Annotated in this window: 36 protein-coding genes (1 of these 36 running past the window's edge); 12 read left to right on the top strand and 24 right to left on the bottom strand. The window is 56.7% G+C overall.

Going from position 1 to position 57671, the window contains the following annotated elements; translation table 11 throughout:
• Positions 1 to 458: 458 nt before the first annotated feature.
• The 3 genes from Pla52o_RS19690 to Pla52o_RS19700 all read right to left on the bottom strand — a co-directional run bounded on the left by Pla52o_RS19690 (position 459) and on the right by Pla52o_RS19700 (position 4103).
• Positions 459 to 734 (bottom strand): hypothetical protein, encoded by a 276-nt coding sequence (locus Pla52o_RS19690; protein WP_146596354.1) that lies wholly within the window; start codon positions 732 to 734, stop codon positions 459 to 461.
• 317 nt (positions 735 to 1051) lie between these two features.
• A complete protein-coding gene (locus Pla52o_RS19695; RefSeq protein WP_146596355.1) occupies positions 1052 to 2239 on the bottom strand; it encodes an IS91 family transposase in 1188 nt (395 codons plus the stop codon).
• Between the two features lie 1507 nt (positions 2240 to 3746).
• Positions 3747 to 4103: a hypothetical protein gene (locus Pla52o_RS19700; protein ID WP_146596356.1), complete on the bottom strand. Its 357-nt coding sequence runs from the start codon at positions 4101 to 4103 to the stop codon at positions 3747 to 3749.
• A 910-nt stretch (positions 4104 to 5013) separates the two neighbouring features.
• Between Pla52o_RS19700 and Pla52o_RS19705 the strand changes: the two genes are divergently transcribed.
• Positions 5014 to 7737 (top strand): hybrid sensor histidine kinase/response regulator, encoded by a 2724-nt coding sequence (locus tag Pla52o_RS19705; protein ID WP_146596357.1) that lies wholly within the window; start codon positions 5014 to 5016, stop codon positions 7735 to 7737.
• A gap of 35 nt (positions 7738 to 7772) precedes the next feature.
• Here Pla52o_RS19705 and Pla52o_RS19710 read toward each other — a convergent pair whose 3' ends face one another.
• The 7 genes from Pla52o_RS19710 to Pla52o_RS19740 all read right to left on the bottom strand — a co-directional run bounded on the left by Pla52o_RS19710 (position 7773) and on the right by Pla52o_RS19740 (position 18148).
• Entirely contained in the window at positions 7773 to 8696 is a 924-nt protein-coding gene (locus Pla52o_RS19710) for a DUF1571 domain-containing protein (RefSeq protein ID WP_146596358.1), read from the bottom strand.
• A 135-nt stretch (positions 8697 to 8831) separates the two neighbouring features.
• A complete protein-coding gene (locus Pla52o_RS19715; RefSeq protein WP_146596359.1) occupies positions 8832 to 10550 on the bottom strand; it encodes a hypothetical protein in 1719 nt (572 codons plus the stop codon).
• A gap of 520 nt (positions 10551 to 11070) precedes the next feature.
• On the bottom strand, positions 11071 to 11292 hold the full coding sequence (gene infA, locus Pla52o_RS19720) for a translation initiation factor IF-1 (RefSeq protein ID WP_146596360.1): 222 nt from the start codon (positions 11290 to 11292) through the stop codon (positions 11071 to 11073).
• Positions 11293 to 11543: 251 nt separating this feature from the next.
• Positions 11544 to 11957, bottom strand: coding sequence for a 30S ribosomal protein S9 (rpsI, locus tag Pla52o_RS19725; protein WP_146596361.1), 414 nt, complete (start codon positions 11955 to 11957; stop codon positions 11544 to 11546).
• Positions 11958 to 12066: 109 nt separating this feature from the next.
• Entirely contained in the window at positions 12067 to 12528 is a 462-nt protein-coding gene (gene rplM, locus Pla52o_RS19730; protein WP_231612492.1) for a 50S ribosomal protein L13, read from the bottom strand.
• A 365-nt stretch (positions 12529 to 12893) separates the two neighbouring features.
• On the bottom strand, positions 12894 to 14357 hold the full coding sequence (locus Pla52o_RS19735) for an FAD-binding domain-containing protein (protein WP_146596362.1): 1464 nt from the start codon (positions 14355 to 14357) through the stop codon (positions 12894 to 12896).
• 47 nt (positions 14358 to 14404) lie between these two features.
• Entirely contained in the window at positions 14405 to 18148 is a 3744-nt protein-coding gene (locus tag Pla52o_RS19740) for a mechanosensitive ion channel domain-containing protein (protein WP_146596363.1), read from the bottom strand.
• A 296-nt stretch (positions 18149 to 18444) separates the two neighbouring features.
• Here Pla52o_RS19740 and Pla52o_RS27075 point away from each other — a divergent pair, with 296 nt between their 5' ends.
• A complete protein-coding gene (locus tag Pla52o_RS27075) occupies positions 18445 to 19812 on the top strand; it encodes an A24 family peptidase (RefSeq protein ID WP_197169380.1) in 1368 nt (455 codons plus the stop codon).
• Positions 19813 to 20009: 197 nt separating this feature from the next.
• Positions 20010 to 20810, top strand: a complete 801-nt coding sequence (locus Pla52o_RS19750; protein ID WP_146596364.1) for a ThuA domain-containing protein — start codon at positions 20010 to 20012, stop codon at positions 20808 to 20810.
• Between the two features lie 236 nt (positions 20811 to 21046).
• On the opposite strand, the gene Pla52o_RS19755 is transcribed toward Pla52o_RS19750, so the two are convergent.
• Both Pla52o_RS19755 and Pla52o_RS19760 read right to left on the bottom strand, forming a co-directional pair.
• Positions 21047 to 23368 (bottom strand): AMP-binding protein, encoded by a 2322-nt coding sequence (locus tag Pla52o_RS19755; RefSeq protein WP_231612493.1) that lies wholly within the window; start codon positions 23366 to 23368, stop codon positions 21047 to 21049.
• A 244-nt stretch (positions 23369 to 23612) separates the two neighbouring features.
• Positions 23613 to 24716 (bottom strand): deoxyribonuclease I, encoded by a 1104-nt coding sequence (locus tag Pla52o_RS19760; protein ID WP_146596365.1) that lies wholly within the window; start codon positions 24714 to 24716, stop codon positions 23613 to 23615.
• A gap of 412 nt (positions 24717 to 25128) precedes the next feature.
• Between Pla52o_RS19760 and odhB the strand changes: the two genes are divergently transcribed.
• On the top strand, positions 25129 to 26430 hold the full coding sequence (gene odhB, locus Pla52o_RS19765; RefSeq protein WP_146596366.1) for a 2-oxoglutarate dehydrogenase complex dihydrolipoyllysine-residue succinyltransferase: 1302 nt from the start codon (positions 25129 to 25131) through the stop codon (positions 26428 to 26430).
• Positions 26431 to 27183: 753 nt separating this feature from the next.
• Positions 27184 to 28098 (top strand): universal stress protein, encoded by a 915-nt coding sequence (locus tag Pla52o_RS19770; RefSeq protein WP_146596367.1) that lies wholly within the window; start codon positions 27184 to 27186, stop codon positions 28096 to 28098.
• Here Pla52o_RS19770 and Pla52o_RS19775 read toward each other — a convergent pair.
• Positions 28095 to 29177: an SDR family oxidoreductase gene (locus tag Pla52o_RS19775; RefSeq protein ID WP_146596368.1), complete on the bottom strand. Its 1083-nt coding sequence runs from the start codon at positions 29175 to 29177 to the stop codon at positions 28095 to 28097. The genes Pla52o_RS19770 and Pla52o_RS19775 overlap by 4 nt on opposite strands.
• A gap of 84 nt (positions 29178 to 29261) precedes the next feature.
• On the opposite strand from Pla52o_RS19775, the gene Pla52o_RS19780 reads away from it, so the two are divergent.
• The gene (locus tag Pla52o_RS19780; RefSeq protein WP_146596369.1) at positions 29262 to 30152 is read left to right on the top strand and encodes a histidinol-phosphatase; all 891 of its coding nucleotides are present in this window, start codon (positions 29262 to 29264) and stop codon (positions 30150 to 30152) included.
• 397 nt (positions 30153 to 30549) lie between these two features.
• Here Pla52o_RS19780 and lipA read toward each other — a convergent pair whose 3' ends face one another.
• The gene (gene lipA, locus Pla52o_RS19785; RefSeq protein WP_146596370.1) at positions 30550 to 31467 is read right to left on the bottom strand and encodes a lipoyl synthase; all 918 of its coding nucleotides are present in this window, start codon (positions 31465 to 31467) and stop codon (positions 30550 to 30552) included.
• Between the two features lie 201 nt (positions 31468 to 31668).
• Here lipA and smpB point away from each other — a divergent pair, with 201 nt between their 5' ends.
• The 3 genes from smpB (at position 31669) to Pla52o_RS19800 (ending at position 34329) form a co-directional block, all read left to right on the top strand.
• Positions 31669 to 32172 (top strand): SsrA-binding protein SmpB, encoded by a 504-nt coding sequence (gene smpB / locus Pla52o_RS19790; protein WP_146596371.1) that lies wholly within the window; start codon positions 31669 to 31671, stop codon positions 32170 to 32172.
• Between the two features lie 72 nt (positions 32173 to 32244).
• A complete protein-coding gene (locus tag Pla52o_RS19795) occupies positions 32245 to 32940 on the top strand; it encodes an ABC transporter ATP-binding protein (RefSeq protein ID WP_146596372.1) in 696 nt (231 codons plus the stop codon).
• 24 nt (positions 32941 to 32964) lie between these two features.
• Complete coding sequence (locus tag Pla52o_RS19800) at positions 32965 to 34329, top strand: ABC transporter permease (protein ID WP_146596373.1); 1365 nt, start codon at positions 32965 to 32967, stop codon at positions 34327 to 34329.
• A 74-nt stretch (positions 34330 to 34403) separates the two neighbouring features.
• Here Pla52o_RS19800 and Pla52o_RS19805 read toward each other — a convergent pair whose 3' ends face one another.
• Positions 34404 to 40328, bottom strand: a complete 5925-nt coding sequence (locus tag Pla52o_RS19805) for an ATP-binding protein (protein WP_146596374.1) — start codon at positions 40326 to 40328, stop codon at positions 34404 to 34406.
• Positions 40329 to 40977: 649 nt separating this feature from the next.
• Here Pla52o_RS19805 and Pla52o_RS19810 point away from each other — a divergent pair.
• Complete coding sequence (locus Pla52o_RS19810) at positions 40978 to 42015, top strand: class I SAM-dependent methyltransferase (protein WP_146596375.1); 1038 nt, start codon at positions 40978 to 40980, stop codon at positions 42013 to 42015.
• Positions 42016 to 42043: 28 nt separating this feature from the next.
• Here the strand turns inward: Pla52o_RS19810 and Pla52o_RS19815 are convergent, their stop codons facing one another.
• The 3 genes from Pla52o_RS19815 to Pla52o_RS19825 form a co-directional block, all read right to left on the bottom strand.
• Positions 42044 to 43366 (bottom strand): OmpP1/FadL family transporter, encoded by a 1323-nt coding sequence (locus tag Pla52o_RS19815; RefSeq protein ID WP_146596376.1) that lies wholly within the window; start codon positions 43364 to 43366, stop codon positions 42044 to 42046.
• Positions 43367 to 43525: 159 nt separating this feature from the next.
• A complete protein-coding gene (locus Pla52o_RS19820; protein ID WP_146596377.1) occupies positions 43526 to 44629 on the bottom strand; it encodes an HD domain-containing phosphohydrolase in 1104 nt (367 codons plus the stop codon).
• On the bottom strand, positions 44626 to 45024 hold the full coding sequence (locus Pla52o_RS19825) for an Hpt domain-containing protein (RefSeq protein WP_146596378.1): 399 nt from the start codon (positions 45022 to 45024) through the stop codon (positions 44626 to 44628). Before Pla52o_RS19825 ends, Pla52o_RS19820 begins: the two co-directional genes overlap by 4 nt.
• A 576-nt stretch (positions 45025 to 45600) precedes the next feature.
• On the opposite strand from Pla52o_RS19825, the gene Pla52o_RS19830 reads away from it, so the two are divergent.
• Positions 45601 to 47673, top strand: coding sequence for a YgiQ family radical SAM protein (locus Pla52o_RS19830; RefSeq protein ID WP_231612495.1), 2073 nt, complete (start codon positions 45601 to 45603; stop codon positions 47671 to 47673).
• A gap of 569 nt (positions 47674 to 48242) precedes the next feature.
• Here the strand turns inward: Pla52o_RS19830 and tnpA are convergent.
• The 5 genes from tnpA to ribA form a co-directional block, all read right to left on the bottom strand.
• Complete coding sequence (gene tnpA, locus Pla52o_RS19835) at positions 48243 to 48707, bottom strand: IS200/IS605 family transposase (RefSeq protein WP_146596379.1); 465 nt, start codon at positions 48705 to 48707, stop codon at positions 48243 to 48245.
• Between the two features lie 480 nt (positions 48708 to 49187).
• The gene (locus Pla52o_RS19840) at positions 49188 to 50225 is read right to left on the bottom strand and encodes an ATP-binding protein (protein ID WP_146596380.1); all 1038 of its coding nucleotides are present in this window, start codon (positions 50223 to 50225) and stop codon (positions 49188 to 49190) included.
• A gap of 45 nt (positions 50226 to 50270) precedes the next feature.
• Positions 50271 to 53216 carry a phosphoribosylformylglycinamidine synthase subunit PurL gene (purL, locus tag Pla52o_RS19845; RefSeq protein ID WP_146596381.1) on the bottom strand — a complete coding sequence of 982 codons (2946 nt, stop codon included), beginning with the start codon at positions 53214 to 53216 and terminating at the stop codon, positions 50271 to 50273.
• Between the two features lie 69 nt (positions 53217 to 53285).
• Entirely contained in the window at positions 53286 to 54152 is an 867-nt protein-coding gene (locus Pla52o_RS19850; protein ID WP_146596382.1) for a prephenate dehydrogenase, read from the bottom strand.
• A 204-nt stretch (positions 54153 to 54356) separates the two neighbouring features.
• The gene (gene ribA, locus Pla52o_RS19855; RefSeq protein ID WP_146596383.1) at positions 54357 to 55580 is read right to left on the bottom strand and encodes a GTP cyclohydrolase II; all 1224 of its coding nucleotides are present in this window, start codon (positions 55578 to 55580) and stop codon (positions 54357 to 54359) included.
• 145 nt (positions 55581 to 55725) lie between these two features.
• On the opposite strand from ribA, the gene Pla52o_RS19860 reads away from it, so the two are divergent.
• Positions 55726 to 56844, top strand: a complete 1119-nt coding sequence (locus Pla52o_RS19860) for an alpha/beta hydrolase (RefSeq protein WP_146596384.1) — start codon at positions 55726 to 55728, stop codon at positions 56842 to 56844.
• Between the two features lie 16 nt (positions 56845 to 56860).
• Here Pla52o_RS19860 and Pla52o_RS19865 read toward each other — a convergent pair whose 3' ends face one another.
• Positions 56861 to 57671, bottom strand: the 3' portion of a protein-coding gene (locus tag Pla52o_RS19865) for a pyridoxal-phosphate-dependent aminotransferase family protein (RefSeq protein ID WP_146596385.1). It continues 308 nt past the right edge of the window; only the last 811 of its 1119 coding nucleotides appear in the window; the start codon falls outside the window, past its right edge; its stop codon occupies positions 56861 to 56863.

Genomic DNA, 57671 nt, shown 5'->3' on the forward strand with positions numbered 1-57671 from the left:
GATCGTTCGAACCGTCAAAAACGAAGCGTCACCAGGAGTGCGGTCGCAGACGGTCTGCGCAGGTCGCGAAAAACGAGGCCCGCAGCCGCACTGGCAGACAATCAGGAAACGCACAAAGCGGCCCAGTTGCTGGCTGCAACTCGGCACCCCGGGCCATCTCCGCCACCATCATCAGTCCTGCGGTCACGCGACAAGAAAGCAAAACCCTTCTTGAATTCTCTAGGCGATCGCTGAATCTTCAAAGCGTTCCACCGGCCTTCTTGAACCAAGGCCTTGAACATCGGCTCCGCTCGTGCCTCGCTCCGCGATGTCAAAGCCTAAATTGTTATCGGCAATTATACCGAGAATTGATCGAGCATTGATCACGAACGTGGAAAACAACGACAGAACATCGCCATATGGCATCAAGTTCGGGCTGCGAGAGCAGAAGACAACGGCGGGACGCCGCCAGTATCAAATCAAACCTCCAGGTCAGATACGTCGCGTCGGAAACCACGCCACATGCGGACGACGAGCAGCAAGGCTAGAACCAGCAACACCAGGCTCAATGCTCGCGTTAACGTGCGTTGTTGTCCCGATACGTATTGCGTCGCCCAGAAGATCACGGTCTCCAAAGCAAGCATGCACAACAACAGCAGCGGGAAATAGAAACGCCCGAACCAACGTAGACCGCCAACGCCGAAGCGTCGGTAAACCAGGGTGCCAGTCAAGCCGTCAGCAGTTGTGTTTTGCATTGCGATGGTTTGCACTTCAGTCCGATAACATTTAAGTTCACCAGTCACGGACGATGGACGTTCCACTTCGGTTGACTGGCAAGCCGTGACCGGTGCAACGGTCTCGTTGCTCTGGCTAAGAGGCAGGTTGCCTCAAGGATTTGTAATGGATTCGAGTGGGCAGCTTAGGGCTTTACCACCCTCTTCGCTTCGAAATTGGCTCGATTGCACGCGTGACCTGACCGCTGTGACGCCCTGCCAGTGGCCTCGGCGCAGATCGCCAGCACGCGATCGACGGTGTCGTTTTTGCATGGCTCGATTGGCTGCTAAGTTTCGCATCATGCTGCACTCCCTTGAATCACTGCGTCGCGATAGCCACGCGGTGGCGAGCGGCCTCGTTCAAATTCATCGTGTGACACCAATGGCTTGCCGCACTTGGGACAACGCCCTGCATCGGGCAGTCCCGCTGCTTCACAGAACTCCTGCCAACTCAGCGGCGACTCGGCTTCGGGCATGGCGCTACCGAGTGCCGCATGAGCTTCAGTCAAGTGGCTGTGCTGGTTGCCGCTGTACAGCCCGTAGCCTCGCACGCTTTGGAACCGCCTGGGCGGCACGTGCTCGAGCAACCGACCCAAAAACTCGTCGACCGTCAAACTGGTCACGCCCTGACGATTGGGGACCGTGCGATCGGAGTTTCCCATGCGGAAGCGAAAGTAGACCCGGCCATCACGCTCGCACAGGATACGGTGGTTGCCGATCGGGCCTCCCTTCAGGTAGTTCGCCAAATAGGTTGCCACCCCATCGCCGTAGTCGTAACGCTCCAGGATCTTGACGTTCCAAACGGTCCGCCCCAGCAAGTTGAGCAGACTTCGCAATTTCGCTGGCGTCGTTGACGGTGGAACTTTCAATTCGCCCTTGGCCAGTTTCTCCAGTAGCATCGCTCGGAACTTGCCGCGAAACTTTATCATCAGCACCTTGCGTGGCAGCAAGCACGACTTCTTTGCGTGCTGCCACTTGCCATCACCGTCAAGCCCTCCGGCGGTCACCAGCACATGCAAATGAACGTGTCCGGCCAGCGTCTGGCTCCAGGTATGCACCGCCGCGAGTATCCCGACTTTGCCGCCCAGATACTTTTCATCGGCAAGCAGTTCTCGTAGCGTCTCCGCTGCGGCGGCAAACAGCGTGTCGGCGAACACCCCCTTGTTGTACCGCCACAGTGGCAACAGGTCGTGTGGGGTCGTGAAGATGGTGTGAAAGTGCGGACACGGCAGCAATCGATGCTTCCAGCCATCGAGCCAACGGGCACGCGGCAAGCCGTTGCAAATCGGGCAACAGCGATGGCGACAGGAGTTGTAGGCGATCTGGTCGAAGTGTCCGTCGGGGCAACTGTTGATGTGTCCACCCAACGCAGCGGAGCGGCAGTCTCGCATGCACACGGCTGCGCGAACCATGTCGAACGAGAGCCGATTTCGTTGGGCAAAGTCGTCAAAGTGTTCTTTGAGCAGAGTTTGGATCGTAGTGGCCATCCCCGTAGCAGAGCGGCGCTGAGAGCGGCGGTCAAGTTTTTGCTATGACAGCAAAGCAAGTGGGGACTCAACCGCGTTGGATTGAGAACGATGCAGGCAATTGGGGGTCGGAATGAAGAGACCGTGACGCGTGCGACGCAAATCAAGTTGGTCTCAACGGGCTGCTCGCGATCTTCACCACCCACAGAGCACACCTGTTGTAACTGAACAACGAGTTGACTCCAATATCAACCCCCCGTTTGGGCCAGTGCAGCAAGGTACTTATCGCCGGTTGCGGGGGTGATAAGCTGGTCCTGGGGCTGTTATCGCCGGTTGGACCTTCGGCTCCCTCGGTGACACGTGGAACGTTATCACCGGTGCGAGGGAGTGTTATCGCCGCTTGGGCGTCTGCCGAGTATGAGGGCTCTCGATTCTTGGGTCAAGCAAATTTTGAGGTCAGGAAGTCTGATTGCACGTTACCCGTTGTTGATGGAAATGACCTCGTTTCTGTCAAAGTGCACGTAGCGGTGGTGCCGCTACGTTTGTTTTGCGATCCTTGAGTGGCCGAAACATATCGCAGCACGCCCGCTTTCCGCTCTAACGCTAGCCCTGGCGCGGTGAGGTGTCTGTTTGCGGTTATGCGCCACTGCTTGTAACTGAACTTATTCGAGTTCGCTCAGTGGTGTCTCGATCAGTGGTGTCTCGATTGGCGAGTTAGTTTCGCCCACTTGCGAAACAGTGTTCTATGATGCCATCGACGCAATAGGTCGCGGTGCTCGCCACGTGTGCGCTCATCGGATCGCACGCATCCGATCGCGCTCACCTACCGGCGTCGCCGATTCTAGCCCGCTGCTCTTGCCGAATAGCACCCCGCCCCACCGATTTCCCCCCCGGCGCAGACTGCTGCCGATGCCGTTGAGCACCTTGCGGTGGTCGAGCCAAGGACGCCCGCGTTGAACGTTTTGCTGCCTAGGCAAACGAGAATGGATTGCATTGAATTCTCGGTAATGTCAGATCACAGAGGGCATTTAGCTTCGATCCGTTCGATAACGGTGGTAAGTCCCCCCGGGTGCACCGAGGTGCGTTTCGATGCGAAGCTCGAGCGCGCGGTGGTGCCTGGCGCTGAGGCCTCGGCGAGAGGAATGATCAGCCGCTGGCTGCGTGGAACAGTGACGGGACGTGAGGTGATCTCGCCGTTCGGTGAACGGCGGTTCTGTTTGGTGCTGGTAGACGCATTTCGCAACTAGGTTTACGTCGCTGGTGGATTTCGTGATGGTTTCGCAAACGCCATCAAAAGACACCGCGTTTTCCGCATTGGGGGACCTGCGCAGGACGCTGGCAAGTGAGCTTTCCTTTAGCGAAGAATCGAGGACGCTCTGAATCTATGTCGCTCAGCGTCTATGTCGCTTGAGATCTATGTCGCTCGGAATCTATGTCGCTCGGAATCCAGGGCATTTGAGATCCAAGATGCCCGTGGGGCGAGGATCCATGATCGCAAAGCGGCGTGCATGAATTGCGTCATGTCGACTTAGCGAGCGAGGCGCTCTTCGAATTCTAGCCGGGACGAGGAGTAGAGCATGACGTACCCAAACTTCTTCACCGCTTGGGATTTTGGAATTCGCATGTAACGGACGTACAGATCAAAATCGCCGCAGCTGGCAAGATAATCTAGGTCGATCGCTCCTCCTGCATCATGCCGATCGGTACACGCCTTCATGATTTCTGGATTCAGAGTGGCGATGAATTCGTCCAGTAAAACGCGATCTTCGTCGTATAGCGAGGCGGATGAAATCGGCGTTTGGGACAGACGTGTCGAATACATGTCCGTTGTTAAGATCAATAGCGATGCGAGCATCGTAATCGCAAACACAATGGCGGTACGCATTGAGCCCTCGCGTATGGGGGGAGTGGTGGGGAGCGTTTCTGAACCCTATGCCGCTTGAGATTGTTGAATACTGAATCGTGCCCAAAAAGCAGTGTTCGATGCTGACCCCGCTGGCCCTCCTATATCACGCATATTCCCCCTCTGTGTCGCGGGTGAAAGTGACGACACGAAGCGGAGACATCCCCAGTTCTTCGCGAACTTGTCTCCCCCGTTACGAGAGTCGAGCGTGATGGGAGTGGAACGCCTCGGACTCAATGTGCTGTTTTTGACTCGGTGTGAACGGGCGACGGATCCAGCGCCCGTTTACAACCCGGATTCAATCGGCTGTAACCCCATCGCAGCCTTGGGGCTGGATCCTGACTCAATTTTGAAGTTGGCAATGCATGCAAAGAAACAGTGCTACCCGCAAAATTTGGCTGCAGTTTTCGGCTCCCTTCGCATGGGAGTTGAAGTTGTTCATTTGGCGGCACAATCCTATGCTAGGCTTCCGTGTCCACGCTTGCCTTTGTGCAACGCCCTGATATCACGCTGCAGCTCGTTGCCACCTGTGCGGTATCTCTGCACCACCGCCCATCTTCGCCTCCTAAGAACGCTCTAGCTCACCGCGACAGGCTGACCGTAATCATCCCGATGCAGCACCCCACTCCTCGTTCTGTGAAGGCTGTCCCCCCAGACGAACTGGGGCTGAGTTTGCGATCGCGTTTAGCATGGTGTAAGCGAGTGCAGGCTTCGGTCGCGAGCGGATTGCAACCACCGTTGCTAGGCGTTAGAAGCAGCACTCCCATTGAACAGGATCCGCCTGAGGTTGGTTCTCGCAGACGACGATCGGGGTGGACATTGAGTCGCCCCCCTGTTGTCGAATTGATTCGCACGAGATTGATGCGTACGAGGACGAGTGTAGGAGCATTTGATGCATAGAGACATAAATCGCGAGCTGAATCGCAGTCCCATGGACTTGCTGCTGTCTTACCTGCTCATTGGCGGCGCCGTGCTGATTTGCTGTGGCACGTTCTATTTGCGTGAAGCGGGGCATCTTGAACGGATGTTGATGAATGAAGAGCGCAGTCGTGTCGACGCGTTCGCCCAATTCGTGGAATCGAGCTTGTCGCCGGTGGCGGACAATTTGCGGCAACTTGCCAGCGATGGCAGTTTGGTCCGCTACGCGACCAGCGGAAGCCCGACCGCACTCGAGCGAGCCATTCAGCAAGCCGTTGTGTTTAGCCGACTAAAGCCCGAATACGATCAACTGCGTTATTTGGATGAGCAAGGGCATGAGGTGATGCGTGTTAACCAATCGGGGCAAGTGGTCAGCCAAGCGGAGCTTCAAAACAAATCTCATCGACCCTATTTTGAAAGAGTACGCACGCTCGGGCCGGGGCAACTTTACCTTTCCGCTCTGGATCTAAACGTTGAACACGGTCGTATTGAAGAGCCCTTTCGCGAAGTGCTGCGGTTTGCGATCCCGGTATTTGACGATACGGGAAAGCGGCATGGCGTGTATGTCGTTAACTACCTCGCTTCCAACTTACTTTCGCATCTCGAAGCGATCCGGCCGGAGACGCAGCACCGATTGCGGATCATCAATGGCGACGGTTTTTGGTTGAAAGCGGCGCGTCCTGAACTGGAATGGGGATTTCTTTTTCCGCAGCGAAAGGTCCAGTCGTTAAGTCAAACCGAGCCCGAACTGTGGGACGAAATCGAGGCTCATCCCCAGGGCCAAACTCGCATTTCGACCGGGACATTGACATGGCGACGGGTCGGGCTAAGCGAGGGGATCACTTCGGGTGCAGATACCGCCAATATGATTTCAGAGGAAAAGTTCCTCGTGATCGCATCCGAGATTTCGAGTCAAGAGTACGCCGAGCTTTTCCTGCACCTGCGAGTCGCGTTTGCAATTGTCACGGTGACATTGTTAGCGATCACGCTTTTCGCAAAACGATCGCTGCGCTCGAAACAACGCGCCAGCGAATCGCTGCGGCGCAGCCAGTTAAGTCTCCGAGAGTCGATTCATTCAATGGACGACGCGGTCCAGGCCCGCGTGGCCGCTGAGTCCGCCAACCAGGCCAAGAGCGAATTTCTCGCCGCCATGAGCCATGAATTGCGGACGCCGCTCAACGGTATCTTGGGAATGAATGAACTGCTAATGAGAACGGAATTGACCGATCAGCAGCGACAATTTCTCGAGGTCGGCAGCACTTGCGGCCAATCGTTACTGCAACAAATCAACGATATTCTTGACTTGTCCAAAATTGAAGCGGGAAAGCTCGAGTTGGACATTCAGTCGTATGACCTCGAGTCGCTGGTGTTTTCCATCGCCGAGATGTTTGCCCTAAGTGCCCACCAGAAGGGCTATCCGCTGCATTGCCACATCGATCCCCAGGCATGTGCCCAGGTTCGCTGCGATGGAAATCGAATCCGACAAATTCTCGTTAACCTTGTGGGCAATGCGGTGAAATTCACCACTTCGGGCTGCATCACCGTGCGGGTCAAATGCGTGCAGCAACAAGGACGATCAATGCGGCTCCGATTCTCGGTGCAGGACACGGGAATCGGGATTTTGGAAGACCGGCGCGACCGACTGTTTAAGCCCTTTTCACAGGTCGACCGCTCCGCCACTCGCGAATTCGGGGGCACCGGATTGGGGCTCTCTATCTGCAAAGAATTGACGGAGTTTATGCAGGGAGAGATTGGCGTGACGAGTCAGGTTGGCAGCGGATCGACGTTTTGGTTTGAGTTGCCGGTCGAGCTTGCGTCCGAGGAGTTGCCGGTCGACATACATCGCCGCTCGCTGGCCGGGATTTGCGTCGTTTCGGTAAATGATACGAACCACGTGCGAGCGCAGGTCTACGACAGCTTGCGGGCTTGGAAATGCCCGTTCCAGCAGGTCGAAAGCCTCTCGGAGGCGCTCGCGGCCATCACCCAGGCGGAGTCCTCTGGTAATCCGTTTTCACGCGTCCTGGTGGATTGCCGATTGGTCGCAGCGGATCAATACGCGGAGCTCCGCGACTTTGCCAAGAAATGCCACCTGCCGATCATTGGACTTGGGGCGAGTTTAGACGGTCCGGCGGTGGAGGATTTGAGGCAGGCGGGCGTCGGGGGAGTGCTGCTCGATCCGGTTCGCCCGAGCGCCTTGTTTGATGCGTTGAGCTCGGCGATCGGATTTGCCGCATCGACCACCACGGCTTCGGCCGAGAAGGCATCGCAAGCGGGGGCCACGCCGCAGTCGCCGGCGATCAAAGCTCACGTGTTGGTGGCCGAAGACAATGGCATCAATCAGATGTATGTTCGCGAACTGCTTGAGCACATGGGGTGCACCTGTGACATCGCTAACAACGGGGCAGAGGCGTTGTCGTCGCTGGAGCTGAACCGCTATGACCTCGTGCTGATGGATTGCCAAATGCCCGAGATGGACGGCTTCGCCGCCAGTCGTGAGATCCGTCGCCGCGAAGCGTGCGGGGAACTGCCCGGCCGCCTGCCGATCGTTGCCCTGACCGCCAATGCCTTGAAAGGCGACCGCCAGCGGTGCTTGGCGGCTGGCATGGACGAGTATCTCAGCAAGCCAATTGAGTACGGGACGTTACGGAAAATACTGATGGAATTCATCAGCGTGCCAGGCGTCTCCACTCCCTCCTAAAGACGGCATGACGACGCGAGCCCGATTATCGACCGCTACGGGAATCCGTATTCGGGGTTTGTTGGATCAAAATCGAGATCGGTGAGCCCCACGTTGGTTTGGATGTCGTGATAGGTGTACGACTCTTGCAGCGGAGCGGCTTCGCCGGCTTGTTTGGGCCAGCCAAAGCTTCGATAGCGAAGGATGAGTTGGCGTTTGGGATCCATGACAATTTCGGCCAGTGAGAAATCGTCCTTGGTGCCCGCGGGTTTTGCGCGTGTGACTTGGATCAGCTCGCCGGGGACCTCGTCGAGCAGGAAGTTAGGTGTGATTGTGACCTTGATATCCGGATTTTCTAAATCGACTTGTCCTCGCTCGATCAATTTTTCGACCAGACGCACAATCCCGATCTCTGAAATCGGATAGCGTTGGCCTCGCATCGCGAGAAATCCATTGGGGTCCAATGGAGGAATCGGAGCTAGGCCGAGCAAGCCGGCTTCGTGAACAAGCAGTTTTCCGTCATGCAAGTCTTCGGCCCAGATGACCTCGCGGCCACGAACGGAATCGGGGGCTGTGAAACGCAAGTAGGCTCGCATGGCACCCGCTTCGGTTCCGTTGCGAAATCGCGTTTGCACCTTCAGTTGGATCTCGGTCTCTTCGCCAAGTTGGCCGCCATCGGTCGCTTCTTGTTTGACAAACCGAGCGGTGTAGCTCTCGAGTTGATGAACCATCGCCGCGCGCGCCTCGGTTGCGATCTCAAGCACTTCGGCAAGCGTCGATTCACGCGTCGTTGCTGCGGATGACGATTCGCTCAAGTTGCTTGCCGTGGAATCGGAGAGGTCGGTCGGCCGTGCGTGTTCGCTGCTCGCTCGGCCTGGGCTGCTGACCGCATTCAAAAGCAAACCGACTGCGACCGCGCTCGCTGTCAACGTCACCACTAGCAATCGTTTTTTGGGAAATCGCTGTTTGGGAAATTGCACGAGCCGAAACTCCAAACTGAGGTGAACGCAGCGATTGATTCGTGTTGCGAAAACGAAGCAAGGCCACCGGGGATAGCAAAAAGGTCGGCCTCGGAGAGGCCGACCTGTCGATTTTCAATGCGAACGTCGTCGGAATTAGAAATTACCGTTGTTTTGCATTTTCGCTTGCTGTGCTTGACGCACGGCGGAGCCTACCGCTTGCAACAAGCCTTCGCTGATCATCAAGCGTGACTCTTGACCATTGGCAATGGTTTTTTGCACCATGATCACGTCGCCACCATCGGTGGCTCGCGAAAGGGTGTCGATCATGGCCGCGATCACTTCGTTGGTGTTGATCGATTGAGCATACTGGAGGATCGGCAGCAACTTCACGCGGAATTGACCGATGGGACGAATTCCCGCTTGATCGGACGCACCCGAGTCAATCAATTGCTTCATCAACGATTCGCTGTCCTTGCCCACGGCAACGTAGACGGACTTGGGACCGGTACCGACATGGACACGCAATTGAGGGCCGAACATTTGTTGCAGCTCCTCTTCGCCTTGGGGAACCTCGGCTTCGATCAAGTGCATCGCGACACCTTTGTAGGTGCTTTGGTCAAAGGAGAATTTTGGAGCCTTCGGTTCGTTGCGAACCTTCTCGGCCAAATCCTTGACGATCTGAGCCGCCTCATTTCCATCGGCGATGAAGCTTCCGAAGACAAATTGGAAGTCGTTTTGGTTGGCGAGCAATAGCGCCCCAACGTCTGCTTTGCCTTCCTTTACGGAATCGCTGGCTAGTTTGATGATCCGTTCCAACAACGCTTCGACTTCTTCGCGTTGGTCATCCGAGAGGTCGTCGGACTTGTCGAGTGCGGCACGAATGGCGCCCGTTGCACTTTCAAAACCGGTGCTGGCGTTCTTGATCGCGTCTGGGCCGATCGACATTGCCGCGTGATAATAGGCTGCCGCGTCGTCGCGAATGACCGCAGCGAATTGCGAGGGGATCGCTTGTTGATCGCCGTAGACCGCGGCTAGCTTGCTTCCCGCAACGGCGGTGAACGAACCTTCGAACATCACTTGCTTGCCGGCTTGGTCGATGTTCCAGCCGAGTTTCAATTCGTCGGTGTCTTGGATCAATTGTGCGATTTGCTCAATCGAACCTTCGGCCATTGCCTTGGTTCCCTCGGCATCCGCTTGATCTTGTTTGGCGATCGCTTGCTCAAATCCTTGGCGGAGTTGAGTGATCAACATGTTACGGGTTTCCGTTGGCACCAATTGCATTTTCAAGCGAATGGCGATGTCATAGTCATTCCCCATTCCTTCGAACAGCGAGACTGGATTCGCCGGTGCCAAATCGAGCAACTCGCGGTTGCGAGCGATTGCAGCCCAGTTGCCCACTTGGCGAATGAACATCGTGTTCGCCCCGATGGCGATCACTAGGGTGCCGTCATCGAGTTCGTCGGCGGGGCCGGTTTGAGCCTCCAACCGCTTGAGGACGGTGCGGATATCCGCTGTCGGGATCAAGGCAATCGGCTCAGGGGAACCGTTGACGAGCGGCACCACGATGCCAATCGGTTGGTTCAGATCGACACCTTGGGTAAAGGTGCCTGCCATCATTTGGAAGATCCCGCCGAATTGGGGTTGGCCCACGACGCCAGTCAAATAATTGACATCTTGCATCAATTTATTCATCGAGCCGAGGGTCACAACCACAACCGGCTCGGTTGCGTCGGAGATCGCGGAGCCCGGCGTTTTCGCTTGAGGGCTCTCTTGGGCATGCACCGCGGGGGAGGCGGCTGCAAACAGGGTTGCCGATGCAAACGCAATTGCTGCAAAGAGCCGGCTGACCGTAAATGAACGACGGAAAGGCATTTTCAAACCATCCTTAGGGAAATCGAAGCAAGAGAATCGAACGTTACTTATTTGCGCCCTGCGTGAGCAAACCGCTCGTTAACAACAAGCGTGTACCGCTGAAGTTCCAATCCTGGATCTTGGCGGGGGGCCGCAGCAACGATGCTGCATCATAAGAGAGTTCGGTGGGGTGTCTATCCGGATTACCCACGCGCTGCGGTAATGGTTTCAAGATTGCCAAAGAATGCAACCGGCGTTTTGCAAACCGGTGACTGCGGCATGCGGTTCCAGTCGCCGAATTGGACACCTTGGACCGATTTGTGAGCGCCGCGGTCGACCATGAAAGGGGACTGGCGAATGTGTGGTTCGACTATGACGACTATGACGTGAACCGAACACTGGGGTGGCCTGAGCACTGAGTGAGCTGAACACTAAGTGAACCGAGCACAGGGTGAACCAAACGCTGGGCGAACCGATCGGCCCGTCCCGCTGTGCCAACCGGAAGCTTTGGTGGCAGAAGAAATGAACAGCCCGCAGTGTGCTAGCGTTCTCGGAAGATGATCCGACCCTTGGTCAAATCGTACGGCGATAGCTCGACTCGTACCTTGTCGCCCGGGACAATCCGGATGAAGTGTTTTCGCATGCGGCCAGCCACATGGGCCATCACTTCGCTGCCCGTCTCGAGTTGGACGCGGAAGCGGGTGTTGGCGAGCGCCTGGGTGACGGTGCCTTCGACTTCGAAGGCCTCTTCTTTCTTACTCAAGTGACAAAAACCTGATTCGTGTGAGTGTGTTCGCTGGAATTAGAACAGCGTAATGTGGCATTGCCTAGTCGGACAGGAGCATAATGTCGCGAGACACCCGTTAGTGCGGCGATAAGCGGCACAAAGCATAGGTTACGACGTAGTGTTCAGGCCTAAAGGCGATTGGCCCGCCAACATGGCGGGCCATTCTGATCCCCAAGCGTTGGGGTGCATCTGTCGTGCCACAGTCTCTTTCGAAAAAGAGCAAGCGGTTAACGCTTACTGAACTGGACACCCCGACGAGCACCACGAAGGCCTGGTTTCTTACGCTCTTTCATGCGTGAATCGCGAGTCAGGTAGCTGCCGTCGCGAAGTGGTTCGTGGAGGGCTTCGTCATAGCTAACCAAGGCGCGAGCCAGGCCCATGCGGACGGCTCCGCTCTGTCCCGTCATGCCACCACCGTTGACACGGACGATCACGTCGACCTGTTCGGTCAAGCCAACGGCCTCGAGCGTTTGCAGGACGCAAGTCTGGTCTTGGGCGTTTACGAAGTACTCGCTGATTGGCTTCGAGTTGACCACGATTTTGCCGTTTCCAGCACGAACTCGTACGCGAGCGACGCTGCTTTTGCGGCGTCCCGTACCAAGCGCGTCACCGTTGATTTTGTCCTTTTTTACAGCGACCATAGGTATCAGTCTGTGTTGTATTTTTTCAGGTGGATTAACAGCACGTGAGGAAAGAGACCGTCACGCATAAAGTTGGGGGTAACGAATTCGCAGCAGAGGACTGCCGGAATTACTGGTTGGTTTTCAGCTTTTTGCCGGTTCGTTGAAGAACCGCAGGCTGTTGTGCCGTGTGGGGATGCTCAGGGCCCGCGTAAATCTTTAGCTTTTTCAGCATTTGGGTCGCCAACTTGTTCTTGGGCAACATGCGGCGGACCGCGTGCAGGATCAAGTCTTCAGGCTTGCGTTGTTGGCGATCGCCGTAGCTTTCCAAACGCAGGCCGGGGTGACCGGTGTACCACGTGTAGTGACGAACATCCATTTTGCGGCCCGACATCGCAACTTTGTCCGCGTTGGTGACGATCACGAAGTCGCCGCAATCGACGTGCGGTGTGTATTCAGGACGATGCTTGCCCATCAAGACGACGGCGATGTCACTCGCCAATCGACCGAGGATTTCGTCCGATGCATCGACGATGTGCCACTGCTTTTCTACTTCGCCGGGCTTGGCCATGAATGTTCGTTGAGCAACCACGAGATTGACTTTATTTATCGAGAGCAAAGATTGTTTTTGAGGTTGATCCGCCTACGCACGGGTTGCCCCGGTTACTGGCGAGAATCGAGGAATTTATCGGTCGAGGCGGTTCCAGACAAGGCCTTTTGTTTGAGATTCCCGTTGGATTGCACTCATTTTCGGTTAAATAAACAGTTTGCGGTACATGTTGTGCCCCAGGATCGCTTGGTTTGCCGCAAATCGGGGCGGCGTCGCGTTCGTCCCGTTTTAGAACCAAGTCGACCGCAAACTCCTGTACCGCTGAGTTTTTCCTTCCACTTACAATGCTTGCAAAGTGAACCTTTGCAAGCTCCCGCACTCCGAAATCGCTTGCCTGCGTCTGGGCGCTAGGGCCCAAACCGCTCGAGGTAGCGATCGAGTTTCAGTTTGCGACGGGCACTGTCGCTCGTCATGTAGCGAACGCTGCCAAAGATGGGCCGCTCGGGGCCCCACGCACGGTCGAACCGACCGAGGGTCCAGAAAATTCCGCTATACGAATTCGGGTCGCGCCCATCGAGGGCGTATTTGTTGTTCAGCTCGATCATGATGTGCAACGCCTGTTGAGGGGTGGCGGTCCAGTGCAGGATTTTTTTGCCCCACAACATTCTCATGTAGTTGTGCATGACGCCGTTGCGAACGAGTTCACGCTGGGCGGCGTTCCAGAGCGGATCGTCGGTTTGGGCCGCCTCGAACTGGTCAAGCGTGTAGGTTTTTTCGCGAGGGTCGCTTTGATGCTTGCGGAGCGTTTTCAGCGCCCACTCGGGAAGCGTGTCGAATTGGTCATAGGTGTCGGGCTCGCGAAAGGTTCGATTGAAGCTCATTTCACGCCATGTGAGCAGTTGGTCCAAACACGCTTCGGCGGACTCGCTGGTATTCCAGAAGTCGTGATTTTTTCCGTTCGCCGCTGACACCTGGTTGGGAGTCCAATCTTCGTGTGCAAGCAGCTTGTCGACGATCTCGTGGGCCGAGATATGGCCAAAGTGAAGGTGCGGGCTCAACCCCGTCGTCGCTTGTTCATTGGGATGGTTGCGATCTTCGCTGTAGCGTGCCAAGTCGTGCTTGATAAACCGGCTCAGTCGTTTGTGGGCCGCCTTGGCTCCACCACGAACGGTCTCGCTTGGTTTGACTTGATGATCGATTGGAATCTCACAGAGTCCACCGGGGGCCAGTCGTTTTTCGATATCGGCGACGGGCCAGCGTTTCGTGATTTTGGTGGGCAGTCGATCGAGCGTCGGCAATCGGACTTTCGCCAAAGGATTGGCCTTCGGCATTTCCAGTAGTGCATTGAGGATGTTTTTTTGCATCCAGCGGCGGTAGCTGTGGGCCACGGTGAAGGTGCGGTCGGGAAGTTGCAGCGGGATCACGCCATTGCTGTCGACGAGTTCAAGACGCGCGGGAATCCGATCTTTGACTGCCTCGATGATGTGAGGCAAAAAGAAGCAAGGGTATTCGTCGGTCACGACGGTGCAGGCCTTTTTCGCCAGCATGTGAAGCAGGGGGCTGGCCACGCCCGGCTTGGGTTCAACGTATGGGTAGTACGTTACCGGTTGATTCGCTAGCTCGGCGGCGTTGTCTCGCATGCCTTCGATCACAAACGTATGCATTCGATCGCTCGCCCAGCGGTAGCGGGCGCGAAGCGGTTCGAAGACGACTAGCGGCTTGCCGAATTGCTGGGCTCGGTCGACGGCATGTTCGAGGGCAAAGTTGTAGTGCGTTCGCCGAAACGCGATCATCCAATACAGGACATAGTCTCCGTCCTCGCGGAGGGGGTGGTGATTGGCATCGCGGTGCCGAAGCGAGGGGATCAACATAGCAAATCAGGGTGTGAGGAGTTGGAGCGAGGCACCGCGACGACGCATCAATCGAGTTTCCCTAGCAAGCTTGCCGCATCGAGCCCTTCGACCGATCGCACATGCAGGTCGCGTTGTGGGAATGCAATCTCGATGTTGTGGGCGTGAAACGCGTCGTCAATCGCCAGATGTAGTTCGTGCTTCAAGCGGCGATAACTCATCACCCCTCCGACAAACACCCTCAGTTCAAATTGGAGGGTGCTCTCACCAAACTCATTGAAAATCACCATCGGCGCGGGATCCTCCAGCACCGAGGCGTTTTTTTCGGCGACTTCATACAGTAGTTTCGTTGTCAACCGCGTATCGCTTCCGTAGGCGACGCCGATCGAGGTCACCAACCGCAGACTCGCATTGCTGAGCGTCCAATTCACCAAGTTTCCGGTCACAAATTCTTTGTTGGGCACCACCAATTCTTTATTGTCCCAGTCGAGGATGGTAGTCGCTCGGATGCGAATTCGAGTCACCGTGCCGGTCACGTCGCCAATCGTGACGGTGTCGCCGACGCGTGCGGGCCGCTCGAATAGCAAGATGATGCCGGAGACAAAATTCGCGAAGATCTCTTGTAATCCGAAACCCAATCCAACGGTCATCGCCGCGACCAACCACTGGACGCTCGACCAACTGACCCCCAGGAATTTAAACGTGGCCAGGACCCCGATGACGATCATGACGTAGCGAGACATCGCACTCGCGGCATAACGGGCTCCCGCATCCAATGGCAACCGTTGCAACAGCGTGATGTCCATCAAACCGGGGACGTTTCGACAGGCGATCACGGTCAAAACGACGGAGACTATCGCCATAATCAAGTCCCCCAATGTGACCCAGACCGGGCCGGTATCCGAGTTCGTCGAATGCAGGACGTTCAACCACAACGGATAACGATTCACGACGCCGAGTGCGGGAAAGAATTCGCTCCACGTCAGGTACAACCCAATCGCCCCGAGTAAAATCGGCAATAAGCGAACGAAGCGTTGGGCTTGTCGATTCAAATCGGACAACTGAACATGGCCGGCACTTTCGATGATGACTGCCGCATCGACCGGCATCTCCGGAGTCGCTTCCTTGACGAGCGCCAAGGCTTCGCGGCGTTCGCGGGCTCGAGCGATCGCAACGCGGCGATACGTGATCAGCAACCAGCGCATCAGCAGGGCGCGGACAAAAATCAACATCGACACCAGGGCGACGGAGACCCCGAATCGCCAGCACAATTGAACGGCGGCGTAGTGGTATCCGGCCAGCGATCCGGCCATTAAAACAACAGGCACAAACGTCACCAGCGGGACCAGGGCCCATCCCACCCCGGCGCTCCACGTCTCCGATGCGGCGCGAACTTGGGGCATGATCGTGCTTCGTGGCCCCAGCCATCTCCATAGAATCACCGCTGCGGTGAGCATGGCAATCGAAAACGCCAAACGCCCCAGGGAGGTTGTGATCCATTCGTCGCCGCGTCGTTCGGTATACAACACCACGACGGCGCAGGGGACGATGATTCGCGCACTCCATACCAAGCCGCGACGAATCATTTGCGTTGCGGTCACGTCCCAATCAAAGTGATCTTCCGCAATCCCATCGGTTCGAAAAACATGCCGCGCAAAGTCGATCGCGTACATCAACACGCCACCGCGAAATAGCGTTTCGCCGAACGTATGCAGCGGCGTCCCAATCGACGTTGCGTTCTCGAGTCGCCAAGCGATCCACCAAACGACCAAGGCGCCCGGCGCGGCAAGCAAAATCGTCATCAGCACGGCGGTGGCGGTCGGAGTAAGCTGTGTGGCGTTGGGACGCGATGCTTCTTGACCGAGTCGGGCAATCTTCTGTTTGATCCGGCCACGAGTCATCAATAGCCATCCGATCAAAAGCCAAACGGGAACCGACGCGAATGGATTTCGGCGAAGGTCGCCGAGCAATACTTGCACCCCAGCGATCCACGTTTGGAGGCGAAAGGATTCGCGAAACGGCTCGCTCCACGCGATTCCAGAGAAATTCCAGATCGGGGGCGTGCTGGGGACCCATAACACGTGTTCGGAAACAAAGGCGGCGTGCTCGTCGATTAAGTCGGTCAATCGCCGCTGTTCGACCTCGAGATTGCTCAATCGGCTCAAGCGTTTTCTGGCGATTTCGGTCAACTCGCGATACAGCGTCAAGCGATCGTTAAAGACGCGGCGCAGTTGGTCTTCAACCGATTCACGGTCGTCCTCGGGGATCAAGCCTGCGTGGTTGTCGATGTATTGCGCGACCGCCGAATCAAGATCGAGTAACTTTCGCCGCTCGTTCTCCCACTTGAGAATCAGCACGGTCAATTCACCGATCTCCGTACGCCGCTTCTGTGATTCTTGGTAATGGGTCGAGGTGCTCGGCAGCTCGTTTTTCTCGTTCCGTAATAACAAGCCGATCTCTTCCGAAAACTGAGCCGCTTCGGCTTGTTTACGCGTCTCGGTAAATTGCTCGTTGCGAGCGAGGTACTCTTCGCGAGCCACCACGATCGCTTTGCGATCGTTCTCAAGCTGCTCTAACAAGGTCGTTTTCTTGTTGGCCAAAGCGAGGTTGAACTCGACGGCATCCTTGAGTTCTTGATCCGCCTTCTGAACCGCCTGGACCGCTTGATTGGCTTTCTGCATCGCTTCGGCTTGCTCGGCCTTGGCCAGGGCGGATTGCAGATTTTCAACCTGTTTCTGCTGTAACACCTGTTCGCGAGCCGAGGCATCGCGTTGCAGCGCGAGCAAACGCTGGGCATCCTCGGAAACCTGCGTTTCGAGCGCGAACAAAGCTAACTCATCTCGCAATTGTTTCGTTCGAATTTGTAACAAGGTGCGTCGCGCACCCAAAATCGGATCGGACTGGCCCGCCCCGATCTCGCTGAGCTGTTGCTCGGCATCCACCAGCGCCGAACGCGACGTCGCGATCAACGCAGGTAGTTCCGCGATCCGTTTGCCCCACAGTTCGACCTGTTCGTTGAGCGTTTTAAGTTGTTGGTCCAGCACGGCTAAATCGGCAACCGCTTGGCGATGCAGCGGCTGCAATTGCTCTAGTGAAACTTTGCTTAACGCTTGAGGGTCATCCGCTTGCCGGGCGACGAGTTTCTCAAGGCGACTTTGCACGCTTTGGATATCGGCGGCGGCGGTCAACGATTGTTGCGTTAGCAAATCGATTCGTTGCTTGGCGAGCTGGGACTCGTCGAGCCGTGCGATCGCTTTCTTGAGCAGATCGGTGATCTGTGTTTTTTGCGTTTCATTCAAATCGACCGAGCTGGCGACCAATTGGATACGCGTCTCCAGATCCGTTTGGCTGGGCCCCGGCGGTTCGATGGGGGCGACCCGCTCCGCGGGCCCGGCTGATGCTGGCGGGTCTTCCGGCGCGGGTGACGCCGTGCCCGTGCCAGGGGCTCCCGTGCCGGGGGTGTCTGTGCCTGGGGTGTCTGTGCCTGGGGTGTCTGTGCCTGGGGTGTCTGTGCCTGGGGTGTCTGTGCCTGGGGTGCCTGTGCCGGGGGTGCCTGTGCCGGGGGTGCCCGGCGTTGGGGCCTCGGGAGCTGCGGTGCCCGGCGTTGCGGACTCCGGCGTTGCGGACTCCGGCGCCGTCGGCCGGGGCGCAGGTGACGGCGGCGAATCGGTTTGTGCGAACGCTTCGCAGCTTGCCAAGGCGAGCGTCAGGCAAAGAATGCAGCCCAGGCTGAGGCGAATTTTGCCATCGGATCCAGTCCATGAAACGCGAAGGGGGGAATCGTGCTCAACCGAAAAAGGTAGACGACGCAACGGAGTCTCCATTTGAGTCGAAAACCGCTTGCCGGACGACGAAATAGCCGTCTGAAACCGCGATCGTCTCTCAAGCTTAGGCAGCTTAGCGGCGCGTGGTCAAATGTTTTCGCCGCAGAAAATCGTCGCGGACTGGGGAGTCTTTCGCGTCGGCCATTGGAACGCTCCGCCGGTTTGTTTTTTACCTGGCGTCCTAAATCGAGTGACTTAAGCTACATTCATGCTGAGCGATCCCGCATTGCCGGTTTGCTTGATTTTTTGTTTTCCGTTGTTCGTGATAGGAAGAGGTTCCCGACGTGGGACGTAGGCGACGATCGATTCCCTGGGCGTTCGTGTTGGCAATCGCGATCGCATTGGTTTGTATTGCTTACGTGTTTGGGGTGGCGTGGTGGCAATCACGCGGTTCTTCGCATTACAGCGCCGCGGATCTGTACCTCACGCGGATGATTGACGTGACGATCGCCGCGTGGCTGTTTTGGATTGGGGCCTCCATCGGCAGCTTTCTCAACGTGGTCGCATGGCGAATGCCGCGTCACGAAAGTGTGAATGGACGCTCGTATTGTCCCCGTTGTCGCTCGCGACTCAAAGCACGCGATAACTTTCCTGTCTTCGGTTGGCTTGCCTTGCGTGGTCGCTGCCGCACGTGCCGGTTGCCGATCTCCCCCCGCTATCCGATCGTTGAAGCGGTGGTGGGGATCTCGGTGACCTTGGTCGGTATCGCCGAAATCTATCAGCTGAGTTTGCCCTACCAAAGCACACACTTTCACGGCGGCGCGCTATGGACCCCGGTGGTCGATCAAGCGGTGCTGGGAACCCTGCTCTATCATACGATCGCGATTGCCTTGGCTTGGGCGATGGGATTGATTCGCATGGATGGCCATCGGCTGCCGAGACGCTTGACGTGGACCGCCGCGATTCTAATGGTCGGGGGGATGGTTGCATTTCCAAGCGTGATGGCCGTGCCGTGGCAAATGCAGGTTGCCCCCGATTGGCGAGCTGGCGGGTTGTACTTCGATGCTCTAATGCGGGTCGTTACCGCATTGGTGGCGGCGACCTTCTTGGCCCGATGTTTGGCCCGGGGGTTATGCGTGGGCGCGGACCTGAAACTCGATCCGCTGGGAAAATCGACGGCTCGTTTGGTCGATTTGATCACCGTGATCGCCGTGCCGGCATTGGTGATCGGGTGGCAATCGCTATCGGCGGTGTTGGTCGTCGGATCCTTGGTCGCCCTTGGACTGGGGCGTGTTTTGCCGAGCCGAACCGACATGCTGGGCCGCTTTGCGATCGCGATGCCGATCACCCTTTCGTTGGCGATCCTGTTCTGGCGACCGCTGCACGCGTTGCCGCTGTGGCCATCCGTAGGCAGCTCGCCCTGGGTGCTGTTGGCAGCCGCAGGCGTGGCTTTAATCGCCCCGGTTTGGTTGCGAGAATCAACCACTGCGTCCCCCCAAACGATGCCGATTCGCGCGGCGGATGCGGACGACGAGGACGCGGACGACGACGACGACGACGACGACGACGAGGACGAGGAAAAGGATGCGGATGCGGAAGACGAGGAAGACGACGAAGATGGCAATGAGGACGTCGCCGAAGAAGGGGAAATCGCAGGTGACGAGGGGGATGACCCCCACGAACCCACCAAGCCGACGGTTTTGGAAAACTGACGAGGCTTTTGAGTTATGATAGGCATTCCCCTATCCTGCGTCTCCTTTTGCGTGAAACGATTCACTTGAAACAAGGTTGTCTGCTCGTGAGAATTTTTGGTTCTGCTCTCCTCGCTCTCTGCTTGTTCGTCGGTGCCGTGTCGGCCGAAACGACCCGCTTGGTTCTGGTTGCGGGTAAACCATCCCATCCGCCTCGCATGCACGAATTCAATGCGGGCGTTCAACTGCTCGCCAAAAGTCTCGCTGCGGTACCGAACCTCGAAACCCAAGTCGTTTTGAATGGTTGGCCCGCCGACGAGTCGGTCTTTGCGAACGCTGACGCGGTGATCTTCTATATGGACGGCGGCCGGCGACATGAAGTGGTCCAGGAAGCGGGGCGGCGTTTGAAGGTGATCGACCAATGGGTCCAAAAGGGAGTGGGCGTCGGATTCATGCACTTCGGCGTCGAAGTGCTGGCCGATCAGGCGGGAGGAGAATTCAAACGTTGGATTGGCGGGCACTACGAAAACATGTTCTCGTGTAACCCGTTTTGGGAACCGATGTTTGTCACCTTGCCGGATCATCCGATCACACGCGGCGTCAAGCCGTTCCAAATCAAGGATGAATGGTATTTCAATATGCGATTTATCGCTGACATCACCGGCAACGAAGCGAAGCAGGTCGACGGCATCAAGTTTCAACCGATCTTGGTGGCCGTACCTTCGGACGAAGTTCGCGATGGCCCCTACGTTCATCCCAAAGGTCCCTACGCTCATATCCAAGCGTCCAAAGGCCGCGCCGAAGCGATGATGTGGGTGGTCGATCGAGAGGACGGCGGACGCGGACTCGGATTCACCGGAGGTCATTTCCACGACAATTGGGGCAATGACGATTTTCGCAAAGTGGTGCTCAATGGCCTGCTCTGGGTGGCCCAGCACGAGGTGCCTGAAAACGGCGTCGAGTCGACGGTCACGCAAGCAGATCTCGACGCCAATCTCGACAAAAAGAACCGCCGCTAATTTGTCTTCGCCCCAAGGGGGCGTTTCACTCGACCGCCGGCGAATCTCTGCGGGCGCCTGCGGCGTGATCGCATGGGTGGGTAATCGACCGCTTGCGAAGGACCTTTCGATCGACGGTGCCGTGTGACGTGTTCTTTGCGGCGGTGCCGTGTGACGTGTCCTTTGCGGCGGGACGTGTCGCCACGTCCGCAACGTCACTTGGGATCTTGGCGATCACCCCCGTTTGAACGCGAGGCTCAGGCGTCGCCGAAATGTGCTTTGGCAACCATTTGAGCGCCCTTGATATCGAGTTTTCCGGTTCCCAATAGCGGGATCTCCTCGACCTGCAGAAAACTGTCCTGCGAGGGGATGAATAGGTTCGGCAACCCGGCGGCGACCAATTCCGTGCGGACCTCGTCGTAGGTTTTCGAGGTCGCTAGGTGCAGCACGATCAAACGCTCTCCTTTTTTGACATCGGGAACGGCGGTCACGCAGACCATGGGGCGATCGGCTACGGAATTGTCATCGTCGGCTTCGATCGTCTCGGCGTCCTGGTGGCAGTTTGCGTAGACCTTCGCGATCTCTTCTTCGACTCGTCCGTGCGGCACCATTTCGCCGCCAATCTTCGAGAATCGGCTCAGACGCCCTGTGATGAACAAGAATCCTTGGTCGTCCACATGGGCGATGTCACCGGTCACGTACCAGCCGTCTTGAACGACTTTACGAGTCAACGATTCTTGATTGACATAGCCCTTCATCACGTTGGGGCCGGTCACTAACAACATCCCGTTCTGACCCGTCATTTGCTCGGTCCCGTCCTCGGGTGACACGATCCGTACGGCGACGCCGGGAAACGGCCGTCCGACACTTCCTTCGATGCGGTCGACTTGATATTTCGCAGAGGAACGCGTGGGAGGAATGTTGACAGAGACCAAGGGGCTTAGTTCCGTGGTTCCGTAACCTTCCACCGGTCGGATGCCGAAGCGTTGTTCAAAGGCATCGAACAAATCGGCAGGCATTTTCTCGGCCCCGACCACGACGACATCGAGCGAGGCAAAGTGCTCGGGTTCCACCCGTCGCAGGTAGCCGCGCAGAAAGGTTGGCGTGCCGAGGAATACGGTCGCTTTGTATTTGGCAACCAGTTTGCCGATTTGTCGCGCATCGAGCGGATTGAAATGGTAAACGCCGGTCGGCCCGAGTGTCATCACGGACCACAGCGTCACGCTGTAGCCGAACGAATGAAAGAAGGGCAAGATTCCCAGCACGACATCGTCGTAACCGAGCCTCACCGTGCGACTGACCGCATCGACGTTGTGGCTGATGTTCGCTTGCGTCAACATCACGCCCTTGGGCATCCCGGTCGACCCGCTGGTGAAGATGATCGTTAGCAAATCATCCTCGTTCACCTTGTGTAATCCCAGCACTCGATCGAGCACCACGGCGGGCAGCAAGACGCCTTGAATGAACGCGACCGCTTTGTCCCAAGCGGTGATCTTGTCACGCAGCGATTCGAGCAAGACGACGGCGGCGTCGAGTTTCAAATCCAATTTGCTGAGGAACTTTTCGCTCGTCAATACATGCTGGACCCCCGCATCGTTGATGCAGTGATTCATCACACTGCTGCTGACGGTGTAGTTCAGATTGACGGTGACACGGCGGTCCATCGCCAGCGCAACATTCGTCGCCACACCTGCCACGCTGGGCGGCAACAACACCGCGACGGTGGATTCGTCACGCCCTAGGATTTCGCGACGCAGCACCCGCCGTAGCGCCAACACGCGGATCAGCAGATCGCGTCCGGAAACCTCGGTCCCCATCGAATCGGCGCACTGGATTTGACTTCCTTTTTTTCGCCACACGCGGATCACGCGACGTGCAAGAGTCGGGTACCTATGGCGATGTTCCATCGCCGCGCGAGATCCCAGCGATTGGACGTTCGAGCGAACCAATTCAAGCGGCGCATCGGCTGGGAGCGGTTCGCCGATGTACAACGTGATCGTGCGGCGCAACTGGGTGGGGCGTTTGAAGAAAAACTTGCCTCCCGAAAAACTGAAGATGCTGCCCCACATGCCCTCGAGCCAAACGGGCATGATCGCGGCATCGGTCCCCTTGAGTATTTTTTGTACCCCCGGTTTGAACGCTTGTAATTGTCCCGTCCGTGTGATCGTGCCTTCCGGGAAAATCCCAATCACCTCGCCGTGATTCAAGCCTTCGCGGGCGGTCTTCAACGCTCGTCCAATCGACTTGGGGCCCGAGTACATCAAAATCGTGTCAAAGGCTTTTCCCAAATAGCTGCCGATACGGGTGTTGAAATTGGCTCCGTCGACGATGAATCGTACGTTTTTAGGCAACATCCACAGCAACAAAATGCCATCGATCCAGGAAACATGATTGCTGCAAATCACATAGCCGCGATCGCGGGGCAGATGCTCGAGACCGATGACCTGCTTGCGATACAGCAGCCCCAGCAACGGGCGCATGAATCCACGCACAAATCGGCGAGGCGAAAAGATCGCCAATAGCAATACACCGATGGCCAAGACGACGACGACCAGCAGTCCAATTTCCGATCCACTCACTTTTTATTGCCTCTAGCAAAAATTTCGTTTTCGTCGCAAACAATCGGTACAAGCCGTTCCGCCACGAGTCTTGATAATCCTGCGTTACCATAAACGAATGACACGGGGGGCGAAATCAGACTGGTGACGATGCCGTGGAGCCAAACGTTGATGGAGCCGTACCACGGGATGGTTGCGCCATAAAAAAAGGGTGCCCGCTTTGGAACCATTTGCCACGACAACCGATTTGCGGTGGAGGACGACTTTAGAGCCGCCCTCCTTCGGTCGCAGTGAACTCGGCATACACGGGCAAATGACTGGTCACCACTTCGGCCTCGGCGAGACTCATGTTGTACACTCTCAAGAAGTCGAGTGCTCCGCCACGGCCGAGATACTCGCTGCAGGAAGTCGTATCCATCAAAATATTGCTGGTTTGATATCGGCCAAAGATGTCCGTGGGTACACTTCGTACCGCCGCGGCCACCTTGTCTGCAGCGAGCGTGGGGACCAAGTAAGCATCGTCCGCTTGGAACAATCCCGCCAGAATGACGTCGTCTTCGCCCCGCCCGTCGCTGCGCACACTTTTGACAATCTTCGGTAGCAAGGCCACTTCGCTGGGGGCTTGGCCCAGATCGACGCGAATGTTGACGAGTGAAAACGTCCATGCCTTGTCGACCCCGGGCTCGGCGGTTTGAAACCAAGCGACCAAGGGATCGTAACCCATTTGGTTCTGGGGATCCGCAATCGTGTAGGTCTGGTTGCGATCGACGCGAACGCGAGTGGTATCGAACACAAACGCCAACTGTTCTTGACGCCCGGTCGGACCGTTGGCCTCCCCGAGGACATAGTCATAACGGCGACCAGATTGATTGATATCGTCGACCAACCGTGGGATCAAGTCTCGCTCGATCGCGGCGATTTGTTGCAGAGCTACAATGTCGAACTGGTGTACGATCCGCACGACGTTCTGGCGCACGATGGGATTGCCCAGCTTGGTCGGGCCGAATCCATCCAAAGCCCAAGAGGCGATTCGCAAACTCTTAAAACGCTTAGCGGGTGAAGCGGGGGCAATGTTGCCCGGAGCGACGCCAGCGGCAGACCGACTGGCCAAAGTAAACGGGCTATCGGATGTTGCGGTGGCGGGGGAAGACGCGGCGTTGGATCCATAGCGGTCCGAATCGCTGCTGAATTGCGATTCGCCCGGAAAGCTGGTCAGCTCAGCGTCACCCCACAACTCTTGTTTGGGCGAAACACTGAGCCCATCAAGGCCTTGAATATTGTAGTTTTTGAAAAAATACCAGCCGCCACCGGCAAGTAGCAGTACTACCACAGCGACTTGAATCGGATTGCCACGGGTAGAGTCTTCCATTGCTCGGTAAAGGATCGGTCTCTGGAGGAATGCATGAATTTGAAAGGCGGGTCAAGATTGAGGTGAAAACGCGGTCGCAGGCCCGAAGGTGCCGCGACACCATTCCGCCTCTAACATCATCGATCCCGCGGGGGCGGTTTCATCAAGCCGAGTCGCGAATTCCAACGGTCCGATGCGAAATGCCCTTGCTTGAACAATCCAAGAACTGCATTCGTCACATTCGCTAAGCTTTAACGCCATTTCTGCAGTGCAGCCGAATTTTGAAACGGCTCCATCACTGACACGGCCGCAAACTGGCGTTACGATACTCCCCTGTGGAACATGTGAATTCCCGTGTGCGAAACGTGATTGGGCACACCCCAATCAAGATTGTCCGTTTTTTTGTCCCCATTCTTGCGAGCTGATACGAACCGTGAGCGAATCCATTAACGTCGACGTCCCTACCGTTGGTGAATCGATTAGCGAAGTGCAGATAGGTCAGTGGCTTAAGCAAGAGGGCGACTGGGTCCGAAGCGGTGAAGATCTGGTCGAAATCGAAACGGAAAAGGCATCGGTTCAAATCCCCGCCCCCGCATCGGGCATTCTTGAGAAAATCGTCAAGGCTTCCGAAGCTTTTGCGACGATCGGTGAAACGATCGCTTCGATCCGGCCCAGCGAATCCCCCGAAGGAAATGACGGGGCTCCCGCCTCGGGTGGGGCTGCTCCGGCTGCCACCCCTTCCGCTCCGGCCGCCTCAAACCCCTCGGACGCTGCTGCGACGGCCAGTGGTCAAGCCGCGACGTTTGCGATGCCTGCGGCAAAGCGATTGCTCGAAGAACACGGGCTGTCGGCCAGCCAAGTGCCTGCGTCGGGTCCCGGCGGCCGTTTGCTCAAAGAAGACGTGCTGACGTTCGTTCGCAACCGCGGCAATGCTCCGGCTCCGGCTGCCGCACCTTCGCGTCCAGCGCCCGCCGCAGTGGTACCGGCCAGTCGCCCTACCCCCTCTACCTCGCTGGTCGCCGAATCGTTGCCCAACCGCCGCGAAGAGGTCAAACCGCTCAGCATGTTACGTCGCACGATCGCGGCGCGATTGGTCGAGGCCCAACAGACCGCGGCGTTATTGACGACGTTCAACGAAATCGACATGCAAAATGTCATGTCGATCCGTAGCAAGTACAAAGATGCGTTCGCCGAACGCCATGGCGTCAAACTCGGATTCATGTCCTTCTTTGCCAAAGCCTCGGTCGAAGCCTTGCGGCGTTACCCGTTGGTGAATGCCGAAATCCGCGACGACAATATCGTGATGCGTCATTACCATGATATCGGGGTCGCTATCGGAGGCGGAAAAGGGCTTGTCGTCCCCATTTTGCGAAATGTCGAACGGATGTCGTTCGCCGATGTGGAGCTTGGAATCAGTGAATTCGCACGCCAAGCGGGTGAAAATCGTCTGCAACCTGCTGACCTGATTGGCGGAACCTTTACGATCAGCAACGGGGGCGTCTACGGCTCGCTGTTGAGCACACCGATCGTCAATCCTCCTCAAAGTGGCATTCTCGGACTGCACTCGATCCAAGAGCGTCCCGTCGCGATCGATGGCAACGTCGTGATTCGTCCGATGATGTATATCGCGTTGACCTACGACCATCGCGTGGTCGATGGCCGTGAAGCGGTCGGCTTCCTGAAAACGATCAAGGAAGTGATCGAAGACCCCTCGCGGCTCTTCCTGGAACTGTAACCGCGGCCGCGGAAAACACGGCCATGCCTTCGGTCGCTTTGGTGTTCCCCCAACGCCAAAGCGACTTAAATCCGCGGCGACTTGAATCGGTGACGACTTGAATCGGTGAAGACTCCATGCCGAAAATCCAATTGTGATCGCAGGGCGAACGGTTTAAGACGCGCGATTCGATGGATTCCGGGCCAAAGGCCCCGCAACTTGCCCAGCCTGAGCCCAACGGGGCGAGGTTTTCTTGGCTTGCGCCGCTCCGCTATAAAAGCGACCCGTTTAGCGTCAACGTCGATGGCATTGCCAGCGCAGACCGGGGCGTTGCCTGGCTATGCAAACGCGCAACGGCTAAACGGACGCGGCGGGTTCGGATTCGCTGAAAAAAATTAACGCGAGTTGTGACAATTCGCACACCGTGGCCGCTTGGCTGTGCGTCGGTGCACTCGTTCAGGGTGTACCGCAGGGATCACACTTGTCGCAAATCGGCGACTGGATCAACCCATTCGGGGTTGGCATTGGAGGGGGGGCGTTTTTGGCACATCAAATGCAACGCCGAGTCCAATGCGACGCGGATTTCAATGCGACGTGTCCCACGTAACGTGGACGCCAATGCGACGCCGAGTCCAGTGCAACGTGGACGTTGCCTGTGCGCAATTTCAGTTGGAATCAACGTGTTCACTTGGATTCAACGCGTTCATTTGGATTCATGTGGGAACCGCGACGCGTCTGTAATGAATCCCTGACTCTAGCCAATGAGACTGCATCGTGACCAAGGTTCTTTTCGCCACCGACGGCTCCCCCCAAGCGACAAGTTCTCTCGAATTTCTGCGTCGTCTTTCGCTGCCGCGACCGATCGACGTGGAGTTGGTATCGAATGTGTTTATCCCGCTCAATCAGGGTGATCTAACCGACCCGTTGCTGCGGGATTTTCGCATCCACCAGGAGTCCGCCGCCGACCAATTCTTAGCGGCGGCGGAAACGTCGCTCGCGGGCTATGCCGATGTAACCGCGCGGCGTTTGTTGCATGGCGACATCGGTCACAGCATCGTGGAAGCGGCCGAGCAAAGCGATTGTGATCTGATCGTGATGGGGGCCACCGGTCACTCAGGCATCGGGCGAATGTTGCTCGGCAGCGTTAGCGATTACGTGGCAACGCATGCCCCCTGTAGCGTGTTGATCGGGCGGCAACCGGCGCATCAAATTTCGCAAGAGGATCCGATGAAAATCACGATCGGATACAACGATGGTGCCGGTTCCGAGCAAGCGCTCGACGAGTTTCTCAAGCTCCGTTGGGACAATGCCGTGCAAATTAGCTTGTTAGGTGTCGTGGCGATTTTTCAGGGGTTCAGTCCCGATTTGATGCCGAACATCATCGAGTATCGCACCGACCAACGTGTCGCTGCGCTGCGTCATTTGAAACAGGGGCGGGAGCGATTGATCGCGCCGCCGTCGCAACTCTCGTCGGATCAAATTGCATGTGACATTGTCGAGACCGATCACGTGGGAAATGCGGTGACGGAGCACCTCGACGCCCATCAAAGTGATCTTGTCGTGATTGGTGATTCGCATCGCAGTCGAATCAGCCGTATGTTGCTTGGCAGCGTTTCGCGTTTTGTGTTGCAACATGCTCGGTGCAGCGTCTGGATTGCTCGCGACAAGACGGTTGCCAACGAAGCTTAAATGAATCGCTTCTCGCCCCACACCTGATTGCGATTGGGAGGCACCAGTCCTGGGTTGGCTGGGTTTTGGTAGAGCAGCGATTGTATTTTTTCTTCGGAACCGATAAAGCCGCAGGATCGGTCGTAGTGCCAATCTTCGCCCTCGGGCAACCATCGATCGTCCAACGGCCAAGGATCAAACGGACAATAGCCAAGGTCCTGTTCAAGTTTGGACGAGTTCATGGTCACGTCGCCGGCGCGGGGAGGCATTGGGCCGGCTTCGACGCGCAGACAACCGTTTAACAGGTCGGGGTCATAGCCTCCGATGCGGTTGACGATTTGCCCGATCTGGTACAGCGTTAGACGTCGGGGACCGCCGGCGTGGTACAGACCCGCGAGTGGTTTTTCCAGCAAGTCTGCGAACAACCGATTCATGCAATCGGTGTACGTGGGGGTGCGCAGTTCGTCGGTAAACAAGGTTGCCGGTTTGTTTTGTTTAAAGCGAGACGCGATCCAGTCGATAGCACCGGCGTGCTCGTTAAAGCTGATCCCCATCGGCAAGGAAATTCGCAGCACACAGGCATCGGGACGCTGCGTCAGCACGACCTGTTCGGCTTCGGCCATCTTGGCTCCATAGACCGTCACGGGGTCGGTCGCGTCTTCTTCATCGTAGCCACCGCCGTCGCGTCCTGCGAACACCAGGTCGACCGACAAATGAATCACACGAGCATCGTGACGCGCCGCTTGAAGGATCATATTCTCGGCGCCGACGACGTTGACGCGGTGTGCCATCTCGACATTCATTTCACACGATTTGAGTCGGCAACAGCCACCAAAGCTGAGCAGGCTACGAAAGCGATATTGGTCCCAGAGCCGAGCCACGCTGGCGGCATCCTCGGCATCACAGGCCACGATGCCGTCGCCCGAAAGCGGCCACATGCTCGATTGACGAATCCCGATCACTTGGTCGCCATAGAGGTCGCGAAAGTAGTGGAACGCATTGTATCCGGGGACGCCGGCAATCCCCGTCACCAGCATTGGCAGTGGCGGGGGGGAGACGCTGTCTGCGAAGTTTTTCGGAGCTGGGTCCACGAAATCCATGTCTGATTTTTCGTCGCGCGAGTTTGATTGCAGTTACCAGGTGTGCCCTTGTCACTGGCCGGGAGCGACAAGTATGGTTGAGAAGTGTGCCGAAAAAAGGCGTCCGAGACCACCCAACATGGAAATCGACAAGCCGTGACCGAGCGAATTCTGTTTGAATCCCACTCCCACACCCCCCTCTGTATGCATGCCGATGGTCTGCCCAGCGAATATGCCGAGGTCGCTTGGCAGCGTGGTTTGAAGGGGATTAACGTCACCTGTCATAACCCGATGCCCAACGGCTTTTCCGCTCATGTTCGCATGCGAGAAGATCAATTCGACGAATATGTCAACCTCGTCGAACAAACGCGTCAGCAGTGGGAAGGACGCGTTGAGGTTCGCTTGGGACTCGAGGCCGATTACTTCGAGGGGCATGAAGCCTATGTCGAAAAACAGCTCCAATCGGCCGACTTTCAATTTGTGCTCGGTTCGGTTCACCCCCAGATCGGCGAGTTCCGCGAGCGTTATTGGAGCAGCGATGTTTTGGAGGTCCAGAAGACCTATTTTCGCTTGCTCGCTCAGTCTGCTGAGACGGGCTTATTTGACTCGCTCGCTCATCCCGATTTGGTGAAAAATTTCACCTCCGAAGCTTGGGACCTTGCCACGATCATGGATGACATTCGCAGCGCATTGGATCGCATCGCGGCGACCGGCGTGGCGATGGAGCTCAATACCTCGGGGGTCAATAAAACCATTTCGGAAATGAATCCATGCCCCGAGATGTTAGTGGAAATGCGGCAACGAAACATTCCGGTCACGATCGGTGCGGACGCCCACCAACCCGAGCGTGTCGCTGATGGGTACGAGACGGCGATGGAGTTATTGCAGCGGTGTGGCTACGAAAACATCAGCTTGTTCGCGGGGCGGAAACGCTATGAGGTTGCGATCGCCGATGCCCTGAGCAGCCTGCAAAAGCCGGCCTGCAAACCATCGTAACGGCTCGCTAGCGTATCAATTAAAATTGACGTGAGATCCCAGCCGTAGGTGCGTTCGCAAGAACGCGGTCCACCGCAAGGGCGACATGAGCTAGATCAAAATTAGAAATGCTCTAGAGCATCTTTAGATAGGATTGTAGGGCCGGTTTCCACCTCGTCATTACCCACATCCTTGCCCTTAGTCGCGATAGCGACGACAGCAAATCGTGCTCACTGCTGTCGTCACTATCGCGACTTTGGATTGGGGCAGGGTGCGTTTCTGCGGGCTGACGCCCGCAGCTAGGTGCTTACGTCGCTAGCGCGACTGAAAATGTGGGTAAAGACGAGGTTCCCACCGGCCACCTTGTGATGGGCCGGTAGAAACTGGCCCTACATCTCACACAAATTTTTAAGATGCTCTAGCCGTTCTCGGCCATGTCGCGAGCGTGATAGCTACTGCGAACGAAGGGGCCGCTGGCGACTTTCTTGAATCCCATCTTGCGGGCGATTTCGCCGAGTTCCTCAAATTCCTCAGGCGGCACGTAGCGAACCACGGGGAGGTACTTTTCGCCGGGCTGCAAGTATTGGCCGAGCGTCAAGAAGTCGACGTCATATTCGCGCAAGTCGGCCAAAGCTTCGAGCAATTCGCCGCGTTCTTCGCCGAGTCCGAGCATCAATCCGCTCTTGGTCCGCACGCTGGCATCGTATTGTTTGACGTCCCGCATCATCTGCAGCGTCCAGCGATAGTCGCTTTTGGGGCCGCGAACGCGACGGTAGAGTCGCGGCACCGTTTCCATGTTGTGGTTAAAGACGTCCGGCCGTGCTTCGATGACGCGGGCCAAGGAAGGTTTGCAGTGGACAAAGTCGGGGGTCAAGACTTCGGTGGTCGCGCCGGTGCGTTCGCGCACGGCGACGACACAGCGATAAAAATGATCGGCCCCGCCATCGGGCAGGTCGTCGCGCGTGACGCTGGTGATGACAACGTGTTTCAGCCCTAGACGTGCCGCGGCTTCGGCCAATCGCTCGGGTTCGTCCGATTCGGGCAATTGCGGTGGACGACCGCGATGCACGGCACAGAAACCACAGGGGCGAGTGCAAACGGCTCCCAAAATCATGAACGTCGCCGTCTGCTGGCTATAACATTCCATCCGGTTGGGGCACTTCGCATTGTCACAAACCGTTTCCAGTTTCAATTCCTCCAACAGACCGGCGGTCAGATGGTTGGAATTGCTGGGCGGGATCGGTCGTTTCAACCATCGGGGAAGGCGACCGGAAGCACTGACTTCGGCACCTTCAGGGATTTCAGGATCGGAGACGACGGGTAATCGAAATGCCATGGACGTTTGGGGATCGGGTGAATCGAATGAACCAAATAGCGTTGTCGTTCGCATTGTAGTAAACGACGGGAGGTTGGTCATCTCGGTAGACTTGATCACCGAGCCCAAAAATCCCCCATTTTCCACAAAATCGGAGTTTGCTCGCAGCAAACGAAGCCCCGCTGCGCTAACTCACTGCTTGGCGGTACAATTCGCCTCGTTATGGCAAAAAACAAGAAAACCAAAAAAAAAGCTTCGGGTAAAAAATCCGAACCCACCTTCACCATTGTGACCGAAAATCGCAAAGCGAGGCATCGCTATGAGATTCTCGACTCGGTGGAGTGTGGGCTGATGTTGATGGGCAGCGAGGTCAAGTCGATGCGCGACGGAAAAATGTCGCTCGATGAGGCTTATATTCGCGTTAAAGACAACGAGTTATGGCTGATCGGCAGCGATATTGCCCATTACAAGAACGCCGGGATGTGGAATCATGATCCCCGGCGTCCGCGCAAATTGCTCGTGCACGCGCGCGAGTTCGATAAATTCGCGGGTCGAGCCCACGAGCGCGGGCTGACGTTGATCGCATTGCGTGTTTATTTCAATGCGCGCGGGATCGCTAAATGTGTGATGGGCTTGGTCAAAGGCAAGAAGTTACACGACAAACGCGAAACGCTGAAAAAACGTGATAGCGACCGCGGGCTGCAACGAGCGATGCGGCGCGGCTAATCTACCTCTTCCCATGACGGCGTGAACTCGCATTCGGTTTACGTTATCAACCAGCTTTACCAACAAGAAATCATGGCAAACGTGGAAAAGACGCTTCAAATCACGGATCTCGTCAAGACATTTGACCAGCCCGGTGGGGGGCGATTGACGGTCTTGGATATTCCGAAATTCGAAATCAATGCAGGCGAACAGGTCGCGTTGATTGGTCAAAGTGGGGGCGGCAAAACCACGCTGTTGCATCTGATCGCCGGCTTGTTGACGCCTGACTCGGGGTCGATTCGTTTGGTGGGCACCGAGCTCACCAAGCTAAGCGAACAAGGCCGCGATCGTTTTCGTGCCTCCACGATTGGCTATGTGTTCCAGACGTTCAACTTATTGCCTGCGTTCACGGCGATTGAAAACGTGCGACTGGGCATGACCTTTGGCCATGGACGTATGAATCCAAGCCGTGCCGATGAATTGCTCGCTCGCGTCGGATTAGCCGATCGTGCTCATTATCGTCCCAGCCAATTGAGCGTGGGCCAACAACAACGTGTGGCCATCGCTCGTTCGTTGGCCGGGAAACCACGGTTGCTACTGTGTGACGAACCGACGGCGAATGTTGACCCCGTCAGCGCCGAAAACGTGCTCGATTTAATTCGCAGCTCTTGCCAAGAAGAGAACGTCGCGATGTTAATGGTCACGCATAGCATGGATGTGGCCGAGCGTTTCGATCGCATCGAAAAACTGGATCAGATCAACCAAGCGTTTTCCGCAACCGCGCACTAGAGAATTTTGGAAAGAAAAAAACGGATGTCTTTGATTCAAATCGCCTGGCGTAACTTTTGCCATCGCTCTTTGTCCAGTGCTCTGACCACGCTCTCGTTAGCGCTTGGCGTGGGACTCGTGGTGCTCGTGTTGTCCATCTTCGGGATCATCAGCGAAGCGTTCACGCGGAATGCCTCGGTGGGCTACAACTTGGTTGTCGGACCGAAGGGCAGCGCGCTGCAATTAACGCTCAACAGTGTCTACTACTTGAGCCAACCGATCGAGAATCTTCCGTTCACCGAGTACATGGAATTCTTTGGGCAACCCGAACGTGCCGAAATGGTGCGTGAATATGGTGGCGACCCGGCACTGGGCGAGCGTGATGGAATCTACGCCGATTACATGGGGGGCGGTTTTGCGATTCCTTTGGCGTTGGGAGATTACTTTGGCGAGTTTCGTGTGGTCGGCACGACTCCCGATTTCTTTGAGAAATTACGCCATGGTCCCGATGTCGACGAACCGTTTACCTTTGCTCAAGGTCGCGCGTTGACCGAATTTAGTGTCGAAAATAGTTACTTTGAAGCGGTGCTTGGCTCTCGCGTCGCCAGCGACATGGGAAAACGTGCGGGCGATGAGTTCTTTCCGACGCACGGGGATCCTGAGGGGGAAGGACACGGCCAGGGCTTTAAAATTGTGGGAGTGCTCGATCCCACCGGCACGCCCAATGACCGTGCGGCTTTTGTGAACCTCGAAGGTTTTTATTTGCTTGAAAATCACGCCAAACCGCTCGTCGGAGACGAGGTTATCGTAGAGCCGAGCGATTGGAAGCAACGTGATCCCGCTCACAAACCGTTGGTGATTCCGCAGCGTGAAGTCACATCGATTTTGATTCGCAACGGGAACTTGATGTTTGCACCGGGGATGCAAAATACGATCAACGAAGGACTTCAATCGCAAGCGGCCGCTCCGGTGGGCGAGATCGCAAAATTGATGTCGGCGATCGTGGGACCGCTCTTGAAAGCGTTGCTGGCGATCACCTTGATCACCTGTGTCGTCGCCGCGGTGGGCGTTTTGGTCGCCATCTATAACTCGATGAACGATCGCCGCCGCGATATCGCCGTGATGCGAGCTCTCGGGGCGCGGCGAGAAACGGTGACCGCCGTGATCTTGGCTGAGAGTTTGATCATTGCCTTTGTCGGAGGAGCCCTTGGATGGTTCCTCGCTCACTTTGCAATTTGGTGCTCTAGCGGTTACATCGAGGCCCAAACCGGTGTGCAAGTCAGTCTGTTCACCACCAGTACGTATGAGGTGGCGATTTTGCCATTGGTGGTGGCGCTGGCCTTGTTCGCGGGATTCCTGCCCGCTTGGTCCGCCTATCGCACCGACGTTGGATCGAATTTGTCGGCGTAGCGGGAATGCCGTTACGCAAATGCGCACGCCGCTCGTTCGGCGTGCATCGGCTCAACTGCTTGGGCTCGACGAGTTTATTCGATCGAAGGCAGTGCCGGTTTAGAACAAAATCGTTCGAGGGTCTCGGACAAGGTGTCCGGCTGAATCGGTTTGGCGAGGTAACCGTTCATCCCCGCCGATTTGCAGAGTTCCCAGATTTGATCGTCACTATGGGCGGTCATTGCAACGATGGGTAGCGGCGTTTCCGCTGTCTCCGCCTGCTTCCTTCGAATCATTTTAGTCGCATCGATACCGTCCATTCTCGGCATGTCGACATCCATCAAACACAGGTCGAACGCTTGCTCCGATGCGAGCTGAACCGCTTCGACACCGTCATTGGCGACGACCACTTCGAAGCCTTGCATTTGCAGAATTCCCATGATCACTTCTTGATTGATCACGCCGTCCTCGGCGACCAAGATTCGTGCCGCCGCGTTAGCGTCGCTGGACTCCGTGGTGCCGGTCGCACGGTGGAGGTCGTTTACCACGTTCGCCATCGGCTCGCCGCGATCGTCACCGGCCGATGCGCGGGATGGGGCGACCGGATCGCTGCCGTTGAAGCGGTGCTTTGGATCGCGATGGAGCAACCCTACGGCGGTCGAGATGATCTCGGACTTGAGTGCGGGTTTGCGAAGCTCCGCGGACCACGGGGCTCGCTCGATGGACAAATTGGCATTCGCCGGCAGCAGGAAAAGACAGGGGATTCGCAACGCGGCGCAGCGGTTGGCCAGGGCATCGATCTCGTCGCACCCGAACACGACAAGGTCCCAATGTTGGTCAAAGAAGTCATCGGCTGGCTCGTCCGCGCCGCCGGCGGAATGCCAAGGCCACAGGGTCACTTCGGCGCCAATCCTGTGGAGCGCCGATGCAATGGCACGCTGGGACGCTTCGAGCGGATCGATCACGGCCACGCGCGCGGTCGACCACTGCGGAGTGGATTCGGTGAGTGGACCGTCGGCGTCGAGTTCCAATGGCAACCGCACCGTGAACGTACTGCCGCTTCCCGGAACGCTGTGAACTTTGATCGTTCCTCCCATTCGCTCCGTCAACTCACTACAGATGGCCAACCCTAGGCCCGTTCCACCGTAACGCCGCGTCGTGCTGCTATCGGCTTGAGAGAATGACTCGAATATTTTGGCTTGCTGGTTCGCTGGAATGCCGATGCCGCTGTCCTGGACCGCGATCGAAATTTGCTCTGAGCCCTCGTCATCTTGAACGCGTTCGATCGTCAACGCGATAAAGCCCTGTTCGGTGAACTTGATCGCATTTCCGATCAGATTCATGATGATTTGCCGCAACCGGGAAGGGTCGCCCAAAGTGTTTTTAGGCACATTGGCGTCGACATCGCAAACCAACTCGACTCCTTTTTGCCATGCCGATGCTGCCATCAAACGGCTGACCTCTCCAGCCAATCGTTCCAGATCCATGGGGATCCGTTCCAACTCCATCTTCTTGGCTTCGAGTTTCGAGAAGTCGAGTAGGTCGTTGATCAAGGTCAGCAGAGATTGGCCGCTCTCTTCGGCGGTTTCCAAGTAGCCGGCTTTTTGCGAAATTGCCGAGGTTTGCTGTGCCAGCCGGGTCATGCCGAGGATGCCGTTGAGCGGCGTGCGAATTTCGTGACTCATCGTTGCCAAAAATCGGCTTTTCGCTTCATTGGCGGAGTTTGCTTGAAGGATCGCTTTGCGCAGCTGTTCTTCGGTTGTGCGGAGTTGTTCGTTGCTTTGGGAAAGTTGCTTGGCGCGATCTTCAGCTGCCTTGGTGCGTTCGAGCACGCGTTGTTCCAGGGTATCGTTCAATTTTTGCAGGCGTAGAAAACCGTCGGCATTTTCCAAGGCGGCACCGGCCAATGTCGTAACGAAATCGACGATCCGCCGTTCGTCATCGCCGAACAAATTTTTCAAATCGAGATGCGTGACCAAGATCAACGCGACCGGTTCGCCGCGAAATGCGATCGGGGCCGCAATCACGCTGTCGTTGCGGCCTTCGATCTCTTCCTGGCAAACGGCTTGCCCCGTTTGCGTCGCCTTGCGAAGCAGGTGCTCATAACTCTCGATACGGCGTTGGCATGTTGGTTCGGAGTCCTCGCTCGACCAAGGAGTGAAGGTAAGTTCGCTTTGGTCTTTATGAATCGTGACAACGTCAACGAACTGGCCGCGTAGCAAGCGACGAGCCGATTCGCTGGCTTCGGCGTAAACCAAATCGGCCGATAACGCTTGAGCGATGCGGCGTCCCGATTTCAGAACCGTGACAAAGCGATCGGCCAACGATAGATTCGTTACGCCCTGTCCCGAGAGGGAATGCTCTTCGACGACCGAGGGAAAGAGGTTGTTGAGTTCCATCAGTCGCGATTGGCGAACAGCGGGCAGGGGGCCGAGCAGCGCTGTTTCGCGTTCGTACAATGCATGCAGGACTTGCAATGTGTCGCGTTCTTCGATGGGTTCGCCGCAAGCGACCGCGAATTTGATGCTGAGGTTTAGATGCCGAATTGCACGCGAGGGTTTTCCCCGCATCATCTGCAAGATCGCAAGTTCACGGTGAGCGTGCGCACGGTCCGCCGGAAATCCTTTGGCGATACGTGCCGCCTTGAGCATCGCAGCATGGGTGATCTGTAATTGGTTGCGGAAACGGCGGCCGTCATGACTGTCGATCGATTCGAGTTGCAGACGCAGTGCCGTTCCCAACCATGTGTAGCAGGGGCTGATATAGGTGTTCAGGTGCCCAGCGTGTTTGCAGCGAGCAATTGTATCTCGCAAGACCGCAATCGCTTCGTCAATGCGATCGTGATGCAACAGGATGACCGCGTAGGCGAGTTGAGTTTGGGCATGGCTTTGGGCATCGGCTCGATAGCGTGAGGCCTCGGCCACCACAAGGGCTAAGGGAAGGGTTTGCGGTGAGGTTCGAGCCCAAACGTCCAAGCTGATCCCGGTCGCTTGAAGATCTCCGATCTGGCGACCTGATTCAAACATTTGCTTGGCAAGCTCGCTCGCTTGACGGAGGCGTCCGACTCGATACAACGCGTTGGCCGCTTGGTAGCGGGCCATGTTCATTTCCCAGACGTCACCGGTTTGACGCAGCAATTCCACGCTCCGCCGGGACATCGCAATCGCATCTTCGAAATCGCACGCGGCCAACATCACCACACAGTGGTAGTGCATCGATTGGCCCTGACCCCACAAATCTCCCAATGACTTGCGAATCGACAACGATCGGTTGGCGTATCGATGGGCTCGTTTGAACCAACGCAGCAAACTCATCACCGGACCGTGTTCGCTATAGACTGCGGCCAGCGTGGCGGAGGGGGCGAATCGTTCCGCTTCGTTCAACGATCGCAAGTGATTGCTGAGCGTCCAAAGCTTGTGGCGACTAAACCAATACACACGCGAGAGGCGGCTGAGTAGTTCTAGTCTGAGGCAATCGAGTTCGGACAGCGAGGATTGTCGCGCGATCCAGCGATCGGGCAGGTAGGTGTGGATGATTTGAAAGAACGACTGGGTCACGAGTCCAAAAAACATCGTGATCACGTTGCTTGGCAGCCGGATGCCGGTCAACGTCAAGGCTTGTTCAAATTCATTTGCCGCTTCGGAGAATCGCCCTCGTTTGAACGAGACCTCCCCGATCTGTTGCTGGACTCGGGCCTTGGCGAGTGGCGAATCCGCCAGCGCAAAGGCTTCGTGCAGGCAGTATTCCGCTTGGTTGTATTGTCCGGCTAGTAGGTGGATGGTCCCCATTCCCTCGAGGATCTCGGATTCGGTTTGCCGGTCTTGGGAGGAGACCCAGCGTTGGGCGATTTTGAGTTGATCCTGAGCGACCGACAACGAAAAGTGTTGCCGTGCGACGCGAGCGGCCGCAAGCGAAGTGCTCAACGCGAGTTCGCCTTGCCCCGCTGCATCGTAGTGAAATGCGAGGTCAAAAAAGTTGGTCGGGTCATGCTGTTGGAGATAGTCGACCGCTTGCAAATGGATTTGCCGTCGTTCGGACGCAGCCAAGTGCGCTTGGAGTTGGTGATGGATTTGATCGTTAGCGAAGCTGTACCAACCGGGGCTCGTTTCACGCCACAATACCCGTCGCCCATAGGCATCGGTTGCGACTTTGAAGATTTCGGAGTAGGGGACTCCGGTCATGGACGCCAGCATTTGTAGATTAAAATGTCGGCCGATCACTGCCGCCGTGGCCAGCAAACGCAAGGCCTCCGGGGGCAGGGTGTTGACTTGGCGCGCCAACAGTTCGGCAAACGTTACATCGCCGCGCAGTGCGTCGGAAAGATCCGCGTCGGCAACCCAACCTTGCTTGGAATGGATGCAAGTATTGGTATCAATCATCCGCCTCAGGATTGCCGAAGCCATCGTGATGCTGCCATCGGCGATGTCCACGATGGAGTGTTTGATCGATTTCGCCAACATTCCAGCGGTCGATTCGAGGTGCAATTCGAGCGCCTCGGATGACAGCGGTTCGAGTTGAATCTGGTCTTCGATTGTCGCTAGGTTTAGCGATTCCGCCGAGTTCCCGGTGACCACGCATAACACGCAATTGCCGTGCTCCGACGCCGCGCGATCCATGATCGTTCGCATCACCGTGCGCGTCAATTCATCGGCGGTGTCGAGGTCATCGAACAGCAATGTCAGCCCCGATGAATCTTTGGCAAGCGCCGCAAAAAACTCGGACAATGCGATCGCCATCCGTTGGCTGCCATAGGCTTCGGGGCCCGAGTGATCTTTGCTCGTCCAAAGGGATGATAGCGCAGGCAACAATTCACGCAGGGTCGTCGCATGATTCCTGGTCGCTTCGGCCAAACGCACCGCTAGCTCTGGATCGTTCCGGCACAGCGAGACGATTCCAGAGAAAAACGATTCGAGCGACTGCAGTGGTTTGGAGGTGCGGGTGGAGGGAACTCCGCCTCGGAACACCAACAAACCTTGGGATTTCGCACGCAGCACGATCTCGTCGACAAGCATTCGACGGTCGCTGACTTCGCCACCGGTGATCGCTTGCAGTCGCGCATTGCCCAAAAGGGAATCGTCGATCGATGCTTGGATCGTTTGAATCGCTTCGTCGCGACCGACCAACGAGGGTTCGGTCAACTGGAATCGAATGTCGTGGGTGCCAATCGGGAAGGACGCATCCGCTTGAGGCGTGTTTTGCACGCGTTGGATGTGCTCGAGATCGTGCGATAAAGCGGTCGCCGTCTCGTAACGATTACGAGGATCACGATGCAATAAACGGGCGACCACGTCGTCGAGGGCTTGGGGGATCTTGATCCCCAATTCGCGAAGCCGAGGGGGATCGACACACAATTGGCGATCAAAATAGTCACTCGCGTTGGACGCCTCAATTGGCGCTCGCCCCGACAACATCCCAAAGATGATCGCACCGACCGAATACAAATCCGATGCCGGGCTGATCTTACGCGCAAGCACGCCACTTGATTCGGGTGAAACGAAAACAAGATGCTCTACAGGAAGAGAAGTGAAGTCCTCTTGTGCATGGACTTGCACCACCAAGCCGTCTCGCAATTGCACTTGGAATTGGGAATCGCAAAACACACAATCGGCATTCAACCAACTGTGGACCCGCGATAAACGGTGCCAATCGTCCAAGCATTGGGTCAACGAGATCGCGGTCTGAAGGACGGCATCCAACTCAAACCGGCGGCTAAAGATTCGTCCCTTGAGGGGTTCCCCCCGGGGTAAATCGATCACGCGTGTTAGCCGCGTCAAGGAATCGTAAAAATGACGCTGTTTGAGACTTCCGGTGGGCTGCTGTCGGACGTTGCTTTGCCAGTCTCGACGGACTCGCGAGAACAGTTTGTCCGAGGATTCTTTCGCTTCAATCCATTCGGCAATGCAATTTCGCCCGCTCAGATGCGACTTCACGAGACAGCTCGCCATCGGACCGTGAGATTCAGTCGCAGCGATTGCCGAAAAGTTGCTCAGCTCGGGAAGCTCGAGGGGAACCGGTGTCATAGTTGTAAAGGGTTTAGGGTGTCCGCAATGGACTATCCAACGCGATCAAATCGTATTGCGATTGTTTTGAGACGTTCCGGAGCAACATCGGAGCGTGTCAAAAATGGAAACATGCAATCAAGGGAGTGGCAAGCTCGGCGATCATTCGCCATGGATGTCCATGGGATGCCCACGCGAGCTAATCTCTCTCGATGTGATGTCCTGTTTAAGCTTAGGTCATTTTTAACGGTCGAGACGACATTTCAAATAAAGTCGAAAAGATTTCTGGCTAAATTTTGAGGGTTGGGCGGGCCCCCGTCAGGGAGGGTCGTGGGCGTGCCAATCGAAGTCGGCAAGAAACGCTTTACGGGGATCCGCATCGTTGTCTGGGTTTGTTCTAACGGTCAGTGAATTGAGTGGTTGCGACGGTGAATGCCCGCTCCCTTGGTCCGTTTCTCCGGCACAGCGGAGCGAGTGGTTGTTCGTTACAACCGTTGTAGCTCGTGTGAGGGGAGAGGGAGGGCGTGGCTCGGCGCAATCGCTTGACATTTCGTTCAGCTTTGGAATATTGCACATCTCGCATCAACGCAGCGTGTGTCGATCAGACGCATTCGTTTGAATGACAATGCATGTCGTTGACTTTTCAACATTTATCTAGGGGCAAATCACCATGAGCATGGTGTCTGGAAATTACGTTAGGCGTGCCAAAAGAGCTGGCGAACTTAGCAGCACACGACGTAAGGGTGACGAACTCGCGTCCTCTGCGGTCTCGACCGAAGTGACGCTGAAATCTCTTCTTGATCAAATTCACTCGATACTCGCTTCGCCTAAGTCGGTGGCTTCTGAAGTCGAAAACGCGGTCGATCGATTGTTTCATGGTTTGCGATCGATTCGTCATTCAACGCCCAAAGCTCAGTGGCAAGAGATGATCAAAGAGGGACGCGAGCACCCGATCAAAGAGTTCCTGCACCAAGACCCCTTTACTGCTAGAGCGTTCAACAAGCCTCGCGGTTACGCGGGTGACGCGGTGATGATGGATTACATTTACGGTCGTGAAGAGGATTGGCAGCGGCCCGAAGCGAGTGCGGTGGGGTCAGCGATTTTCAACTACACGACGGCGGCACCCGCGTCCGCCGGTGTGCGTGAACGACGTTGTTATGTCGCTGAAATGCTCGATGCGATCGCGCGTCAAAGCAGTGATCAACATGTGTTGGCGGTCGCGGCGGGGCATCTTCGCGAGGCGAGTCTGTCGACCGGGGTCCGGCGGAAACGGTTCGAACGTTTCGTCGCGATGGACGCGGACGAGAAAAGTCTTGAGGAAATCGACCGTTGCTACGGCCGCTATGGGATTGATGCGGTGACCGCAAACATCCGCCAAATGTTAACGGGGAATCTCGATCTCGGTTCGTTCGATTTGATCTACTCCACCGGGCTTTACGACTATTTGGCCGACTCGACCGCGATGCGATTAACCGCCAACCTGTTTGATTGCCTACGTCCGGGCGGAAAGTTGGTGATCGCAAATTTCTTGCCCGAAATTCGCGACGTCGGCTACATGGAAATGTTCATGGATTGGCATCTAATCTATCGAACCCGCGGCCAGATGATGCAGTTAGCCGACAAGGTGGTTCAATCGGCGGTTGATGAAATTCGGGTGGTTGCCGAAGTCAATGACAACGTGGTGATCATGGAAATGACCAAGCGTTAGCCGCCGCGTTGCGGGACCAAGCCCTGGATCAAAAACGACGTATCGCACTGAGAAAGACCATGTGCGTTTGCGTCGTGACGGTGGCATGCGAGTAATCGCCGCCGGGGTACATGCTGACTCCGGTATGGACGTCCGGTGCGAAGGCGAATTGGTAGGCCGTGTCGATTTCCCAGTCGCGGTGTTTGAATCCATAACCGACTGAAAAATGATGCTGCAGCGTTGTTTGCAGGTAAGTGCTTGTGGTTGCCGCGGGAATCGGATTGTCTTGGTAGCGATATCCTAAACGCACCGTTTGGTGATCGCTGAGGTCGCGTTCGTATCCGCTGCTGACGATCAAGGCGTCTGTCCAACGGAGCGGAAACTGTTCGGCGATCGATGGGCCCGCGACCGTTCGAAACGTCGGATTGCTCGGCTGGGTAAAGAGGAGTTCGGCGTTGTCATAGGCACTCGACCAATCTTCCCATTCGAAATCGAGTCCGATGCGTTGGCGTGAATCAAGTTGATGCATCAACCCGATGCCCACCGAGCGGGCCCAGGTCAGTCCAAATTCAACGTCGTATTGACTGCGTCCCAAGCCGGCGATCTCCACGGCCGCTTTTCCAGCGGATTTGAATTCGTTTTCACTTTGATAATGGACCCCCACCGTGGTGCGGTCCGACAGAGCGTATTGGGTGCCGCAGGACCACGACAACGCTGCGCCGGTGGCTTGGAGATCCAAGATCGTTGGCGTGCCTCGCAGCGGTCCGGAGTTCAGGTAATAGGGGCCTTCGATTTCAACATGACTGATGGCGGTGCCAAGGGTCGCGCCCACGGTCCAAGCCTCGGTCATTCGAACCGAGATGCCCGGTAAAATGCGAGCCAGGGCGCCGAACGATTTATAGGTGTACTGACCCGGCAGCGTCGCCGGCCCGTTGAGATCATAATCGGAGGCGAATCCGGCTGGCGCGAACGCGCCGAAGCCAAGCACGATGTCTTCGTTTAGTCGCCGTGCGACCATGAAGTATCCCAGCCCGGTCGGATTGTCCGCAGCATCGGTCGTTGCGTTCTCGTTGTCGGCATAGCTCAAATCGGTGAACAATCCGGCGCCACCCATCTCGATGTAGACGTCATTGCAATCGCAATCGCCTACCAAGCCTTGCATCCCGGCCGCATTGTCCAACAACAACACTCCATTGTCGCCAAAGCCGAGGTTGGTGCCGCCGCGACCGGCTTCACGCGCCGAGAGGGCGTTGCTAATCGTCCCCGCCGCATAGCTCGGGCTGGCGAGAAAGGCGAGAGCCCATGTCGTTAGTAGCAGTCCGGTTGGCGGCGTCTTTGCTCGCCAGAATCGTTTCGTCCCAAGTCTCATCATCGCCCCATCGCCCTTGATCTTTTGCCCCTAAGCTCAAACACGTTGTGGTTCGCTTGAACGCAACGCCTATCGGGCTTGATCGGATTAGCCGCTTAGGAGGGCTGTACGGAATCTGCGGGGAAATGGGATCGGCGGTTTGCCGCACACCGGTTATGCGGGTTAGGTGTTTTGTAGCGACAGCGCGGAGTTGGCGTTCCGCGTTGGCATCCGCTGGAGCTCCGAATTTTGGCTTTCGGGAGCATCGGTGAGAGTTTGCTTGATTCGCGCAAACTCGGCTTCCAGTTTCAGAAAGGCCCGCACCATATCAGGGTCGAAATGCGATCCGGAGCCTTCGCGAATCAATTGGACGGCCTTTTCGTGGGAAAAGGCCGTCTTGTAGACGCGGTGGCTGGTCAGGGCATCGTAGACATCGGCGACCGCCACGATCCGCCCACAAAGCGGAATCTCTTGCCCGGACAAACCATTGGGATAGCCGGTTCCGTCCCAACGCTCGTGATGGGTCAACGCGATTTGGTACGCCATATTCAAAACGGTCGCCTCGGGATGCGCTTCGGCGACCGACTGCAGCGTATTCGCCCCAATCTTTGCGTGTTGGGTCATGATCGCGAATTCCTCGCGTGTCAGCCTTCCCGGTTTCAGTAGGATGCGGTCGGGAATGCCCACCTTGCCAATGTCATGCAGGGGACTGGTTTCGTAAATCGATTGAATATAGATCCCATCAATGATTTCTTGATATTCAGGCCAACTCGAAAGCTCGATACAGAGTGCGCGGCAATACTCACGGATCCGCTCCAGATGGCTGCCCGTTTCGTTGTCGCGACTGTCTGCCAACTTGGCGAGCGCGAAAATCATCAACTCGCGACTCTCCTGTAACAACAGACGCTCGCCCGCACGAATTCGCATCAACAACTCACTGGGGCTGAATGGCTTGGAAATGTAGTCATCGGCCCCTGCATTGAGCCCTTCGACGACATTTTCCGTGCCACAGCGGCCGGTCAACAGAATCACATAGGTGTAGTCGCACGAATTGCGACTGCGAATTTCACGGCACAAATCGATTCCGTTCATCCGCGGCATTTCGATGTCGGAGATCACGATTCGGTACTTGCCCGTGCGCACGTGCTGGATCGCTTCCACCCCATCGGACGCCATCACCGAAGAATAGCCGAACTGGGTTAACGCATGACAGAGCGTCTCGGCCGCGATCGGGTCGTCATCGACGACCAGAATATGAGTCGATTTTGTCGGTAATTTTAGTGTCATTTTCCGTTCCTACCCTTTTCGCTCGCGATATCGGGAAATTCATCACTGACAAACTTTTGAACCTCGCGGTGCAATGCTCGCAGTTGCTCAACCATCTCGAGCAATTCGGAGACCGAGTCGCTGTGGGCGCGGATCTCCAACTCGGCGGCGATTTCGGCTACCCGTTGTGACGCCATCGTTTGAGCGGTTCCCTTGTGCCGATGGGCAATCGAGGCAACGGAGTCTTTGTCCCCTAGCCGTACCGTCGATTCGATCAGGTCGTATTCCTCGGGACAGGTTTCCACAAACCGATGAAGCATGCGTTTGGCCATCTCGGTGCTGCCCATCATCCGCCGAATCAATAGTTCGCGGTCAATGATAGGAGCGTGAGAATCGGATGTGAATGTGAAGGTCATGGGAATGTATTTAGAAAAATAGGCTCAGCGACTTTCCTTGGTCAGCGTCATGGGAAATCCTTTCTGGTACCTAAACGCTAGCTCTCGCTTGTCGATGAACACGCCATTATTACCGATTTCTTTGCCAAACTCAGGCTCTGGGTGGCCCAACCCCCCGGCGGTAAGTGCCGTAAATACGCAGGAAATCGCGTTAATTGACAAAACCAGCCGGCGGGTGCGGTTTGCCGCCCCTTGAAGCGCAAACGGGGTGGGCTGCGGGATTTAGTACCAATGGCTGGCCCTGGTGGAGGTTGCCGAGTTAGCACGGGTGGTGTGTTGGCCCTCTCCGCAATGGAGCGGTCCAGCACACGAGTGCAGCCCGCGATTAAATCAGGGGGAGTCCGCAATTTTTTTCGATGCTGGGTTGGGCACTTGGGTCAAGTTCAGGCAAAATCGAGCTCCTCGGTTTCGATCGGCGCGGAGGCGAAACACGACTCCGCCGTCGAGCTCCGAATGTCGCTATCGGACAATGGGTTTCGCTCTACAATGGGTGAGGCTGCTACGATCTGTCATTCTCTCCAAAAATCTAGCGTTCTGATGCAACTACCGGTTATCAATCAATCCGACAGCAATCCTTCCGTGCCCGCGATGCCGCGTGACTACTTGTCAAACTTGGCGGCGGGTGGACGTGCCCCAACCGGGCCCGTGGCTGCATTACCGTTGCCGATGTCGATGGAAGAGGCTCGCCAACGCGGCTGGGACGAGCTCGATATCGTGTTTGTCACCGGGGATGCTTATATCGATCACCCCAGCTTCGCGATGGCCATCTTGGGACGCACGCTGGAAGCGGCCGGATATCGCATCGGGATCATTAGCCAACCGGATTGGCGAAGCTGTGAGGCGTGGACTCGCTTCGGTCGGCCGCGATTGTTTTTCGCAATCAGTGCCGGAAACATGGACTCGATGATCAACCACTACACCGCGAACAAAAAGGTTCGCAACGACGACGCCTATTCTCCGGGCGGTCGCATCGGTTTGCGTCCGGACCGCGCAACCTTGTCGTATTGCCAACGCGCTCGTGAAGCCTACAAAGGGGTTCCTGTGATTGCTGGGGGCGTCGAAGCCTCGTTGCGACGATTGGCTCATTACGATTACTGGAGCGACAAGGTCAAACGATCGATCTTACTCGATTGCAAAGCCGACTTGCTGGCGTTCGGAATGGGCGAAAATGCGATCATTGAAATCGCTCGCCGACTCGAGGCGGGGGAAAACGTCAAAGCGTTGCGTGACATGCTCGGGGTCGCCTACGCGCTGGGGGCATCCGAGTCGGTTCCCGAAGATGCGTTGACCCTTCCTAGCTTTGACGAGGTCACCAGCGACAAGGTCGCCTTTGCCGAAGCCACGCGGATCATCCACAACGAAACGAACCCTCATAACGCGCGCCGGTTGGTGCAACAGCACGGCACCCAAACGATTGTCTGTAATCCACCTCAACCGCCGATCTCCGAAGCGGCGATGGACCAGATCTATGGGCTGTCCTACACCCGGCGACCGCACCCGAGTTACAAAGAAGCGATCCCGGCGTACGAGATGATCAAGAACTCGGTCACGATCATGCGGGGATGCTTTGGGGGCTGCACTTTCTGTTCGATTACCGCCCACCAAGGCCGGATCATTCAATCGCGCAGCAAGGAATCGGTGCTCGGTGAGATCGCGAAGATGACCGAGGACAAGTCGTTTACCGGCGTGGTCAGCGACATCGGTGGCCCGACGGCTAACATGTACCAGATGAATTGCACCAAGCCCGAGGTCGAAGCCGTTTGCCGGCGCCAATCGTGTGTGCATCCGAAAATTTGTAAACTACTCGGTGTCGATCACACCCCGGTGATCGAGTTAATGCGTGAGTCGCGGAACCTTCCCGGGATCAAAAAAGTGCTCGTCGCCAGCGGGGTGCGGATGGACTTGGCTCGCACCTCTCCGGAGTACTTGAAGGAGTTGACCGCACATCACGTGGGAGGGAAGCTGAAGGTTGCGCCGGAGCATGTGGACGCGGGCGTCTTGAACAAGATGCGTAAGCCAAAGAACGATGACTTCGAGCATTTTACCGAGATCTTCAAGGAAGAATCCAAGCGGGTTGGCAAGAAGCAGTTCATCGTGCCTTACTTCATCGCATCGCATCCTGGCAGCGATATCCGTGCGATGATTGAATTGGCTTTGTTTCTTAAGCGTAATGGCTACAAGCCGGACGCGGTTCAAGACTTTATCCCGGCGCCGTTGGATGTCGCGACGACGATGTACTACACCGGTTTGGACCCGTTTACCAAGCAACCCGTTTACATTGCCAAGGCGATGAAGGAGCGGAAGACGCAACGAGCGTTGATGCAGTTCTTCAAGCCCGAGAACTATTTCGAAGTCCGCGAGGCGCTGCGTTCGGTTGGTCGTACTGATCTGATCGGCGATGGTTGCGATGGCTTGATTCCATCGAAGCCACCCCAGGAAGCGATCCGAGCTCGGCGTCAAGACGCGAACAAACGGTTTCGCGGCGATTACGTGCACACGATTGGCAAACCGGAAGCGTCCGGAGGGCAGGAGCAAAAGAAGGGAAGCAAGAAGAAACGCCGAGACCGCAAGAGCACCGGCTATCGTCCGGACCGTCGCGGGGCAAACTAACCACTACTCGTAGTGGATCTTGCTAAAGATCACTAACCCAATCGTCATCTCGCCACCGCGAGGCTGTTCGAACGTGGCGACCGAACATCGTCCCACAGGGATGGCGGCTTTGGCCATGGGCGTGACGCCCAATGGCTACATCATTTCGCCACTTCGTGGCTGAATTGCGACTCATTCCCCCACCTCCGGCAAGGCAAAGCCCAGCTTTTGCAGACGACCGCGGATCGCCGCCTGCAGTTTTTCGGACTCGTGAAATTAAGTGGCTAACTCGCGGACGGGGCTCTCCATCTTTTTGGCGAGGGGGACGCCAGCGTCTTCGACCTCTTCGGCGCACGGGGTGCGACCGGGTGTGAGCTTAGTCCCGAAGGGACGGCATGTTGTAGCCACGGGTGCAAACCCGTGAATGCGAGAACCAACGCGATCGCGAAGCCCTGAAGGGGCGACATGAATTGATGGCGTGATGGTTCCTGTCGTCCCTTCGGGACTAACGGGATTGAATGGATTCGTGTTCCATGGGCTGACGCCCATGGCTACAGCATGTCGCCACTTCGTGGCTGGGTGAGCGACAATCATTGAACGATCTCCTGCTCGAAGACGTATCGCACATCGAAGTCGATATTGTGCTTTTTCAATATGTCGAGGAACTCTTCCTCAAACGTCTTCTTTCGATGATGCTCGGCTTGGTTGGCGATGTATTCAGAAACCGATGGCATCTGTGATTCACTGACTGAAAATGCAGCGTATCCTGATTGCCATTCAAACTTTCGCGAAACATCTGGCCGCTCGTTGATCCACTTCGATGAATTCGATTTGATCTTCCGCAATACATCTGAGATGGCGACCGTTGGACTCAGCTTTGCCAACAGATGTACGTGGTCTTCAACGCCTCCGATCTTCAACAACGTTCCTTGCTGGCCCCGTACAATTCCGCCGATATATCCGTAGAGGTCGTCCTGCCAATCGGGGCGAATCGTTGGCTTTCGATATTTCGTGCTGTAGATGATGTGGAACAAACGGTTCGTGAATGTGGACATGATTAGGCTCCGCTTCCTATCGTCCCTTCGGGACTTTGAACTCGGGTGGGATTCGCGTTCTATGGGCGTGACGCCCATGGCTACAGCATGTCGCCACTTCGTGGCTGTGGGCGTTACAACGCACTGCATCTCCAGTGTATTATCGCTGCCGCCGGGACAAGCTCGACGGCAGGATGCCCATGCTCGTGAATCCAAGATGATTCGGTGACCTTTGCGGTTCAGCGTTTCTTTCGGAAACTCAAGGTGTAAGGCCGGACGCGGGGCCACTGGCACTAGGCGTGCTGCGACCGGGTTTCTCGGGGCGCGCGATGGCAACGTGCAAATTCAGCGTCACGAGGCCCTCCCCGGCAATCTCGCTGAAGGCTCGATTGCCGGCCCTCCCAGCGCTCTTGGGAGGGGGAACCACGTTGTTGCAGCCGACTGCACCCTTTAAATCGGACGACTGTCCGTTGGTGCAGTAGCAACAGGTCGATCGAAACTCTACAGATCGAAGTCGTCCAAGGAATCGATCAGACGGTCCAGCGAGTCCTTGGGCTTGTTGGCATGTTGTTGCTGCCGCTTGAGCAATTGGTCGTCGATGCCGACGGTGTCACGGCCTGCTAATAACAACTGCTCGTCGCGTTCGCGCGCCGCCGTTGCAATCGGATCATCGTTGCCGGTAGGAGCACCGAACAATTGGGATAAATCGATCTTGAAACCTTCGTCTCCCTCGACCTCGGCACCGGCGATCGCAGGCGCTTTGTGTTGCGGGAAAATGATCGCGTTTTCCGGGCACACGCGACTGCACGCCGGGCATCCTTTGCGACAATTGTCTGGCTGCTCAACGAGGATGTTCTCGACGCCGTCGATTCCGTAAACGCCGAATAAGCAAAAGTCGACGCATTCCATACAGTTCGTGCAGCGGCTGTAGTCGATCACGGGATACCAGCGACGCGATGTCGACTCTTCGACTTCAACGAGCTTGCCACCCACGATGGGAAGACTCGTCGACGACGAGGGGCGTTCGGCTTGAGGGGCGGCGGGCTCGATGATCCGCTTCATCTCCCTTAGAAAAGGAGCCGCGTCTCCAGCGAGTTTCAAGTCAATGCAGTGAACCAAGCGATCCGGACGCGGATACAAATCGGTGACGCGATCGACCGCTGCGGGTGACTCGGTCGATTCACCGTCGGGGGCGGCCGTGGACTCGTCTGAGTCCTGTTCTCCCGCACCTTGCTCGGCATCACCGATCTCCGATCCACCCCATTGCCCTTGGATGCCGTTGCGATCGAGCACCCAATGGGCCGCGCGCGAATAGATCCAAGAGAATACGATCAAGTGGCCCTCGGCGTCGGCCAGACGTTGATACGCCTCGCTCGTTTTGGACAAATCGTAGAGATGCGGCACCACTAACACATCGACGCCTTCGATGTGCGTCGCTGCGTCAGTGATTTGCTGCTCGATCGCCCGTTTCTGAGGGTTCCGCGATTGGCCTCGCGATACGACAACGGTGTAGGCGGCTCTCTCGGTCGCTGAAATCATCGTGGTTTCGTGGGGGTTACAAATCGGCGGGAGGGAGGGGAGGTGTTACCAGTTCAAGGGCCCCAGCCATGCCTGCTTGGCTTGGGCCAGATCGACGCGGAGCGCGTCCCCGGCATTGGACTTGATCGCCAGTTGACTGGAATCGTCTATTGTACCAAGACGCGTTGCCGAAACACCCGCTTTGGCGAACCGATCCGCAAACGCTTCGGATTGATCGCTTGGCACTTCGCACAGGAAGCGGGTATTCGATTCGCTAAACATCACCTCGGTTGCCGAGAGCCCGGAAGCGTTGCAGATCGAATCGATATCCAAGCTCATGCCGAGTCCGCCGGCCATCGCCATTTCGGTTGCCGCGACCGCCAAGCCGCCTTCGCTCAAGTCGTGGCAGGAGCGGATCAATCGCTCGTTGATCGCTTGGTGGACCGCCGCAAAGGTGGTTTTTGCCTTGACGGCATCGACCGTTGGCACTTGGCCTCCGGACAACCCGAGGGCCAGCAGCAGGTGCGAGCCGCCGAGTTCGGACTTCGTCTCGCCGACCAAGAAGACGGCGTTTCCGGCCGCTTTGGCATCCATCGTGACGGCGTTGGCGACATCGTCGATTTGTCCCATCGCACTGATCAGCAAGCTGGGGGGGATCGCGATCGTTTGGCGTTGACCGTCCGCATCGTTGTAGCTGAACTCGTTGTTCAAACTGTCCTTGCCACTGATGAACGGGGTGCCGAGCGTGATCGCCATGTCTTGGCACGCGATGGCCGCACGGACAAGTGAACCGAGCGTCTCGGAGCGATCGGTGTATCCCCAGCAGAAGTTATCAAGGATTGCGATCTTCGTCGGATCGGCTCCCACGGCGACGGCATTTCGCATCGCTTCATCGATCGCCGAGGTGGCCATGTGATAGGTATCAAAATCACCGTAATGAGGATTCATGCCACACGAGATCACCAAACCACGACGACTTTGTAAGCGTGGTTTGACGACGGCTGCGTCACTCGGTCCATCGCATAGCGGTCCGACCAACGGTTTGACAACGCTGCCCGCTTGGACTTCGTGATCGTATTGACGGATGATCCAGTGTTTGCTGGCCACATTGTAGCTGCCCATGATTTTCAGCAGCGCGTCGGCGTGCCCGGCTGTATCGAGCGATGGCAATGCGACCGCTTGCGTGGGCGCGGGATGGTAGACCGCGTCACGAATGATCGGGGGACGTCCCTCGTGCAAAATGTCCATCGAAATGTCGCCGACCACGTTTCCATGGTAAGTCAATTGCAAGCGTCCGGTTGGCACGAACCGCCCCAGCACTGCCGCTTCGACCCCTTCGCTTTCGCAAAGCTCACGCAGCTCGTCCCACGATGCCTTGGGGACCGACAGCACCATTCGCTCTTGCGCTTCGGAAATCCAAATTTCGGTATACGTCAAGCCTTCGTATTTCAAGGGCGCCTTGTCGAGCCAGACTTCGGCGCCGATCTTTTCGCCCATTTCGCCAACCGCACTCGAGAATCCTCCCGCGCCACAATCGGTCACCGCGTTAAACAGTCCGCGGTCACGCGCCTGGAGCAATACGTCGAGCACCATCTTTTCGGTGATTGCGTTGCCGATTTGGACAGCACCGCCGGAAAGCGATTCCGATTCACTCGTCAATTCCGCCGAGCTAAACGTGGCACCATGGATCCCATCGCGTCCGGTGCGTCCACCGATGGCGACAATCAAGTCATCGGGTTGAACTTCCTTTTCTTCCATGCCGACAGGAATGATGCCGACGTTGCCACAATAAACCAGGGGATTGCCGAGATAACGACGATCGAAGTAGACCGCGCCGTTGACGGTGGGAACTCCCATCCGGTTGCCGTAATCACGCACCCCGGAAACGACGCCCTTCATCACACGACGAGGGTGCAACACGCCCGGTGGCAAGCCGCTCGGATCGGTGTCTGGTGGCGCGAAACAAAACACGTCGGTATTGCAAATCGGCTTGGCTCCCATGCCAGTCCCCATCGGGTCACGAATGACGCCTCCGAGTCCCGTATTTGCACCCCCGTACGGCTCCAGCGCCGACGGGTGATTGTGGGTTTCGACCTTGAAACAGATATGGTATTCGTCATCGAAGGTAACGATCCCCGCGTTGTCCTTAAACACGCTGACGCACCAATCGTTCTCGGCAAGCGTTTTGCGGATCGTTTGCGTGGCCGCAAAGATCGTTTCTTTGAGCATGTTTTCGTATTGACGCTCATCGGCTTCGGGCGTTCCGTCGGCTCCGGGGCCGCGATAGTGAATTCGGCCGGCCAGTGTTTTGTGGCTGCAGTGCTCGGACCATGTTTGCGCGATCGTTTCGAGTTCGATATCGGTCGGGTCGCGTCCGAGTTCTTCAAAGTGATCGCGAATCGTTTGCATCTCGACCAGCGTCAAATAGAGCTGGCCTTCGCGCGAGAGCGTTTCGAGTTGCTCGTCACCGAGTTGACGAATCGGAATCGTCTTCAGTTCGAACGCGCTTGCCGAGCCGACATCGAGTTGGTCCATCTCTAGCGGCCCCACAACAACTTGCTCCACCGAGTCATTGGAAAGGGCGCGGCGGCAAATCGAATCGAGTACGGAGTCCCCGACCTCGTCCAGCCAAAATTTGCGCATCGTCCGCACGGCATCGACGTTGAATCCAATGTCCTTGGCCGCCGCAATCGTGCTGGCCGCAACCGGGTCCATCACTCCTGGCTTGGGTAACACGTTGACGAGCGTCAAGTTATCGCCGGGCGGTTCATTCAGCACGTCTTGGCCGGCGATCGCTACCACGGCACGCTCGGTGACGGCATCGACGAGCAGTGTGTTGGCCAATTGGACCGCTTCGCCGTGTGCGAAGTCACCTTGGATCAAAAAGCTTCGCGCAAAATCGATGTCCAGATGATCGTGAAGCCCGAGCTCATGGATCTCTTCGGTGGTTCGTTTGGCTTCACGATCGACTTGACCTTCGGCCGGATAAATATCAATTTGCCAAAGCGGCATGGTTGCGTTTCCAATCGTTCAAAGTGAAGTAGGTTCTGCGGAGCAGACGGAGTGTTGATCCTGCGATGCTTAAAACGAATCTCGAATCGTTTTCGCTTCCTTCAGCCATCGAAGCAAGCTGGCATCGTCGTGGGTGCGAATCCATGCACGTAAGTCTTCAATCGATCCTGCGAGATGGGCAAGTTGTTCGTCGATCGCGGTGCGATTCTCTTGGCAAATCGCCAACCACATCGCGGGGTCACCGGCTGCGACACGCGTGATGTCGAGCCATCCGCTGCCCACCAGATTCGCCGAATCTTGGTTAATCAATTTTGCCACCGCCGAGGATGCCAAGTGTGGCACGTGGCTGACGGATGCCAAGTGGGTATCGTGATCTTCGGGGCTGAGCGTGACAATCCGTCCGCCGGTTCGCCGCCAGAAATGGTCCGCCAAATCGAGTTGTCGCTTTGGCGTTTGCTCGCTGGGGGTGAGCACAATCACCTTGCCGACGAACAAGTCGGCCGTGGCATGTTCGGCGCCGGTTTTTTCACTGCCCGCGATCGGGTGGGCGGCGACAAACTTGGCGCTCGCCCCCGCGTCGCGGAGCACCGCTTGCACGATCGTGCGTTTGGTGCTGCCCACATCGGTGATCAAGCAATCCGCTTGAGAAACCTCGGCAGCTCGAATCACGCTGGCGGCAACGAGGTCGACCGGGGTTGCCACGACGACGACATCCACGTCCTGGCACCCCTGTTCGATCGATTCGGCCACCGAATCGATGATCCCCAGCTCGATCCACCGCTGGCCCTTTTCGGCACAACGCACGACACCGACGACATGCACCCCCGGGACGGTTCGACGAATCGAACGTGCCACGCTGCCACCAAGCAGCCCCACGCCGACGATCGCGACACGAGCGGGCCAAGAATCCGAAAGTGAATCTGGGGTCGGGGGCAATGCAGTGTCTTCGTTTCGTAGCGTTTCCGGTGAATGTTTAGCACGTCAAGAGCGTCTCTTGGAGTCCGCCATCCGCGGACTCGCAAAAGCGGAGATTCGCGGATGCAATGATTTAAGGATGATGGGGGCATCACCCCAACGAAATCGGCCTCGCCGCGTCCCGCTTTGTTTCACGCGACTTGTCGCGGTCGGTGTCCGCTTCGCTTACAGGGTTGGCAATTTGTGGCCGAGCTTTTCGCGTTTGGTATTGAGGTACTTTTGGTTGTGCTCGTTGGCCGCGGAAACGATTGGAACTTGATCGACGACACGCAGGTCAAAGCCACGCAGGTTGAATGCTTCCGTTTTCTTCGGATTGTTCGTCAACAAGCGGACTTCGCTGAGACCCAAGTCCTTCAAAATTTGCAATCCGATGCCATAGTCACGCATGTCGGCTTTGAAACCCAACGCGTGGTTGGCTTCGACGGTGTCCATGCCGTTGTCTTGCAGTGCGTATGCCCGAATCTTCTGAGCCAATCCGATACCGCGTCCCTCTTGCGGCAGATACACCAACGTGCCTCGGCCTTCCTTGCTAATCGTTTCGAGCGCCATGTGCAATTGGTCGCCACAATCGCAACGCAGCGATGAGATCAAATCGCCGGTAAAGCAACTGCTATGCATTCGCACGAGTGGCGCCACGGCTTCGTCGTCAGAGGCTTCGGTCAAGTCACCGTAGACCAACGCGATCGGTTGTTGGTCTTCGTATTGGACCGAGTAGACAATGATTTTGAAGTTACCGTATTTCGTCGGCAGCTCCGCTTCGGCCGCACGGCTGATCAGCTTTTCGCTGACGCGTCGGTGGGCGATGAGTTGCTCGATGCTAATGATCTTGAGGTTGTTTTTCTTGGCGATCGCGGCCAACGAATCGCGTGAAGCCCGATCCCCGGTTTCGTCGAGCACTTCACAAAGCACTCCGGCCGGATGAAGCCCCGCCATGCGGGCGAGGTCGATCGAGGCTTCGGTGTGTCCGGCTCGACGCAAAACGCCCCCTTCTTTGGCCAGCAAGGGGTAAACGTGCCCCGGGCGGACGAACTCGTTGGCCGTACAACTCTCGTCGGTCATGCGAAGAATGGTTTCGCTTTTCTCCCTCGCGGTGATCCCCGTTCGCGCCGACCGGATATCAATGGGGGTCATGAAGGCTGTTTTCAGCGGGGCATCGTTTTGAGCCACAATCGGCGAAATCTCGAGCCGTTTACAAACCTCCGGCAGTACCGAGACGCACAATTGGCCTCGACCGGAAAGCATGAAATTGACCGTTTCGGGGGTGGCCTTTTCCGCAGCACAGATGAAATCGCCCTCGTTTTCGCGGTCTTCCGCGTCAACGACGATCACCACTTCGCCTCGATTGATGGCATGGACCGCTTCGGGAACGGTGTTAAGCTCGATGGCCATATTGAACTTTGTACGAGTAAGACGACGAACCAAGGTCGACAAGTCCGTATTATACGATTGTCGGTGCAAAGCTCCCACCGCCCCAAATTACAGGTTCTCTCGTTTTCTTGCCTTCGTTTGAATTGGACTTTTGCTGGCCATTTCGATGTACCACGCCATTATATTCCTCCTAACCCCACCCCAAGTCGCCCGCCACATCGCGTACCCACTGCGATTGACGCGCCCAACGCGATCGGTATTGCGCACTGGCCTACGATCCGGCATCGGATTAGCCCTGCTGGGGATTTCAGTGTTCTGCGGCGACGGCTCCCAGGCGGCGCCCCCGAGCGAACCGCGAAAGACTCAGGCAGTTGAGGCTCAGGCGGTTGAGGCTCAGGAGCCCAAGCTGCCCCCAAAAACAGAAGCAGCCCCCCCGGGGGAAGACTTGGCGGCCTCGCAGCAACCTCGCGTGTTTGCGAACCAGCGATACCGCCCACGGGACGATGACGACGATGACAAGGGGCTTTGCGATCTGATGCTTCCGGCCGCGGAACAGGCTCCCGAGGGGGGCTTCCCCACCGTGATCATCGTTCACGGGGGCGCGTGGATGAGTGGCGACAAATGGGCCACCCAAGGTTACGCCCGCGTTTTGGCCGATCGCGGCTACGCCACGATCAATATCAACTATCGCTTGGCGCCACGTCACAAATTTCCCTCCCAAGTCGACGATGTGCGCGAGGCGCTCGTGTGGGCGTGTGAAAATGCGAACCGGTTCTCGCTTGACCTCCGCCGTCTAGGGCTGTTTGGCTATTCCGCGGGCGGGCATCTGTCGCTTCTGGTTTCGCTCATTGGCGATGAATCGATTGAAACAAAACTCGCCACAAGCGATTGGCCGCATGATGATCATCGTTGGCGAAAATTGCCGGCGATCCATGCCGTTTGTGTCGGCGGACCGCCTTGCGACTTTCGTAACTTGCCACCACAGAACACCGGACTCGCCTATTTCTTGGGAGGTTCACGCAGTGAAAAGCAACGTGTCTACGAAGCCGCCTCTCCGATCGTGCACATCTCCGCCGCAGATCCTCCCGTGCATCTGATTCACGGCGATCAGGATTCGATTGTGCCCATTCAAAACAGTCTGCGATTTCGCGACAAGGCCAAGGCCGCCGGCCTTGTTTGTGAATTGACAACGATCGCGGGCCAAGGGCATTTGATGACGTTTTTGAATCCGCAAACGAGCAACGCGATGGTCGAATTTTTTGATCAGAACTTGGCAATCCCGTAGCGTGGCTTCGGAGCGGTTAGATGCATTCGCCCAATGCGGCCAACAAGGTGCGGACATTTCGCTTCGTTGCCGAGTGTCCCATCAATCCAATACGCCACGCCTTGCCCGCGAAGATGCCCAGTCCCCCGCCAATCTCGATGTCGAATTCGTTCAAAAGTCGGCTTCGTATCGCTGCATCGTCGATCCCCTCAGGCAGCGCGACACAATTCAACGTGTGCAGCGAATGCTGGGGGATATAACAAAACCCGAGGGCTTCGAGACCTTCGCGGAGCAATAAGTGCATCTCGCGATGACGAGTGATGCGATTTTGTAATCCTTCTTCAACGACGATGGCCAACGATTCACGCAGCGCGTAGATCATGTTGATCGGAGCGGTGTGGTGATAGGCGCGGCCTCCGTCGCCGGTGTAATAGTTCTTTAGCATCGAAACATCGAAGTACCAGCTTTGGACCTTTGTCTTTCTCGCATCAATGCGGGCGATCGCGCGATCGGAAAAGGAAACGGGCGATAAACCGGGGGGACAGGAAAGGCATTTCTGGGTTCCCGAATAAATCGCATCAATGCCCCACTCATCCACTTTTAGTTCATGACCTCCAAGCGAGGTGACGGCGTCCACCACCAACAACATCTTGGCATCGTGCACGATCTCGGCCAAACCGCTCAGGTCTTGATGTGCCCCGGTCGATGTTTCCGCATGAACGATGCCAACTAATTTCGCTTTGGGATACTTTTGCACCGCTTCGGCGATCGCTTCCTTGTCGAACGTTGCTCCCCACGGGACTTCGATCGTGTGAACCGTCGCCCCACAACGCTCCATGTTGTCCTTC

The sequence above is a fragment of the Novipirellula galeiformis genome, from assembly GCF_007860095.1.
Classification (GTDB): domain Bacteria; phylum Planctomycetota; class Planctomycetia; order Pirellulales; family Pirellulaceae; genus Novipirellula; species Novipirellula galeiformis.

Bases quoted from the DNA above. Each gene is read 5' to 3' on its own strand.
- rpsI (WP_146596361.1), bottom strand. From the start codon at position 11,957: ATGGTCGCTGTAAAAAAGGACAAAATCAACGGTGACGCGCTTGGTACG.
- Pla52o_RS19800 (WP_146596373.1), top strand. From the start codon at position 32,965: ATGTCTTTGATTCAAATCGCCTGGCGTAACTTTTGCCATCGCTCTTTG.
- Pla52o_RS19715 (WP_146596359.1), bottom strand. From the start codon at position 10,550: ATGCCTTTCCGTCGTTCATTTACGGTCAGCCGGCTCTTTGCAGCAATT.
- Pla52o_RS19810 (WP_146596375.1), top strand. From the start codon at position 40,978: ATGAGCATGGTGTCTGGAAATTACGTTAGGCGTGCCAAAAGAGCTGGC.
- Pla52o_RS19815 (WP_146596376.1), bottom strand. From the start codon at position 43,366: ATGATGAGACTTGGGACGAAACGATTCTGGCGAGCAAAGACGCCGCCA.
- Pla52o_RS19735 (WP_146596362.1), bottom strand. From the start codon at position 14,357: ATGTTGATCCCCTCGCTTCGGCACCGCGATGCCAATCACCACCCCCTC.
- Pla52o_RS19820 (WP_146596377.1), bottom strand. From the start codon at position 44,629: ATGACACTAAAATTACCGACAAAATCGACTCATATTCTGGTCGTCGAT.
- Pla52o_RS19775 (WP_146596368.1), bottom strand. From the start codon at position 29,177: ATGGATTTCGTGGACCCAGCTCCGAAAAACTTCGCAGACAGCGTCTCC.
- ribA (WP_146596383.1), bottom strand. From the start codon at position 55,580: ATGGCCATCGAGCTTAACACCGTTCCCGAAGCGGTCCATGCCATCAAT.
- tnpA (WP_146596379.1), bottom strand. From the start codon at position 48,707: ATGTCCACATTCACGAACCGTTTGTTCCACATCATCTACAGCACGAAA.
- smpB (WP_146596371.1), top strand. From the start codon at position 31,669: ATGGCAAAAAACAAGAAAACCAAAAAAAAAGCTTCGGGTAAAAAATCC.
- Pla52o_RS19750 (WP_146596364.1), top strand. From the start codon at position 20,010: ATGCACGAATTCAATGCGGGCGTTCAACTGCTCGCCAAAAGTCTCGCT.
- Pla52o_RS19805 (WP_146596374.1), bottom strand. From the start codon at position 40,328: ATGACACCGGTTCCCCTCGAGCTTCCCGAGCTGAGCAACTTTTCGGCA.
- purL (WP_146596381.1), bottom strand. From the start codon at position 53,216: ATGCCGCTTTGGCAAATTGATATTTATCCGGCCGAAGGTCAAGTCGAT.
- Pla52o_RS19690 (WP_146596354.1), bottom strand. From the start codon at position 734: ATGCAAAACACAACTGCTGACGGCTTGACTGGCACCCTGGTTTACCGA.
- Pla52o_RS19860 (WP_146596384.1), top strand. From the start codon at position 55,726: ATGTACCACGCCATTATATTCCTCCTAACCCCACCCCAAGTCGCCCGC.
- Pla52o_RS19760 (WP_146596365.1), bottom strand. From the start codon at position 24,716: ATGGAAGACTCTACCCGTGGCAATCCGATTCAAGTCGCTGTGGTAGTA.
- Pla52o_RS19700 (WP_146596356.1), bottom strand. From the start codon at position 4,103: ATGCGTACCGCCATTGTGTTTGCGATTACGATGCTCGCATCGCTATTG.
- Pla52o_RS19695 (WP_146596355.1), bottom strand. From the start codon at position 2,239: ATGGCCACTACGATCCAAACTCTGCTCAAAGAACACTTTGACGACTTT.
- Pla52o_RS19825 (WP_146596378.1), bottom strand. From the start codon at position 45,024: ATGACCTTCACATTCACATCCGATTCTCACGCTCCTATCATTGACCGC.
- Pla52o_RS19705 (WP_146596357.1), top strand. From the start codon at position 5,014: ATGCATAGAGACATAAATCGCGAGCTGAATCGCAGTCCCATGGACTTG.
- Pla52o_RS19840 (WP_146596380.1), bottom strand. From the start codon at position 50,225: ATGATTTCAGCGACCGAGAGAGCCGCCTACACCGTTGTCGTATCGCGA.
- lipA (WP_146596370.1), bottom strand. From the start codon at position 31,467: ATGGCATTTCGATTACCCGTCGTCTCCGATCCTGAAATCCCTGAAGGT.
- Pla52o_RS19795 (WP_146596372.1), top strand. From the start codon at position 32,245: ATGGCAAACGTGGAAAAGACGCTTCAAATCACGGATCTCGTCAAGACA.
- Pla52o_RS19830 (WP_231612495.1), top strand. From the start codon at position 45,601: ATGCAACTACCGGTTATCAATCAATCCGACAGCAATCCTTCCGTGCCC.